This window comes from Pseudomonas sp. AAC, assembly GCF_000725445.1.
In the GTDB taxonomy this organism is placed as follows: domain Bacteria; phylum Pseudomonadota; class Gammaproteobacteria; order Pseudomonadales; family Pseudomonadaceae; genus Pseudomonas; species Pseudomonas citronellolis.
The window spans coordinates 404,834-461,809 of sequence record NZ_KL647096.1 but is presented as its reverse complement, the minus strand read 5'-3'; the positions used below and the strand labels follow the sequence as shown (position 1 = coordinate 461,809).

Sequence of the window (56,976 nt, the reverse complement as noted above, 5' to 3'; positions counted from 1 at the left end):
CCTGTCGATGTCCACCGACGCGCACCTGGACGACCGCCACCGCGTCATCGACCTGATCGGCGACAGCCTGCTGCTGTTCGGCGAAGCATTGCAGGCGGTGGGCGATCGTTTCGCGCTGTACGGCTTTTCCTCGCTGCGCCGGCACCACGTGCGCCTGACCCAGCTGAAGAGCTTCGAGGAACGCCACGGCGACGCCGTGCGCGGCCGTATCCGCGCCTTGCGCCCCGGCTACTACACACGCATGGGCGCGGCGATCCGCCGGGCCACGCAACTGCTGCTCGAACGCGGCGAGCGCCAGCGCCTGCTGCTGATCCTCACCGACGGCAAGCCCAACGACCTGGATTGCTACGAGGGCCGCTACGGCATCGAAGACACCCGCCAGGCGGTGCTGGAAGCCCGCCGCGCCGGGGTGCTGCCGTTCTGCCTGACCATCGACCGCGAGGCGGCGGACTACCTGCCGCACCTGTTCGGCCACCAGGGCTACCAGATGCTGCACGACCCGGCCCAGCTGCCGCTGCGCCTGCCGCAGCTGTACCGCCAGCTGACCCGCCGCCGCGAGTGAGGCCGTGCGCCATTGTAGGAGCAGCGGGCCCTGCCCGCGAATCGCGCGCAGGGCGCGCTCCTACAGGGGGACGATGTGGCGAGTGAGGCGGTGGACAGCCCTTTGTAGGAGCGAGTGGGACGCCCAGTTCTTGCTCGCGAACCAATCCCCGTAGCGAGACCCGTTCGCGACCGGACTTACCGGCCGCTCAGGACGGCCCCCTCTCCCGCTTGCGGGAGAGGGTTGGGGAGAGGGCGCTCTTGAACCCGACACTTACGCCACCGGCAAACTCCGTTCGCGAGCAAGCTCGCTCCTACGAAAAGCACCTCGGCGCAGTGCGAACCCGGAAACAGCGTAGGAGCAAGCGTCTTGCCGGCTGCGCCGGAGTGCTCTTCGTAGGATGGGTTGAGCTTGCGAAACCCATGCGGTCGTGGCGATGGGTATCGCTTCGCTCAACCCATCCTACGGGGCTTCGAACCTACCTGTAGGAGCAACTGTCTTGCGGGCCGCACCGAGACGCTCTTCGTAGGATGGGTTGAGCTTGCGAAACCCATGCGGTCGTGGCGATGGGTATCGCTTCGCTCAACACCATCCTACGAAAAGCCATGCTCGCTCATGCGGTAGGAGCGGATTCATCCGCGATCCAGCCGGCAGGCCGGTTTCGGGACGCCTAGCGCGGCAACCAGACCGCCATGGCCACGCAGAACACCGCAAGGACGACGCAGAACAGCTTGAACCGACGCAGCTGCCTCTGCCTGGCCAGCGCCTGTTCGGCCGGCAGCGGCATGCCGCAGTGCGGGCAGTCGGCCTGGTCGTCGGGACTGGCCTGCTGGCAATACAGGCACTGGCGCATGCCTATTCGAACTGCTCCAGGCGCAGCGGATCGAGGACCTGCACGGTGCGGCCCTGCAGGTCGATGATGCGTTCGTCGATCAGCCGGCGCAGCACGCGGGAGAAGGTTTCCGGCTGGATCGACAGGTGCCCGGCCACCAGTTGCTTGGCCATCGGCAGGTCGAAGCGCAGGTCGGCGTCGCCGTGGCGGTTGAGCAGCGTCAGCAGGTAGCGCACCACCCGGTGGGTGGAGTTCTTCAGCGACAGCGTCTCGATCTCGTTGATCCGCCGGTGCAGGCGGATGCACAGGGTGCCGAGCAGGGCGAAGGGCAGCTGCGGGTTGCTGTGCAGCAGCTCCAGGTAGGTGCGGTTGGCGAAGCGGTAGACCTGCGTCGGCTCCAGCGCCTGGGCCGAGGCGACGTAGTCCGGGGTGTCCATGAACATCATGGCCTCGGCGAAGGTCTGCCGGCCGACCACCACTTCCAGGACCTTCTCCTGGCCCTCCGGGGTCAGCCGGAAGATCTTCACCGCGCCGGATATCACGAAGAAGAACGCATGCGCCGGCTCGCCCTGGTGGAACAGCTTGTCGCCCTTGTCGAGGTTGAGCAGTTGGCAGGTGGCGAGCAGCTGTTCCAGCTGCGCCTCGTCGAGGGCATCGAACAGGTGATGCCCGCGCAGGATCTGCTGGTGGACGCGCTGGGACTGCATGGCGGAGCTTTCCTGGGCAGGGGACATCCGCCCAGTATGCTCGCCATGCGCGGGTTGGGGGGTGAGGCATGCTGTCACGCCGGCCTCCGGCCGATGAATGGTCATTGCGGCCGGTTGGCGCCGACGAACAGCAGGTTGTTCTCCAGGTGGATGTGCTGCATCAGGTCGCGGCGCAGCTCTTCCAGCCCGGCGTAGAGCGCGCGCCAGGTGGTGCAGGCGTTGGCCGGGGCGGTCAGGTCGTCGGTTAGCTCGGCCAGCGCGGCCAGGGACTGGGCGTGTTCGTCGTGCTCGTGGCGCATCACCCCGATCGGCCCCTGCACGTGCAGCAGCGGCACGCCCTGGTTCAGCCAGGGGAACAGGATGTGCTCTTCCTTGCACATGTGCGATTCGAGTTCTTCCTGCATCCGTTCCAGCAGCGCCACCAGGCCGTGGGGGCAGTGCGGGTGCGCGGCGTGGGTGCGCTCCACGCGCTGGGCCAGCGGCAGCAGCGCGGGGAACTGCTGGCGATGGCGCTGGTGGTAGCGCTCGAGGATGTGCTCGATCAGTTCGGCGTTGCTCGCCTGGCGCCAGTCGCGCTCTTCGCTGGCCGGGCGCAGGGCGCGCAGTTCGCTGGCGATGCGCTCGGCGTCCAGGCCCAGTTCGCTGGCGGCTTCGCGCAGGCTGCGCTGGCCGGCGCAGCAGAAGTCCAGCTTGTAGTCGCGCAACAGGCTGGTGCTGCCGGGCAGGCTGCAGGCCAGGTCGCTGAGGGTGCGTTCGGTCAGGTTGTCGTGCATGGCGGCGGGCCTCGGGAGTCGGTGCGGTAGGCAGGCGCCAGTCTAGGAAGGGCGGTGCTCCGGGCTCCTTGATTGCGGTCAAGCGTCGCAGTGCGCGATTTCCCGTTCGTCGTCGCCCTCGGCGATGTGCAGCAGCTGCTGCGGGTTGCGCACCAGCAGCTTCTGCCGGCCGCCGCGCACCAGGCCGCGGCTTTCCCAGGCGCAGAGGATGCGCGAGACGGTGTGCAGGGTGGTGCCGGTCATTTCGGCGATGTCCTGGCGGCTGACCGGGAAGTCTATGCGCACGCCTTCGGATTCCGCGCGGCCGCTGCTGCGCACCAGGCGCAGCACGGCGTGGGCGACGCGGCGCTCGACTTCCTCGGTGGCCAGTTCGCAGAAGCGCACGTGGGCTTCCTGCAGGCGCACGCCAATGGCCTGCACGGTGTTCAGGGCGAAGCCGGGGTGGCGCGCCAGTAGCGGTTCCCATAGCGCGGTGGGCCAGGCCAGCGCCAGGCTTTCCTGGGTGGCGGTCGCGCTGGCGGGGTAGTCTTCGCGGCCCAGGGCGCGGACGAAGCCGAACAGGTCGCCGGGGTTGACCAGGCGCACCAGCACGCGCTGGCCGTCGCAGGTCAGCTGGGTGGCCTTGAGGCGGCCGTGCACCAGCAGGTAGAAGTGCTCGGCCGGCTCGCCCTGCTCGAACACCGTGGCGCCGCAGTGCAGCGGCAGCACGCTGGCCGGGCGGAGGATGTCGTCCTGTTCCTCGCGGGTGCAGTTGGCAAAGGGTGGCAGGTTCGCCAGCCAGGCGCGGTTGATCGTCGGCTTGTCGCTCACGCTCGGGATTCCCTGGGGCCCGCCGCAGCATACCCGTTTCGCGGGGTGGCGAAACTTGAGTGGGATCAAGTCAAGGCAGCTCTCTGACCAGGCGGAAACCCAGGTTGTCCGGCGGTTGCCCGGCGCTGCAGCCGCCGCCGCGGGCGTCGCGGACGAATTCGTTGATGGCGGCGCGGTGGCGGCCTTCGGCGATGCGGATCGAGCAGGCCTCGACGCGGCTCTTTTCCGTGCCATTGGCGTCCAGGCTGACCCGCGTGTGGCAGCTCTGCGTCCATTCCCAGACGTTGCCCGCAAGGTCTGCCACGCCCAGTTCGTTGAGGCCATGGCTGCCGCGCGGCTGTGCCCGGGCCGGGCCTTCGCCGGCCGCCGCGGCCTCGAAGCGGTAGCGCGCCAGCCAGCGGCGCGCCGGGTTGCGGCCGTCGTCGTCGATGCGCAGGGCGTCGTCGGCCCAGCGCGAGCCGGCGAAGAACGCCCATTCCTCATCGCTGGGCAGGCGCCAGCGCTGGCCGGTGCGCTTGGACAGCCACTCGGCATAGAGCTGGGCGTCCAGCAGGCTGGCGCCGGTGAGCGGCAGGTCGGCGCCGGGCGTGGCGGCCTGGCCATCCAGCGCCAGGCAGGCGCCGGCGTCCACGCAGCGGGCGTATTCGGCCCGGCTGACCTGGTATTTCATCACCGCGAAGCGCGGCGCCAGGCGTTCGCTGCGCAGCGGCGCGTCCACCGGGCGGGCGTCGCGCCAGTAGTCGCCGGCGGGGCGGAAGCGGTATTCCCGCGGCGTCAGGCTGACGGTCTCCGGCGCCAGGCTCGGGTCGCTGCGCGGCAGCCAGGCGCCCAGGGCGATGGCCACCAGCAGCAGCGGAAGGGCGATGATCAGCGCCTTGCGCATCGGCGTTCCCTCGTGGCGGGGCCGGCCCTCGCGGGCCGGCCGGTGGCGTCACTTGATGGGCGAGGGCGGTTCGACCTGGCTCATCAGGTCGGAGTCCCATTGCCCCTCGACCTGGAAGTGCGCGGTGGCGCCCAGGGCCACGCCCTCGATCAGGTTGTGGTTGAGGTAGGCGTACAGGCCCGGCTGGCGGAAGGTGTACAGCGCCGCGCCGGCGGCGCCGCCGGGGATGAACCAGGTCTCCAGGCCTTCCTCCGGCGGGTTGCCGAACTTGCCGGTGGCCCAGACGTGGTCGCCGTGGCCGCCGATCAGGTGCGGGCGGGTATCGCGGTTGGCCTGGGAGTGGACGATCAGCACGGTCTCGCCGACCTTGGCGGTCAGCGCGTTCTTGCCGGTCAGGGCGCCGACCCGGCCGTTGAACACCACGTGGCTGGGGATCAGCCCCTTCATGGTCTGCATGGTGTCGTTGAAGCTCTCGGCGGGCGTGGCGTAGCGCTTGAACTTGCCGTCCTTGTCGCGCGGCACGTAGAAGTCCTGCTCGCCGATGTAGAACACCTTGTCGTACTTCAGCGGGCGGCCGTCGCGGTCCTTCAGGCCGTCGCGCGGCAGCACCATGATCGCGCCGTTCATGCCCGAGACCACGTGCCAGGGGATCATCATCCCGCCGGGCGCGCAGTGGTAGACGAACACGCCGGGGCGGGTGGCCTTGAAGCGCAGCTTGACCTGCTCGCCGGGGTTGACGATGGTCAGCGAGCCGCCGCCCAGGGCGCCGGTGGCGGCGTGGAAGTCGATGTTGTGGGCCATGCTGTTGCTGGCCGGGTTGACCAGGGTGAGCTCGACGTAGTCGTCCTGGTGCACCACCATCAGCGGCCCGGGCACCGAGCCGTCGAAGGTCATGGCGTGGACGTGGGTTTCGTCGTCGTCGATGATCAGGTCCTTCTCCTGGATGACCATGCGGAACTCCACCACCCGCGGCTTGGCGCTGGTGCGCTGTTCGTGGGCATGGACGAAGGGCGGGGCGAGCAGCTCGACCTTGCTCCTGGCCAGCTTCGACAGGTCCGGCGCCGGCCCGGTCTGCAGCGGCGCCGACTCCTTGGCGAAGGCCAGACCGCTGCCGAGGACCGAGCCGGCGACGCCGAGCGCGACGGCTCCGGCGAGCAGGCTACGGCGCGAGAAAGGCGTTTTTTCCAGGTCAGCCATGGGTACTTCTCCTAATGGACGAGATTGCGTTGTCCACAGGGAAACCCCTTGGGCGAAAACCTTCTTTGCGCCGCAGCAAATAGCGGTGCAGCTGGACAATCTGCCGCAGCGCGCCGTCTGGTTTTTCCTACGGCGTCTGTGTGAATGCGGCAAGTGCCTGTGCTCCGAGGTAAGATTCCAGCCCAAAGAGCGAATTCCCCGCGCCAAGGCGCGGGCCCCAACGGACAAGGACCTTGCATGCGCCCGCGTGGACTCCCCCTCCTGGCCCTCACCTTCGGCGTGCTTGCCGCGCAGCAGGCCTACGCCAGCAGCGACGATTCCTGCTACCCGAGCTGGAACCTCAAGCGCGACACCCTGGACGTGTGCAACAGCCTGCCGTTCCTCAGCCCCGGCAACGACAGCCGGGTCAACCTGCAGCTGCTGCTGGCCGATGCCGGCCGCGCCAGCCTGCCGGTCAAGGCGTTGTCCGATGACGAGCAGCAGCTGGGCTACGGCCTGGTGCCCTTCCCGCTGACGCGGCTGTTCGACGAACCCATGACCGTGGAGCCCGCAGCCGCCGCCACGGCCAAACCGGCGGCGCCCCTGGCGGAGCTGGCGGTGCGCATCGGCCTGCCGGCGGACGCGGTGCCGGCCGAGGGCGAGCGCTTCGCCAGCGGCGAGGGCAGCCGCTGCCGCAGCAACAACCCTGCCACCGCCCAGGACTTCCTCGCCCAGCTGCTGGCCGCCGACCTGCCGCCCGCCGAGCGGCAGGGCCTGGCGCGGGCGCGCCTGGCCCTGTTGCAGGGTTGCCAATGGGACGACGCGCAGCTCGCCGGTCTGCTGCCCAAGGACGTGGATTCCCCCGCCGGGCGCGACTTCGCCGGCTACCTGCAAGGCGTCGCCGCCTTCTACAGCGGCCACTTTCCGGCCGCGCGCAAGAGCTTCCAGGCCCTGCACGACAGCCGGCTGCCGTGGCTGCGCGAGACGGCGCGCTACATGCTCGGCCGCAGCCAGCTCAATCAGGCGCAGCAGAACGCCTTCGACGACATGGGCTACCCCGACCTGCGCAAGGTCGACCAGGCCGCGCTGAAGGTCGCCGAGAGCGACTTCAAGGCCTACCTGCAGGCTTATCCACAGGGCCGCTACGCCACCTCGGCCAAGGGCCTGATGCGCCGCGTGTACTGGCTGATGAACGACCCCGGGCGCCTGGCCGCGGAGTACGCCTGGCTGTTCGCCCAGCCGGAAGCGGCCCAGGGCAACGCCGACCAGGCCCAACTGATCGCCGAGGTGGACAACAAGCTGCTGGTCAGCGCGCACCCGGCCGAGGTCAAGGACCCGCGCCTGCTGGCGGTGCTCGACCTGATGCAGATGCGCCACCACGAGGCCGGCGAGGGCCGCGCCCTCGACCTGCCCGGGCTGCAGGCGCAGAAGCCGCTGTTCGCCGAGCTGCCGGGGCTGCACGACTACCTGCTGGCCGCCTGGCAGCTGTACGTCGAGGAACAGCCGGCCAAGGCGGCTGAACAATTGCCGAAGGCCCTGCCGCAGAAGCTCGACTACCTCGCCTTCAGCCAGCAGACCCTGCGCGGCTTCGCCCTGGAGGCCGGCAACGACTGGCTGGGCGCGGAGAAGCTCTGGCTGCAGCTGCTGCCGCTGGCCCGCCAGCCGCTGCAGCGCGAGCAGCTGGAACTGGCGCTGGCCTTCAACTACGAGCGCAGCGACCGCCTGGTGAAGGTCTATGCGGAGAACTCGCCGGTGCGCACCCCGGCCATCCGCGAGCTGCTGCTGCGCCACATCGCCGGCCCCGAGCTGCTGCGCCAGCAGGTGAAGTCCGAGACGGCGCCGGCCGAGGAGCGCGACACCGCGCTCTTCACCCTGCTGTACAAGGACCTGCTGCACGGCCGCTATGGCAACTTCGTCAACGACCTCGCGCTGCTGCCGGCCGAGCCCTCGACCAAGCCGCTGAGCGCCAGCCTCGGCTTCGTCTACGGCGGCGGGCAGCCGCTGAGCCTGTTTCAGTGGCCGGGCGGCAAGGGCAGCTCCGGCTACGACTGCCCGGCCATCCGCGACCTGGCCCTGGCCCTGCAGCAGGAGCCGCAGCCGCCGCAGGCGCTGAACTGCTTCGGCGAGTTCATCCTGCGCAACAACCTCGACAGCTTCCCGCTGGACAACCAGCCCGGCGTGCGCGAACTGGGCGGCAGCCCGTCGCTGTTCGAAGGCGAGCCCTACTCGCGCCTGGACGGCTACCTGAAGGTGATTGCCGACGACCAGGCCGGCAGCGACGACAAGGCCTACGCGCTGTACCGCGCCATCAACTGCTACGCGCCCAGCGGCTACAACGGCTGCGGCAAGCAGGACATCGCCCCGGCGCAGCGCAAGCGTTGGTTCCGCACCCTGAAGACGCAGTACGCCGATACGCCCTGGGCGAAATCGCTGAAGTACTACTGGTAGCGCGGCCATGGGCCTGGCCGCGAAGAGCCTGGCGCTGGGCCTGCTGCTGTGGAGCGCCACGGCCCGCGCCGGGGTGGTGGACGCCGCCGACTACGACGCCTTCTGGCTGTGGGGCGGCGTGCAGGCCCAGCCGGTGCTGCGCCAGGCGCGCACGCTGTACGTGCTGCAGGGCCAGGTCAGCGCCCCGCGCGGCGCCCCCGAACAACCGGCGCGCCTGCACGCCCAGGGCATCGCCATGCCGCGCCTGCGCACGGGCCAGGTGTGGCTGGTCTACCGCGCCCACAGCCTGCGCTGGAGCGAGGACAGCTACGCTACCCTGCTGGCCCAGCTGCGCCGCTGGCAGCGCGCCGGCAACCCGCTGCTGGGCGTGCAGATCGACTTCGACGCCCGCACCCGCTACCTCCACGAATACGTGGCCTTCCTGCGCGACTTCCGCCGGCGCCTGCCGATCGAATACCGCCTGAGCATCACCGGCCTGCTGGACTGGAGCAGCAACGCGGAGCCGGCGACCATCAATGAACTCAAGGACGTGGTGGACGAGGTGGTGGTGCAGACCTACCAGGGGCGCCGGACGATTCCCGACTACCAGCGCTACCTGCCAAGGGTGGCGCGCCTGCAGCTGCCGTTCCGCATCGGCCTGGCGCAGTACGGGCAGTGGCAGGCGCCGGAGTATCTGGAGCGCAGTCCGTGGTTCCGGGGGTATGTGGTGTTTTTGCAGAATCCGTGAGTTGGTGGGGGTTGGTTGTAGGAGCGAGCTTGCTCGCGAACGGAGTTTCCCTGTTGCAACGGAGCCTTGGGTTGACTCCGTCCCCTCTCCCCAGCCCTCGGCTGCGCGCCCCGCCCTGAAGGGAGAGGGGGCTAGTCCGTGCCGAGAGGAGGAATGGTTTCAGCCGGAAATTACGGTGCCAGCCGGCTAACGCCGAAATACCCAAGCACGCCGAACGGTCCCCTCTCCCTTCAGGGAGAGGGTTAGGGAGAGGGCGCTCTTCTGCTCAAGCACCGAGATTACCGGCGAAGTCCCGTTCGCGAGCAAGAACTAGGCGTCCCCCTCGTTCCTACGAAAAGCACTCAGCAGCCACAACCCCCGCACCCCGCCTTCGCCGGCCGCTCCAGCAGGTCCCGCATCAGCAACCCATAATCCAGCCCCACCCCCTCCGGCACCGGCAGATACACGACGTGCCCATCGCCCGGCGCGACCTCGATGGCTTCACCCCGAACATTCTCCAGACGTTCCAGGCGCAGCGTGCGGTTGCCGGCCGGCGTCATGAGTTCGAGGCTGTCACCCACCGCGAAGCGGTTCTTCACCCTTACCTCGGCGAGGTCGCCACGGCGGGCGCCAGTGAACTCCCCGACAAACTGCTGGCGCTCCGCCCGCGAGCTGCCGTACTGGTAATTCTGATACTCGTCATGCACATGGCGGCGCAGGAAACCCTCGGTGTAGCCACGGTGGGCCAGGGACTCCAGCTCGTCCATCAGGCCACGGTCGAAGGGCCGGCCGGCCACGGCGTCGTCGATGGCCTTGCGGTAGGCCTGGGCGGTGCGCGCCACGTAGTAGTGCGACTTGGTGCGGCCCTCGATCTTCAGCGAGTGCACGCCCATCTCGGCCAGGCGCTGCACGTGCTGGATGGCGCGCAGGTCCTTGGAATTCATGATGTAGGTGCCGTGCTCGTCCTCGTGGGCCTCCATCAATTCGCCGGGGCGGTTGCCTTCTTCCAGCAGGAACACCGCGTCGGTGGGCGCGCCTTCGCCGAGAGTGGCTTCGCGCACCAGTTGGCCCAGTTCGTCCTCCCGCGCCGGGTGCGCCTGGTACTGCCAGCGGCAGGCGTTGGTACAGGTGCCCTGGTTGGGGTCGCGGCGATTGATGTAGCCCGACAGCAGGCAGCGCCCGGAGTAGGCCATGCACAGGGCGCCGTGGACGAACACCTCCAGCTCCATGTCCGGGACCTTCTCGCGGATCTCGCCGATCTCCTCCAGCGACAGCTCGCGGGAGAGGATCACCCGGCTCAGCCCCTGGTCGCGCCAGAAGGCCACGCTGGCCCAGTTCACCGCGTTGGCCTGCACCGAGAGGTGGATGTTCGCCGTGGGGAAATGCTGGCGCACCAGCATGATCATCCCCGGGTCGGACATGATCAGCGCATCCGGCCCCAGGGCCAGCACCGGCTCCAGGTCGGCCAGGAAGGTTTTCAGCTTGGCGTTGTGCGGGGCGATGTTCACCACCAGGTAGAAACGCTTGCCCAGGGCATGGGCCTCGGCGATGCCGACGGCCAGGTTGGCCAGGTCGAATTCGTTGTTGCGCACCCGCAGGCTGTAGCGCGGTTGCCCGGCGTAGACGGCATCGGCGCCATAGGCGAAGGCGTGGCGCATGGCTTTCAGCGAGCCGGCGGGGGAGAGCAGTTCGGGGGCTTGGAGCATGGCGTGGGGACGGTTGTGGATAAAACGCCGCACTCTAGCGGGGGCGGGGGTTTGGTGCCCTGAGCGGGGTCAATGTTGGTGGGGCTTTTCGTAGGAGCGAGGGGGACGCCTAGTTCTTGCTCGCGAATGGAGTTTCCAGGCTGCAGCGGAGCTTTGGATTGACTCCGCTCCCTCTCCCCAGCCCTCGGCTGCGCGCCCCGCCCTGAAGGGAGAGGGGGCCGTATGGCGTGAAGCGTAATGTCGAAGCTCATTGCAACGCCGAGGCTGCCGGCGAGCGCCGGTATGACGCTTGGCACGGACAGTCCCCTCTCCCTTCAGGGAGAGGGTTAGGGAGAGGGCGCTCTTCAGGTCAAGCACCGAAATTGCCGGCGAACCCCCATTCGCAAGCAACCTCACTCCAACCACCGCCGCCCCTGCAGCTCCAGCAACATCTGCGCCTGCTCCGGGCCATTGCTTCCGGCGGGATAGGGCCTTGGGCGCTGGTAGTGCTCCTGCCAGCCGGCGATGATCGGGTCTATCCAGCGCCAGGCGGCCTCCACCTCGTCGCGGCGCATGAACAGCGTCGAGTCGCCCTGGATCACGTCCAGCAGCAGGCGCTCGTAGGCGTCCCAGCGGCGCTTGCCGGGGCTGGCGGTCTGCGCCAGGTTCAGGTCCAGCTCGGCCGGTTCCAGGCGCATGCCCTTGCCGGGGGTCTTGGTCATCAGCTGCAGGCTGATGCGCTCCTCCGGCTGCAACCTTATCCACAGGCGGTTGGCCGGGCCGCTGCCGTCGCCTATCAGCGCATGGGGCACCGGCTTGAACTGGATGACGATCTCCGAGCACTTCTTCGCCATGCGCTTGCCGGTGCGCAGGTAGAAGGGCACGCCGGCCCAGCGCCAGTTGTCGATCTCGGCGCGCAGGGCGACGAAGGTCTCGGTGTCGCTGTCGTTGTCCACGTTCTTCTCGAACCAGTAGGCCGGCACCTCCTGGCCGCCGATCCGCCCGGCGCCGTACTGGCCGCGCACGGTGCGGTCCTGCACGTCGAGGCCGCCGATCGGGCGCAGGGCCTGGAGGATCTTCAGCTTCTCGTCGCGCACCGACTCGGCGTCGAAGTGCACCGGCACCTCCATGGCCACCAGGCACAGCAGCTGCAGCAGGTGGTTCTGCACCATGTCGCGCATGGCCCCGGCGTGGTCGTAGTAGGCGCCGCGGTTCTCCACGCCGAGGGTCTCGTTGACGCTGATCTGCACGTGGTCGACGTAGGCGCTGCGCCACAGCGGCTCGAACAGGGTGTTGGCGAAGCGCAGGGCCAGCAGGTTCTGCACCGTCTCCTTGCCCAGGTAGTGGTCGATGCGGAACACCCGCGACTCGTCGAACACCTGGCCGATGGCCTGGTTGATCGCCCGCGCCGATTCCAGCGAATGGCCCAGCGGCTTCTCCAGCACGATGCGCGTGTTCGGCCCGGCCAGGCCTGCGACCTTGAGGTTCTGCGCGATGGGCGCGAAGAGGTCCGGGGCGGTGGCCAGGTAGTGCACCAGCACGCGCTCGTGGCCGAACTTCAGGCGCTGGCGCAGGCGGCTGAAGTCGGCGCTCTGCGCGGCGTCCATGGCCAGGTAGTCCAGGCGCGTGGCGAAGCTCTGCCAGTCGGCGACGCTGAAGTCGGCCCGCGCGACCTGTGCCCGGCAGTGCCGCTCGGCCAGCGCCAGGTAGGCCTCCTGCGAACGCTGGCTGCGGGCCAGGGCGAGGATGCGGGTGTCGGCCGGCAGGCGCTCCTCGCGGTGCAGGTGGTAGAGCGCCGGCAGCAGCTTGTGCAGCGCCAGGTCGCCGGTGCCACCGAACACCAGGATGTCGCAGGAAAGGGGAAATGCGGAAGTTTCGGACATCATCAGGTACTGCTCCACCACTTATTGCCTGGGCGTGACCACCTGACTTGTAGTATAACTACAAGCAGACTACATCCCTTCCGCCGATCATAGCCGAGTCCAGCCCAGTGAACCTGTTGCAGCACATTGCCCAGTCGCGTCATCTGCTTCGCAAGTCGGAACTCAAGGTCGCCGATCACGTGATGCAGGACCCCGCCTCGGTCATGCACAGCTCCATGGCCGACCTCGCCCACGGGGTGGGCGTCAGCGAGCCGACCATCGTGCGCTTCTGCCGCGCCATCGGCTGCACCGGCTTCCAGGACCTCAAGCTGAAGCTGGCGCAGAGCCTGGCCGCCGGCGCCAGCTTCGGCCAGTTCGCGATCAGCGAAAGCGACTCGGTCACCGACTTCAGCCTGAAGATCTTCGACACCACCCTGCACTCGCTGATGGAAGTGCGCGAGAAGCTCGACACCCACGCCCTGGAACGCGCCATCGCCGCCATCGCCCACGCCCAGCGCGTGGAGTTCTACGGCTTCGGCGCCTCCGGCGCGGTGGCCGCGGACGCCCAGCACAAGTTCTTCCGCCTGCTGCTCTCGGCCGCGGCCTATTCCGACCCGCACATGCAGGCGATGTCAGCGGTGACCCTGAAGCCCAGCGACGTGGCCATCTGCATCTCGCAGTCCGGCCGCTCCAAGGACCTGCTGGTGACCGCCAACCTGGTCCGCGAGGCCGGCGCCACCCTGATCACCCTGTGCCCCAGCCAGACCCCGCTGGCCGACCTGGCCACGGTGAACCTGGCGGTGGACGTCCACGAAGACACCGACATCTACACCCCGCTGACCTCGCGCATCGCCCACCTGGTGGTGATCGACGTGCTGGCCATGGGCGTGGCCATGGCCCGCGGCCCGGACCTGGTCAACCACCTCAAGAGCGTCAAGCGCAGCCTGCGCAGCCTGCGCCTGTCGCCCAAGGTGGTGAAGAGCCACGAGGAACCGCGCCCGGAAGAGGCGTCCTGAGGCGCCGCCGACCGCTCGTCGGCGTCACCGCGGCTTCACTGCCGCGCCCTCAAACTGTCATCCGTCGTCAGCATCCTGGCGTCTCCAGCCCTTCGGCCTTGGGAGATGCGAGATGCAACGCCATATCGACGACACCCAGCACCTGGACAGCAAGACCCGCCGCAAGCTCGAGGACCAGCGCCGCATGCAGTTCCGCCGGGCCATTGAGGAGCGCCTCGAAGCGCAACGCCTCGACCGCGAGATGTCCGATTATCCCGACCTGATCGCCGCCAACTACCTCAATTCTGCGCGGGCGTCGGTGAAAAGCGCTCGGCCAGCTGGCTGATCAGCGCGCGCTCCTCGCGGATGAAGGCGACGAACGCCTGGGCGACCGGGCTCAGGCGCTTGCCGCGGGCGTGCACCAGGCACCAGCTGCGGTAGAGCGGCAACTCCTCCACCGGCAGTTCGCGCAGCAGCCCGGCGCGCAGTTCGCGGCTCACCGCGTGGCGCGGCAGCAGGGCCAGGCCGAGGCCGGCCAATACCCCTTCCCGTGAGCCTTCCAGCGAGGCGAATTCCAGCGTCTGCGGGAAGTGCGCGCGCTTCTGCTGGAAGTGTTCCTCGCAGGCCTTGCGCGTGCCCGAGCCGGGCTCGCGGATCAGCAGCGGCCAGGATTCCAGGTCCTTCAGCGACAGCTTGGCGGCGCTGCACAGCGGGTGGTCGGGCGGCGCCACCGCGACGATCGGGTTGTTCAGGAAGGGCAGGAATTCCAGGGCCATGTCCTGCGGCACCAGGGACATGATCACCAGGTCGTCGCGGTTGTCCGACAGGCGCTTGATCACCTGGGCGCGGTTGACCACGGTGAGGTGCAGGCTGACGTCCGGGTGCTGCTTCTGGAAGGCGGCGAACAGGTGCGGGGTGATGTACTTGGCGCTGGACTCCACCGCCAGGCGCAACTGGCCCTGCAGCGAGCCCTTGAGGTCGGAGAGCTGCATGTCCAGCACTTCCAGGCGCTGGAAGATGTCGGTGCTGGCGCGCAGCAGGGCGTCGGCGGCGTCGGTCTGGTAGAGCTTCTTGCCGATGTACTCGAACAGCGGCTGGCCGACCAGTTCCTCCAACTGGCGGATCTGCAGGCTGACCGCCGGCTGGGTCAGCGCCATTTCCTCCGCGGCGCGGCTGTAGGAACGGCTCTCGCACACCGCACGGAACACCTGCAGTTGGCGAAGTGTCATTCGCATCAAGGACTTACGCATTCGCACCGGCTCCCGCACGGGTCAGTTCGCTCGACTATAAGTCAAAAATTATGGCTATCCCAATAAATATTGATTTTGGGTAATCCTCGATCCCGCGTAGGGTAAAAAAACGCCGGAACCCTGCTCCGGCATTGCGCCGAACCGCCGCGGATCGCTCCGCGGCGGATTGCCGATTGGTTCAAGTGCCGGGTCCACGAGCCCCGGTCGAGGGAAACCGCAAGTGATCAAGAAAATCCTGATCGCCAACCGTGGGGAGATCGCTGTCCGCATCGTGCGTGCCTGCGCCGAGATGGGCATCCGTTCGGTGGCCGTCTACTCCGACGCCGATCGCCACGCCCTGCACGTGAAGCGCGCCGACGAGGCGCACAGCATCGGCGCCGACCCGCTGGCCGGCTACCTCAACCCGCGCGCCCTGGTGAACCTGGCGGTGGAAACCGGCTGCGACGCCCTGCACCCGGGCTACGGCTTCCTCTCCGAGAACGCCGAGCTGGCGGAAATCTGCGCCGAGCGCGGCATCAAGTTCATCGGCCCGTCGGCGGAAGTGATCCGCCGCATGGGCGACAAGACCGAGGCGCGGCGCAGCATGATCGCCGCCGACGTGCCCTGCACCCCGGGCACCGAAGGCAACGTCGCCGACCTCGCCGAGGCGCTGTCCGAGGCCGAGCGCATCGGCTACCCGGTGATGCTCAAGGCCACTTCCGGCGGTGGCGGCCGCGGCATCCGCCGCTGCAACAGCCGCGAGGAGCTGGAGCAGAACTTCCCCCGCGTCATCTCCGAGGCCACCAAGGCCTTCGGCAGCGCGGAGGTCTTCCTCGAGAAGTGCATCGTCAACCCGAAGCACATCGAGGCGCAGATACTCGCCGATTCCTTCGGCAACACCGTGCACCTGTTCGAGCGCGACTGCTCGATCCAGCGCCGCAACCAGAAGCTCATCGAGATCGCCCCCAGCCCGCAGCTGACCCCCGAGCAGCGCGCCTACATCGGCGACCTGGCGGTGCGCGCGGCCAAGGCCGTGGGCTACGAGAACGCCGGCACCGTGGAGTTCCTGCTCGCCGATGGCGAGGTGTACTTCATGGAGATGAACACCCGGGTGCAGGTGGAGCACACCATCACCGAGGAAATCACCGGCATCGACATCGTCCGCGAGCAGATCCGCGTGGCCTCCGGCCTGCCGCTCTCGGTCAAGCAGGAAGACATCCAGCACCGCGGCTATGCCCTGCAGTTCCGCATCAACGCCGAGGACCCGAAGAACAACTTCCTGCCCTCGTTCGGCAAGATCACCCGCTACTACGCGCCCGGCGGCCCCGGCGTGCGCACCGATACGGCGATCTACACCGGCTATACCATCCCGCCGTACTACGACTCCATGTGCCTGAAGCTGATCGTCTGGGCACTGACCTGGGAAGAGGCCCTGGACCGCGGCCTGCGCGCCCTGGACGACATGCGCGTGCAAGGCGTGAAGACCACCGCGCCCTACTACCAGGAAATCCTCAAGAACCCGGAGTTCCGCAGCGCCCAGTTCAACACCAGCTTCGTCGAAAGCCACCCGGAGCTGACCCAGTACTCGATCAAGCGCAACCCGTCGCACCTGGCCATCGCCATCGCTACCGCCATTGCCGCCCACGCTGGCCTGTAGGGGAAGGATTCAGAACATGAGCAAGAAAATTTCCGTTACCGATACCATCCTGCGCGATGCGCACCAGTCGCTGCTGGCCACCCGCATGCGCACCGAGGACATGCTGCCGATCTGCGACAAGCTCGACAAGGTCGGCTACTGGTCGCTGGAAGTCTGGGGCGGCGCCACCTTCGACGCCTGCGTGCGCTTCCTCAAGGAAGATCCGTGGGAGCGCCTGCGCAAGCTCAAGGCCGCGCTGCCCAACACCCGCCTGCAGATGCTCCTGCGCGGGCAGAACCTGCTGGGCTACCGCCACTACAGCGACGACGTGGTGCGCGCCTTCGTGGCCAAGGCCGCGGTCAACGGCATCGACGTGTTCCGCATCTTCGACGCGATGAACGACGTGCGTAACCTGCGCGTCTCCATCGAGGCGGTGAAGGCCGCCGGCAAGCATGCCCAGGGCACCATCTGCTACACCACCAGCCCGGTGCACACCATCGACGCCTTCGTCGCCCAGGCCAAGGCCATGGCGGCCATGGGCGTGGATTCCATCGCCATCAAGGACATGGCCGGCCTGCTGACCCCCTATGCCACCGGCGACCTGGTCAAGGCCCTGAAGGACGCCCTGCCCCTGGAAGTGGTGGTGCACTCCCACGACACCGCCGGCGTGGCCAGCATGTGCCAGCTCAAGGCCGTGGAGAACGGCGCCGACCGCATCGACACCGCCATCTCCAGCATGGCCTGGGGCACCAGCCACCCGGGCACCGAGTCGATGGTCGCGGCGCTGCGCAACACCCCCTACGACACCGGCCTGGACCTGGAGCTGATCCAGGAAGTCGGCATGTACTTCCACGCCGTGCGCAAGAAGTACCACCAGTTCGAGAGCGAATTCACCGGCGTGGACACCCGCGTGCAGGTCAACCAGGTGCCCGGCGGCATGATCTCCAACCTGGCCAACCAGCTGAAGGAGCAGGGCGCCCTCAACCGCATGGCGGAAGTGCTCGAAGAGATCCCGCGGGTGCGCGAGGACCTGGGCTTCCCGCCCCTGGTCACCCCGACCTCGCAGATCGTCGGCACCCAGGCGTTCTTCAACGTGCTGGCCGGCGAGCGCTACAAGACCATCACCAACGAGGTGAAGCTGTACCTGCAGGGCCGCTACGGCAAGGCCCCGGGGCAGATCAACGAGCAACTGCGGCGCCAGGCCATCGGCAACGAGGAAGTCATCGACGTGCGCCCGGCCGACCTGATCAAGCCCGAGCTGGACAAGCTGCGCGGCGAGATCGGCGCGCTGGCCAAGTCCGAAGAGGACGTGCTGACCTACGCCATGTTCCCGGACATCGGCCGCAAGTTCCTCGAGGAACGCGAGGCCGGCGCGCTGAAGCCCGAGGAGCTGCTGCCGATCCCCACCGGCAACGGCGTGGCCGCGGCCGGCGGCGAAGGCGTGCCGACCGAGTTCGTGGTCGACGTGCACGGCGAGAGCTACCGCGTGGACATCACCGGCGTCGGCGTGAAGACCGACGGCAAGCGCCACTTCTACCTGTCCATCGACGGCATGCCCGAAGAGGTGGTGTTCGAGCCGCTCAACGAGTTCATCGGCGGCGGCGGCAACAAGCGCAAGCACGCCAGCGCGCCGGGCGACGTCAGCACCACCATGCCGGGCAACATCGTCGACGTGCTGGTGAAGGAAGGCGACAGCGTGAAGGCCGGCCAGGCCGTGCTGATCACCGAAGCCATGAAGATGGAAACCGAGGTGCAGGCGCCCATCGCCGGCACCGTCAAGGCGATCCACGTAGCCAAGGGTGACCGCGTCAACCCGGGCGAGGTGCTGATCGAGATTGAAGGCTGACCGACGGACAGACGGGTCTCAAGGTTCAGTCCCCGGGGGAGCACGATGCTCCCCCTTTTTTTGCCTTTGCGAAAGCCATCACCTTCCGGCGCGGCCGGCTCGCCGCTTCATTGACCTGCATCCAGGCCCTGCGCCGCGCGCACGCCTATAAACGGCAGGCCGCAGGCCGAGTTCCGGGGAGGAGGCGATGCGTTTCGCGATTGCTCTGCTGTTGACCGTCAGTTGTACCGCCCTGGGCGACGAGGCCGCCCAGGCGCGCTTCGACGCCATCATGGCCGACCCCGCCAGGCGCGAGCAGGCCTATGCCGCCGGCCACGAGCGCATCGTGCTGTGCCGCAACTGCCACGGCGACGACGGCAACAGCCGGCGCGACTACATCCCGAACCTGGCCGCGCAGGCCCCGGGCTACCTATTCACTGCCTTCGAGCGCTACGCCAGCGGGCAGCGCAGCGACTTCGTGATGAACCAGGCGGCCCGGATGCTGAGCCTCGACGAGCGGGTGAACATCGCCGTGTACTACAGCCAGCAGCAGGTGCTGCCGCGCCAGGGCGCGGTGGACGATGCGCTGCGCGCCAGGGGCGAGGCGCTGTTCGGGCAGGTCTGCGTGGCCTGCCATGGCCCGCAGGGGCTCGGCCAGCAGGGCGTGCCGCGCATCGCCGGGCAGCCGGCGACCTACCTGCAGCGGACGCTGGAGGCCTACCGCGACAAGGATCCGCGCCGCGCCGGCTCGACCATGCTGGCGGTGGCGTCGCAGCTGCAGGCCGGGGATGTCGAGGCGCTGGCGGCCTACCTGCAGCAATTGCACCCCTGAGGCGGGCAAATCCTTATATAATGCACGGTCTTTTCCCACTGTCAGTGATAGAGACCATGAGCCTGCCACCCTGCCCCAAATGCAATTCCGAATACACCTACGAGGACGGCGCGCTGCTGGTCTGCCCGGAATGCGCCCATGAATGGTCGGCCGATGCCGCCGTCGAAGGTGAGGGCGATGCCAAGGTGATCAAGGACGCCGTCGGCAACGTGCTGCAGGACGGCGACACCGTCAGCGTGATCAAGGACCTGAAGGTCAAGGGCTCGTCCCTGGTGGTCAAGGTCGGCACCAAGGTGAAGAACATCCGCCTGGTGGACGGCGACCACGACATCGACTGCAAGATCGATGGCATCGGCGCCATGAAGCTGAAGTCGGAGTTCGTGAAGAAGGTCTGAGCCGCTCGGGCTTCTCTTCTTCTTTTGTAGGAGCGGATTCATCCGCGATCGCCGCGCACGGGCCCGGCCGATCGCGGACGGAGTCCGCTCCTACGGTTCCAGGATGCACGGCTTTTCGTAGGATGGGTTGAGCTTGCGAAACCCATGCGGTCACGGTGATGGGTATCGCTTCGCTCAACGCCATCCTACGAAAAAGCGCCTCGGCGCAGTCGTGTAGGAGCGGGCCCTGCCCGCGAATCGCGCGCAGGCGCGCGCTATTCCGCCGGCTGCAGGTCCTGACGCAGCAGCTCCAGCGCCTCGCGCGGGCCGCCGGAGACGATCTGGGTGGGCACCGCCAGCATCAGGTTCAGCGGCAGGCCGAAGGCTTCCAGGACGTTGCCGTCGCGGTCGCGGCCGGGCTGCTGGCCGAGCCATTCCGGGTACTTGCGGCGCATGCGCTCGAGGTAGCTGCCGGCGTCCGGCAGGTAGCCGTACAACGGCTTGCCCAGGGCCGCGGCGTAGCCGACCTCGAAGCAGGTGCCGCTGTCCGGCTCGCTGCCGCGGAACGACGCCAGGTTGGCCAGCACGCAGTCGGCCTCGGCGATCAGGCGCAGGTTGGCGCGGTAGATCCAGATCGCCTGCTGGTGCGGCTCGGTGATTTCCGCCGGCACCTGGACGTCCAGCGGGAACAGCCCCTCGAACCCGTATTCCGCGCACAGCGCCTTGAGCTGCGCGCCGTGCCCGGCGGCGTCGGGGCGGAACACGTCGGGGCCGGCGAGGTAGATCTTCAGCATGGTCACAACCCCATGAACGACAGCATCAGGAAGGTGGCGAAGAGCACGAAGTGAGTCATGCCCTCGATGGCGTTGGTCTTGCCGTCGTGCAGGTTGAAGCCCGCCACTATCAGGGTGATGAACATCATGCCGGTCTGCAGCGGCGTCATGGCCATCTGGATCGGCTGGCCCTTGAACAGCGCCAGGGCCTCGATCACCGGCACGGTGAGGATCACCGTGGACAGCGAGGCGCCCAGGGCGATATTGACCACCGGCTGCATGCGGTTGGCCAGCGCGGCGCGCAGCGCAGTGAGGATTTCCGGGCTGGCGGAGATGGCCGCCACCAGTAGCGCCGGGACGATCGGCGGCACGCCGCTGCCTTCCAGGCTGACGTCCAGGGCCTTGGACATGACCTCGGCCAGCGCGCCGATCAGCACCACCCCGGCCACCAGCAGGGCCATGGACTGGCGCGTGCTGCCGTGGGCCTCGTGGCCGTGCTGCTGCTCGCCGTGCACCGCGTAGTTGTAGGCGAAGAAGTAGCTGTGCTGGCCGGTCTGCATGCGCAGGAACAGGCCGTAGAGCATGACCATGCAGCCGATGGTGAACAGCGAGTAGAGCTTCCACTGTGCCGCCGGGATCAGCTCCGGGACCACCATGGAGATGCCCACCGCGGTGAGGATCATGGTCACGTAGGTCTTGCCCGAGTCGTCGTTGTACGACTGCTCGCCGTGCTTCAGGCCGCCGAGCAGCGCGGCCAGGCCGAGGATGCCGTTCATGTCCAGCATCACCGCGGCGTAGATGGTGTCGCGGGCCAGGGTGGGCGAATGGTTGTGGCCCATCATGATGGCCAGGATGACCACCTCCACCAGCACCGCGGCGAGGGTCAGGATCATGGTGCCGTAGGGCTCGCCGACCTTCTCCGCAAGAATCTCGGCATGGTGCGCCACGCGCAGCGAGACGCTGATGATCGAGGCCAGCAGGACAGTGGCGGCCACCCCGGCCAGGGCCTTGCCGCCTTCGAGCAGGCTGTGTTCCAGGGGGTAGACCAGCACCGCCAGGAGCAGGGCGAGGAGGAGGAATTTCTCGTCTTTGAGCAGGCGCAGCATCGTCGGGGGACATCCGTTCCATGGGATAGAGGCGCCCATCTTAGGCCTTGCCCGGGGCCTTGCCCACCGTCGCCGGGGCGCAGACACCTATGAGGTTATCCGCCGTTTGGCGCGCGCTTCGGGTTCGGCCGATACGCCGGGCATGAGGCCGGTGTAGCGGCGGATAACCGCGAACGGTTATACGCCCTACGTCACGGGTGGGCCGGGTGTAGGGCGGATAACGTTCGACGTTATCCGCCGTTTGACTGTGATCTCATGCGCGCTTCGGGCTTGGCTTCGGAGCACCTGTTCCCGGGCGCCCGGGATTCGGCGGATACGCCCGGCCGACCTGCCGCGTTACCTCAGGCCGGCTCGACCAACAGCACCGCGCCATCCTGCCCGGTGACCTTCACCTGGGCGCCGGCCGGCAGGTCCGGGCCGCTGACCAGCCACAGGCTGTCGCCGACGCGGATCTTGCCGCGGCCGCCGATGATGGCGTCGTGCAGGGCGAACTGCCGTCCGACCAGCTCGCTGCCGCGGCGGTTCAGGCCGCTGGCGGCTTCGCCGGCGCCCGGGCGGTGCTGGTAGCGCCACCAGAACACCACGGTGAGCAGCGCCAGGATGCCGAAGGCGAGGAACTGCCAGGTCCAGGCCAGGGCCGGGGCGAAGAAGGCGAGCACCCCGGTGGCCGCGGCGGCGATGCCGATCCACAGCAGGTAGCCGCCGGCGCCGAACACCTCGAGGATCAGCAGCAGGGTGCCGAAGGCCAGCCAGTCCCAGAAGCTCAGGTGTTGCAGATAGCCCCACATGGCTCAGCCCCGGCCCTTGGCGCCCGGGGCGCCATCGCCGAAGGTGGCCTTGACGATCTCGCCGATGCCGCCCACCGCGCCTATCACCTGGCTGGCCTCCAGCGGCATCAGCACTATCTTGCTGTTGTTCGAGGCGGCCAGCTGGCCGAGGGCGTCGACGTATTTCTGCGCGACGAAGTAGTTCACCGCCTGCACGTTGCCGCTGGCGATGGCCTCGGAGACCACCTGGGTCGCCCGCGCCTCGGCCTCGGCCTGGCGCTCGCGGGCCTCGGCTTCGAGGAAGGCGGCCTGGCGCTGGCCTTCGGCCTTGAGGATCTGCGCCTGCTTCTCGCCCTCGGCGGTGAGGATTTCCGCGGCGCGCTTGCCCTCGGCATCGAGGATCTGCGCGCGCTTGAGGCGCTCGGCCTTCATCTGGCTGGCCATGGCCTCCACCAGGTCGGCCGGCGGGCTGATGTCCTTGATCTCGATGCGGGTGACCTTCAGGCCCCAGGGCGCGGTGGCCTCGTCGACGGTGCGCAGCAGGCGTTCGTTGATCGCGTCGCGCTGGCTGAGCATGTGGTCCAGCTCCATGGAGCCGAGCACGGTGCGGATGTTGGTCATCACCAGGTTGCGGATGGCGTTCTCCAGGCCGCTGACCTCGTAGGCCGCGCGCGCCGCGTCGACCACCTGGTAGAAGCACACCGCGTCGATCTGCACGATGGCGTTGTCGGCGCTGATGGCCTCCTGCGGGGGGATGTCCAGCACCCGCTCCATCATGTTGATCTTCTGCCCGACGCGGTCCATCACCGGGACGATGATGTTCAGCCCCGGCTTGAGGGTACCGGTGTAGCGGCCGAAGCGTTCCACCGTCCACTCGTTGCCCTGGGGCACCACCTTGAAGCCCATGAACACGATCGCCACCGCGAGGATGACGAAGAGGATCAGGACACTGCCGGTTTCCATTTGCTGCACTCCTTGGTCGATTGGGACTTCCGTGGCGCCCGGCTCGCAAAGGAGCGGGGCGGCGGGAAAAGCTAACCCTTTCCCGTGTCATCCCGCGAGTCCTGTCGGGCTCGGAGATTTCCTATTTCTGCTCGCTCTGCGGCGTCACCCGCAGCACTTCCTCGATGGTGGTCAGGCCCGCGGCGACCTTCTGCGCGCCGGACAGGCGCAGGCTGCGCATGCCTTCCTTGAAGGCCTGGCGGCGCAGCGGGATGAGGTCGGTGTCGGCGGTGATCTGTTCCTTCAGGCTGTCGGTCAGCAGCATGATCTCGTACACCCCGGCGCGGCCGCGGTAGCCGGTGTCGCGGCATTCCAGGCAGCCCACCGCCTGCTGCGCGCCGGTGGGCAGCGGGGCGTTCCACGGCCGCGTCAGCTCCTGCCAGTCGCTCTCCTCCAGCTCCAGCGGCGCCTTGCAGTGCGGGCACAGGGTGCGCACCAGGCGCTGGGCCATGACGCCGAGCACGGTGGCGCGGATCAGATAGTAGGGCACGCCCAGTTCGAGCAGGCGGGTGATGGCCGTGGGCGAGTCGTTGGTGTGCAGGGTGGAGAGCACCAGGTGCCCGGTCAGCGCCGCCTGGATGGCCATCTCGGCGGTCTCCAGGTCGCGGATCTCGCCGACCATGATGATGTCCGGGTCCTGCCGCAGCAGGGCGCGCACGCCACTGGCGAAGGTCAGGTCGATGTTGTGCTGCACCTGCATCTGGTTGAACGAGGGCTCGATCATCTCGATCGGATCCTCGATGGTGCAGACGTTCACCTCGTCCGTGGCCAGTTGCTTGAGCGTGGTGTACAGGGTGGTGGTCTTGCCCGAGCCGGTGGGCCCGGTGACCAGGATGATGCCGTTGGGCTGGTTGGTCATGCTCTGCCAGCGGCGCAGGTCCTCGGGGGAGAAGCCCAGCTGGTCGAAGCTCTTGAGCAGCACCTCGGGGTCGAAGATCCGCATCACCATCTTCTCGCCGAAGGCGGTGGGCAGGGTCGACAGGCGCAGCTCCACCTCGGCGCCGTCCGGGGTCTTGGTCTTCACCCGGCCGTCCTGCGGCTTGCGCTTCTCGGCCACGTTCATCCGTCCCAGCGACTTCAGGCGGCTGACCACCGCCATGGTGACCTGCGGCGGGAACTGGTAGACGTTGTGCAGCACGCCGTCGATGCGGAAGCGCACCGTGCCCTGCTCGCGGCGCGGCTCGATGTGGATGTCGCTGGCGCGCTGCTGGAAGGCGTACTGGAACAGCCAGTCGACGATGGTGACGATGTGCGCGTCGTTGGCGTCCGGCTCCTGGTCGCTGGCGCCCAGGTTGAGCAACTGCTCGAAGTTGCCCACGCCGCTGGTCTTCATGTCCTGGGCGGAGGCGCCGCTGACCGACTTGGCCAGGCGGTAGAACTCGGTGGTGAAGCGCTGGATGTCCTGCGGGTTGCACACCACGCGCTTGATCGGGCGCTTGAGCACGTGGGTCAGGTTGCCTTCCCAGCTGTGCACGAAGGGCTGGGCGCTGGCGATGGTGACGCTGTCCGGCGCCACCGCCACGGCGAGAATCCTGTGGCGCTGGGCGAAGGCGTAGGACATCAGCGGGGTGACCGCGGCGACGTCGATCTTCAGCGGGTCGATGCGCAGGTAGGGCTGGCCGGAATACTCGGCCAGCCAGTGCACCAGGGTGTCGAGGTCCAGGTGGCGGCCGGGGCGGTGCTGGTCCGGCACCTGCTGGGCGGCGAGGAATTCCAGGGGATGCTGCTGGTTCTTCACCGCGCTGCGGCGGATCGCCAGGCACTGCTCGGCGTCGCTCTGCGCGACGCGGCCCTGGGCGACCAGCTCGTGGAGGATATCGGCCAGGTCAAGCCAGCGATCCTGGGCGGGCGAAGCGAAGACGGACATTCGGACTCCCTGCGTTCGTGTGTGCCGCGGACGGCTGCGGGTGGAGCTGGTCTGAGTCCGGCCCGCGCCGTCGGGTTCCCCAGCTTATTTCAAAAGCGCCTTCCAAGGCTTGAGGGTCAGCACAGTATGGGCCTGGGCGGCGAGGGCATCCAGGTCCGCGCTGTCGCGCCGGTGCAGGGCCTGTTCCAGCTTGGCCAGCTCGCCGTAGAGGCGGTCGGCCTCGGGCAGGTCGAGCACGCCGCGGGCCAGGCGCAGCCACACCAGCAGGCGTTGCAGGCGCGGCAGTTGTTCGGCGAGCAGTTCCGGCTGCTGCTGGGCGCGGGCCAGGGGCAGGCCCTCGGCCTCCTCGGCGAGCAGGCGCGGCAGCCATTTGCCCAGGGCCGCGGCGCCCTGGCGGTCGCCGCGCTCGTTGCGGCCTTCCTGCCAGGCGCGGGCCAGCAGCCAGCGCGAGGCCTGCAGGGAGAACAGGCCCCAGCGCGTCTGGCCGAGTTCGGCGCGGAAGGCTTCCGGCGCCTGCTGGCGCGCGGCTTCGTCGGCTTCGCCCTGTTCGATGCGCGGCCGCCAGTCGCCGATCAGCGCGTCCAGTGCGGTGCGCAGCTCGCGGCTGCTGGCGCGCGGCGCGGCCTGGCCGAGGCTGCCGAGCAGGGCGCGCAGGTCCACCAGCTGCTGCAGCCACTCTTGCAGCAGGCGCCAGTGGCCGTTGAAGCGGTACTGCTCGGCCAGGCGCTGGCTGCTGCCCAGCAGCGACCAGGCGATGGCGGCGAAGGCGCCGTCCAGCGGGGTTTCCGCCAGCAGCTTCTGGGTGTCCGGGTGCACCGTGTAGCTGGCCGGGTCGAACAGCCGGTAGCCGCGCTCGGCCTTGCTGATGTCGCAGGGCATCAGCGGCAGGTCGGCGGCCAGCTCCGCGGCCAGTTCCAGCAGCGCCGCGGGTTCGCCCTGGCGCAGTTCCAGCTCCAGCTCGCAGATTTCCTCTTCCTGCCGGTCGGCGACGACCTTGCCCAGGTCGAGGGCGGCTTCGATCGCCACCTTGGTCTTGCCGCGGCCCCAGGCGATCTCGGCGCGCTGGCGGGTGAAGTCGGTGCTGAAGATCGGCTGCAGCTGCTGCTTGTCGAGGTCGGCCAGGGCTGCCGGCCAGCAGCTGTCGTCGAGCTTGCCCAGGTCCAGCTCGGGCTTGTCCAGGTACCAGTCCCACTCGTTGCGCTCGGACAGCCCGGCGACGCTGTGGCCGCGGCTCTTCAGCGTCTGGATGTACTGCTCGCCGTCGCGGCGCAGGCGCAGCGCGACCTTGGCCCGGGCCAGGTCGCGGCCGGGGGTGTCGTAGTACTGGTTGTACAGCTCGCTCTGCTGCCAGCCGGACTTGTTGCGCTTCTTCAGCAGCGGGTGGTCGCGCAGCGCCTCGAGGGTCTGGCGGCTGGCGCGCAGCTTGATTTCGGTTTCTTTCTGCATGGCGGAGTCCGGGAAGGAAAAGGGTAGACGGGCCCGCAGGGCTTGGCGCGGGAGCGTTCGTCGAAGCCCGCTAGTGTACAGGACCGCGTCGCCGCGCCGCTGTTCCACGCGACAACGGCGGTTCAATTGCACGTCATCCTGGGCCATGATGGGTGCAACGCTTCCGGAGACGCCCATGCCCCTGCCGAGCCTGAAAGACCGTTTCGCCCAGTTGCTCGCCCTGCCGTCGGTGAGCTGTACCCAGCCCGCCCTGGACCAGTCCAACCGCCCGGTGGTGGAGCTGCTGGCCACCTGGCTGGGCGACCTGGGCTTCGCCTGCGAATTGCAGGAGATCGCTCCGGGCAAGTTCAACCTGCTGGCGAGCATGGGCAGCGGCCCCGGCGGCCTGGTGCTGGCCGGGCACACCGACACCGTGCCCTACGACGAATCGCTGTGGAAAAGCGACCCGCTGCGCCTGGACGAGCGCGACGGCCGCTGGTACGGCCTGGGCAGCTGCGACATGAAGGGCTTCTTCGCCATCGCCATCGAGGCGCTGCTGCCGCTGCTGGACAAGCCCCTGCGCCAGCCGCTGCTGATCCTCGCCACCTGCGACGAGGAAAGCTCCATGGCCGGCGCCCGCGCCCTGGCCGAGGCCGGCCGGCCGCTGGGACGCGCCGCGGTGATCGGCGAGCCCACCGGGTTGCGGCCGATCCGCCTGCACAAGGGGGTGATGATGGAGCGCATCGACATCCTCGGGCAGAGCGGCCATTCCTCCGACCCGAGCCTCGGCCACAGCGCCCTGGAGGCCATGCACGCGGCCATCGGTGAGCTGCTGGCGCTGCGCGCGCAGTGGCAGAAGGAGTTCAACAACCCGCAGTTCGGCGTGCCGCAGCCGACGCTGAACCTGGGCTGCATCCACGGCGGCGACAACCCCAACCGCATTTGCGGCCAGTGCGCCCTGGAGTTCGACCTGCGGCCGCTGCCGGGGATGGATCCGCAGGCCCTGCGCCGGGCCATCAATGAGCGCCTGGCGCCCCTGGCCGAGCGCTTTGCGGTGCGCCTGGACTACCAGCCGCTGTTCCCCGCCGTGCCGCCCTTCGAGCAGGCCGCGGACAGCGAGCTGGTGCGCCTGGCCGAGCGCCTCAGCGGGCATTCGGCGGAAGCGGTAGCCTTTGGCACCGAAGCACCGTATCTTCAGCAGCTTGGTTGCCAGACCCTGGTCCTGGGCCCCGGCGACATCGCCTGCGCCCACCAGCCGGACGAACATCTGGAACTCGCTCGCATCCCGCCGACCGTGGAACTGCTGCGTGGCTTGATCCAGCATTACTGCCTGTAACCGCCCTGAAGAGGAGAAACCCGTCGATGTGCATGCGACGACGATAACCGCCGCTCCCGCCGCCCTTGCCGGCCATTCGCACTCGACGACCCTTCATCGCCCGCTCACAGGCCACCTGGACAATGCAAGACTACGTCACCTGGTTACGTCACGCTTCTCCCTACATCAACGCCCACCGGGACTGCACCTTCGTGGTCATGCTGCCCGGCGAGGGCGTGGAAGACCCGAACTTCGGCAACATCGTCCACGACCTGGTGCTGCTGCACAGCCTGGGCGTGCGCCTGGTGCTGGTCCACGGCTCGCGCCCGCAGATCGAGGCGCGCCTGGCCCAGCGCGGCCTGGCGCCGCGCTTCCACCGCGACCTGCGGGTGACCGACGCGCCCACCCTGGAATGCGTGATCGACGCCGTGGGCAGCCTGCGCATCGCCATCGAGGCGCGGCTGTCCATGGACATGGCCGCCTCGCCCATGCAGGGCGCGCGCCTGCGCGTGGCCGCGGGCAACCTGGTCACGGCGCGGCCGATCGGCGTGGTCGAGGGCATCGACTACCACCATACCGGCGAGGTGCGGCGCATCGACCGCAAGGGCATCGGCCGCCTGCTCGACGAGCGCTCCATCGTGCTGCTCTCTCCCCTGGGCTACTCGCCCACCGGGGAAATCTTCAACCTCGCCTGCGAGGACGTGGCCATGCGCGCGGCCATCGAGCTGGACGCCGACAAGCTGATCCTGTTCGGCGGCGAGCGCGGCCTGCTCGACGAGGACGGCAAGCTGGTCCGCGAACTGCGCCCGCAACAGGTGCCGGCGCACCTGCAGCGCCTGGGCAACAGCTACCAGGCCGAGCTGCTCGACGCCGCCGCCCAGGCCTGCCGCGCCGGGGTGCGGCGCAGCCACATCGTCAGCTACACCGAGGACGGCGCGCTGCTCAGCGAGCTGTTCACCCGCACCGGCAACGGCACCCTGGTGGCCCAGGAGCAGTTCGAGCAACTGCGCGAGGCGGGCATCGAGGACGTCGGCGGCCTGCTGGAGCTGATCCGCCCGCTGGAAGAGCAGGGCATCCTGGTGCGCCGTTCGCGCGAGGTGCTGGAGCGCGAGATCGAGCAGTTCAGCATCGTCGAGCGCGAGGGCCTGATCATCGCCTGCGCGGCGCTGTACCCGATCGCCGATTCCGACGCCGCCGAGCTGGCGTGCCTGGCGGTCAACCCGGAATACCGCCACGGCGGGCGCGGCGACCAGTTGCTGGAGCGCATCGAGAAGCGCGCCCGGGCGCTGGGCGTGAAGACCCTCTACGTGCTCACCACCCGCACCGCCCACTGGTTCCGCGAGCGCGGCTTCCAGCCCAGCAGCGTCGAACGCCTGCCGGCGGCGCGGGCGTCGCTGTACAACTACCAGCGCAATTCGCAGGTGTTCGAGAAGAGCCTGTAGTTCAACGCCCTCTGCCTTTCGTAGGAGCGGATCTTATCCGCGAATCGCGCCGGTGGTTCCGGCTATCGCGGACAAGGTCCGCTCCTACGGGGGAGGAATACCGTGCTTCCCGGCACAACCTGGAGCGGGCCCTGCCCGCGAATCGCGCGCAGGGCGCGCTCCTACAGGGGAATGGTGTGGGCGGGGCGGCGTAGCGGATCTTATCCGCGAATCGCGCCGGGATGTCCGGCTATCGCGGACAAGGTCCGCTCCTACGGGGGAGGAATACCGTGCTTCCCGGCAACCTGTAGGAGCGGGACCTGCCCGCGAAATCGCGCGCAGGGCGCGCTCCTACAATGGGAATGGCGTGGGTGGGGCAGCGTAGGAGCGGATCTTATCCGCGAATCGCGCCGGGGCATCCGGCTATCGCGGACAAGGTCCGCTCCTACGGGGGAGGAATACCGTGCTTCCCGGCACAACCTGTAGGAGCGGGCCCTGCCCGCGAATCGCGCGCAGGGCGCGCTCCTACAGGGAATGGTGTGGGTGGGGCGGCGTAGGAGCGGATCTTATCCGCGAATCGCGCCGGGGCGTCCGGCTATCGCGGGCAAGGTCCGCTCCTGCGGGGCTTAAACGCCGATCACCCCGAGGATGCTCGCCTGGTAGGCCGCCACGAAGGTGTCGAAATCCCCTTCCGGCTGGCGTTCCAGTTCCTCTTGTTCGGCCAGGGAGATCTTCGCCATGGCCTCGAAGGCTTCCTGCTCGATGGCCGGCAGCGGTTGGGCGAGGGTTTCCGCGTGTTCGCGGCTCTTGCGCAGGGCGAAGGCGGTGAAGCTTTCGCCGCGCTCGCGCATTTCCGCCAGGACCTGCGCGGACGGCGTGCGCTCCGGATCGGCCACCTTCTCGCGCTGCTGCGCCAGGCTCTGCGCATGGGCGTCGCCGCCGGTGGCGCGGTCGAGCAGTTCGGCGATGGGCGCGATGCGCTCCAGCAGTTCGCTGGCCCAGACCTGCAACGGCACGGTCTGCCCGCCACGCTGCAGGTGCAGCCCCGGGCGGCGGCCTTCCTTGACCACCTTGAGGAAGTTGCTGGTGGCCGCGCCGCACTCGCCGTCGGCCAGCAGCGGGCTGTCCTGCAGCGCGCAGTAGAGCAGGAAGGCGTCGAGGAAGCGGCCCTCGGCGGCGTCGATGCCCAGCGGCAGGAAGGGGTTGATGTCCAGGCAGCGCGCCTCGACGTACTGCACGCCGCGCGACTCCAGGGCCTGGATCGGCCGCTCGCCGCTGTAGGTCACGCGTTTCGGGCGGATGCTGGAGTAGTACTCGTTCTCGATCTGCAGCACGTTGGTGTTCAGCTGCACCCACTCGCCGTCCTGCTTGGTGCCGATCTTCTGGTAGGGCGGGTAGGGCGTGCCCACCGCGCTGCGCAGGCTCTCGACGTAGCTTTCGAGGTCGTTGTAGCAGGGCGTCAGGCCGGCCTGGGCGTTGTTCTGGTAGCCCAGGTCGCTCATCCGCAGGCTGGTGGCCCAGGGCAGGTACAGGGTGTGCTCGTCGAACTGCTGCAACTGGTGCGGGCGGCCGCGCAGGAAGCCGGCGTCCAGCGCCGGCGAGGCGCCGAACAGGTACATCAGCAGCCAGCTGTAGCGGCGGAAGTTGCGGATCAGGGCGATGTAGTGCGCCGACTGGAAGTCGCGCAGCGACATGCCGCCGTCCTCGTGGCGCTGCAGCAACTGCCACAGCCCCTCGGGCAGCGAGAAGTTGTAGTGGATGCCGGCGATGCACTGCATGGTCTTGCCGTAGCGCAGCGCCAGGCCCTTGCGGTAGACGTACTTGAGGCGGCCGATGTTGGAGCTGCCGTAGCGCGCGATCGGGATGCTCTCTTCGTCGGGCAGCTCGCAGGGCATCGACGGGCTCCATAGCAGCTCGCCGTCCAGGCGCTGGCTGGCGAAGCGGTGGATGCTCTCCAGGGACGCCAGGGTCTGCTCGACGCCGGTGCTGGTGGGGGTGATGAACTCCAGCAGCGCCTCGGAGTAGTCGGTGGTGATCTGCGGGTTGGTCAGGGCCGAGCCCAGGGCCTTGGGGTGCGGGCTCAGGGCCAGGCGGCCATTGCCGTCGACGCGCAGGCACTCGCGCTCGATGCCGTGCAGACACTGGCTGAGCAGGGGCAGGTTGGCAGCGTCGCCGAGCAGCGCCAGGCGGCGGGAGAGTAGGTCGCTCAATTTGATGTCCTTCACGCGGCAGTCGCCCCACTATGGGGGTGGACCGGGCGGTCTACAAGGGGGTGGGCGGCCGGCGTTGTCGCCTGGCGGGCTGCGACTCACCGGAGCCCGCGTGGCGCGCGGGCTGCCGATGGTCAGGATAGAGCAGGAAAGGGGCGACGGCTTACAGCTGGGCGAAGGTGCCTTGTCCCTTGGCGACCAGCTTGTCGCCCTGGAGCACGTCGGCCTCCACCACCAGCGTGCGGCGCCCGGCGTGCAGGACCTTCGCCACGCAGCGCACCTCGCCTTCGGCGACGGCGCGTATGTAGTTGATCTTGCATTCCAGGGTGACGCTCTGGCGGTCGAAGCCATGGGCGCTGGAGCAGGCCAGGCCCATGGTCACGTCCATCAGCGAGAAGATCGCCCCGCCGTGCATCACGTTGCCGCGGTTGCGCAGGTGCTCGGCCATCTTCAGGCTCACTTCGGCCTCGCCGTCGCCCAGGCGCACCGGCTCAAGGCCGATGGTCTCGCTGAAGGCGCTGATCATCCGGTCGCGGCCGGGCATCTCGCTCATGGTGCTTCCCTACTTCTTCTTCAGTTGCTTGGCGTTGGCGAACAGCGCGGCCATGGCGTTGTTCGCCGGGGCCTTCTCCTGCTGCCGCGGGGCGCTGCGCTCGCCACGCTGGCCACCGTTGCCGCGGCCGCCGCCGCGCGGGCCCTCGACCTTCTCGCCGGGGGTGTCGCCCATGCGCATGGACAGGCCGACGCGGTTGCGCGGGATGTCCACTTCCATGACCTTGACCTTGACGATGTCGCCGGCCTTGACCACTTCGTACGGGTCCTTGACGAACTTCTCCGACAGCGCCGAGATGTGCACCAGGCCGTCCTGGTGCACGCCGATGTCGACGAAGGCGCCGAAGTTGGTGACGTTGGTCACCACGCCTTCGAGCACCATGCCCGGCTTGAGGTCCTTGAGGCTTTCGACGCCGTCCTGGAACTCGGCGGTCTTGAACTCCGGGCGCGGGTCGCGGCCGGGCTTGTCGAGTTCCTTGAGGATGTCGGTGACGGTGGGCAGGCCGAACTGCTCGTCGGTGAACTTCTTCGGGTCCAGGCGCTTGAGGAAGGCCGAGTCGCCGATCAGCGAGCGGATGTCGCGGCCGGTGTCGGCGGCGATGCGCTGCACCAGCGGGTAGGTCTCCGGGTGCACCGCGGAGGCGTCCAGCGGGTTGTCGCCGTTCATCACGCGGAGGAAGCCGGCGGCCTGCTCGAAGGTCTTCTCGCCCAGGCGGCTGACCTTCTTCAGGTCGTCGCGGGACTTGAACGCGCCGTTGGCGTCGCGGTGCGCCACGATGTTCTGCGCCAGGGTGCTGTTGAGGCCGGAGATGCGCGCCAACAGGGCGGCGGAGGCGGTGTTGACGTCCACGCCCACGGCGTTCACGCAGTCTTCCACCACCGCGTCCAGGCTGCGCGCCAGTTGCAGCTGGGACACGTCATGCTGGTACTGGCCGACGCCGATGGACTTGGGCTCGATCTTCACCAGCTCGGCCAGCGGGTCCTGCAGGCGGCGGGCGATGGAGACGGCGCCGCGCAGCGACACGTCGAGGTCGGGGAATTCCCGGGCGGCCAGCTCGGAGGCCGAGTACACCGAGGCGCCGGCCTCGCTGACCATGATCTTGGTGCACTTGAGCGCCGGGTATTTCCTGATCAGCTCGGCGGCCAGCTTGTCGGTCTCGCGGCTGGCGGTGCCGTTGCCGATGGCGATCAGTTCCACCTGGTGCTTGGCGCACAGCGCGGCGAGCACGGCGATGGTCTGGTCCCACTGGTTCTTCGGCGCGTGGGGGTAGACGGTGGCGGTGTCCAGCAGTTTGCCGGTGGCGTCGACCACGGCCACCTTCACGCCGGTGCGCAGGCCCGGGTCCAGGCCCAGGGTGGCGCGCGGGCCGGCCGGGGCGGCCAGCAGCAGGTCGTGCAGGTTGCGGGCGAAGACGTTGATCGCCTCGGCGTCGGCGCCTTCGCGCAGCTCGCCCAGCAGGTCGGTCTCCAGGTGGGTGTAGAGCTTGACCTTCCAGGTCCAGCGCACCACCTCGCCCAGCCACTTGTCGGCGGCGCGGCCCTGGTTGGAGATGCCGAAGCGCTCGGCGATCATCGCTTCGCATGGGTGGCTGGTGCCCGGCAGCTCCTCGCCGACCTTCAGCGCCACGCTCAGCACGCCTTCGTTGCGCCCGCGGAAGATCGCCAGGGCGCGGTGCGAGGGCGCGCCCTTGAAGGGCTCGTCGTGCTCGAAGTAGTCGCTGAACTTGGCGCCTTCGGTTTCCTTGCCCGGCACCAGGCGGGCGGTCAGGGTGGCGTTGTCCTTGAGGAACACGCGCAGGCGGTCGAGCAGGGTGGCGTCCTCGGCGAAGCGCTCCATGAGGATGTACTTGGCGCCTTCGAGCACGGCCTTGATGTCGGCGAAGCCCTTCTCGGCATCGACGAAGCGCGCGGCTTCGGTTTCCGGGGTCAGCGTCGGGTCGGCGAACAGCGCGTCGGCCAGCTCGCCCAGGCCGGCTTCCAGGGCGAGCTGGCCCTTGGTGCGGCGCTTCTGCTTGTACGGCAGGTAGAGGTCTTCCAGGCGCGTCTTGGTGTCGGCCAGCTTGATCTCGCGGGCCAGCTCGGGGGTCAGCTTGCCCTGCTCCTCGATGCTGGCGAGGATGCTGGCGCGGCGCTCGTCCAGCTCGCGCAGGTAGCGCAGGCGCTCTTCCAGCAGGCGCAGCTGGGTGTCGTCGAGGCTGCCGGTCACTTCTTTGCGGTAACGGGCGATGAAGGGGACAGTGCTGCCTTCATCGAGCAGGGCCACGGCGGCGGCCACCTGCTGCGGTTGAACACGGCCGGAGGGCAGTGCGGAGAGCTCTTCGGCGATACGGGTGTTGATGCTGTCCATGAATCCACCTGGTGAAACCAACGAGAATACGGGGTGTGGCGCTAGCGCCGGCCGGCTCGCTCGGGCGTCCGGCAGGCGTCTATGACAACGCCCCGCCGCAAAAGCGCCGCATTATACCCAGGCAAAATCGCGCGAGAGGGCGGTCGGTCGGGGAAAAATCTGCTAACAATGGACAATCCGTGGCCAACCGAGGCTGGGCGATAATTGCCGGCCTGACCCGAACCTGGAGTTTCTATGTCGAACCCGTCCACCCTGCCCGAAGGTGAAAAGATCCTCATCGTCGACGACGACGCCCGCCTGCGCCGCCTGCTGGAGCGCTTCCTCGACGAGCAGGGCTACCGCGTGCGCGCCGTGGAGAACACCGAGCAGATGGACCGCCTGCTGGCCCGCGAGCTGTTCCAACTGGTGGTGCTCGACCTGATGATGCCCGGCGAAGACGGCCTCTCGGCGTGCAAGCGCCTGCGCGAGGCGAACAACCAGATCCCGATCATCATGCTCACCGCCAAGGGCGACGAGTCCAGCCGCATCCAGGGCCTGGAGCTGGGCGCCGACGACTACCTGGCCAAGCCGTTCAACCCGCGCGAGCTGCTGGCGCGGATCAAGGCCGTGCTGCGCCGCCAGGCGCCGCTGGTGCCGGGCGCCCCGGCCGGCGAGGACGAGGTGGTCACCTTCGGCGACTACGAGCTGTACCTGGCCACCCGCGAGCTGAAGAAGAGCGGCGGCGAGGTGCACATGCTCACCACCGGCGAGTTCGCCGTGCTCAAGGCGCTGGTGCAGCACGCCCGCGAGCCGCTGACCCGCGACAAGCTGATGAACCTGGCCCGCGGCCGCGAGTGGGACGCCCTGGAGCGCTCCATCGACGTGCAGATCTCGCGCCTGCGCCGGCTGATCGAGCCCGACCCGTCCAAGCCGCGCTACATCCAGACGGTGTGGGGCGTGGGCTACGTGTTCGTGCCGGACGGTAATGCCCGCAAATGATCCTCCTGTAGGCGCGAGCCCGCTCGCGAACCGACTCCGCAATGGGGCGGGTTCGCGAGCAAGCTCGCTCCTACGTTCCGTGCTCTGTGGTAGTTCATCTTGAAAACCCCGCCCTGGTTCCCGCAAAGCTTTTTCGCCCGCACCCTCTGGCTGGTGCTCATCGTCGTGCTCTTCTCCAAGGCGCTGACGCTGGTCTACCTGCTGATGAACGAGGACATGCTGGTCGACCGCCAGTACAGCCACGGCGCGGCGCTGACCGTGCGCGCCTACTGGGCCGCCGACGAGCGCTCGCGCGAGGCCATCGCCAAATCCGCCGGGCTGGCCTGGGTGCCCCACGAGAACGGCCAGCCGGAAGAACAGCACTGGCCCTACAGCGGTATCTTCCAGCGGCAGATGCGCACCGAGCTGGGCCCGGACACCGAGACGCGCCTGCGCATCCACCACCCGTCCATGCTCTGGGTCCACGCGCCCAACCTGGGCGACGGCTGGCTGGGCGTGCCGCTCTACCCGCACCCGCTGCGCGGCCAGCAGATCTGGAGCGTGCTCGGTTGGTTCCTCGGCATCGGCCTGCTGTCCACCGCCGCGGCCTGGATCTTCGTGCGCCTGCTCGGCCAGCCGCTCAAGCGCCTGGTGGTGGCCTCGCGGGAGTTCGGCAAGGGCCGCAGCGTGCGTCTGCCGCTGGGGCAGGACACCCCCAGCGAGATGGCCGAGGTGTACCGCGCCTTCAACCAGATGGCCGACGACGTCGAACAGGCCGCGCGGGAGCGCGAGCTGATGCTGGCCGGGGTGTCCCATGACCTGCGCACGCCGCTGACGCGCCTGCGCCTGTCCCTGGAGCTGATGCCCGAGACCGAGCGCGAGATGGTCGAGGACATGGTCCGCGACATCGAGGACATGGACCAGATCCTCGACCAGTTCCTCGCCTTCATCCGCGACGGCCGCGACGAGCCGGTGGAGGCGGGCGACCTCAACGAACTGACCCGCGAGGTGGTGGCGCCCTACAACCAGGGCGAGGAGCACGTGCGCCTGAGCCTGCAGCCGCTGCCGCCGTTCCCGCTGCGCCGGGTATCGATGAAGCGCCTGCTCGGCAACCTGATCGGCAACGCCCTCAACCACGGCGGCGGCAACGTCGAGGTGGCCAGCCACCTGGCCGGCGGCGACGGCGCGCCCTACGTGGTGCTGAGCGTGCTGGACCGCGGCGCCGGCATCGACCCGCAGGAGCTGGACAGCATCTTCAACCCCTTCATCCGCGGCGACAAAGCCCGCGGCGGCAAGGGCACCGGCCTGGGCCTGGCCATCGTCAAGCGCATCGCCGCGCAGCACGGCGGCAGCGTGGAACTGCGCAACCGCGAGGGCGGCGGGGTGGAGGCCAGGGTGTGCCTGCCGCTGGGGTTGATGTTGCCGCGGGGGGCTTCCTGAGCGGCGCAACTGTCTGGCCAACTGCGCCGAAATGCTTTTCGTAGGATGGGTTGAGCCTGCGAAACCCATGCGGTCGTGGTGATGGGTATCGCTTCGCTCAACACCATCCTACGGGACGGCCGCTACGCCGGTATAACACGTCAGCGTTATCCGTCGTTGGGGCTAGCCTGGGACGGCGGTGCACTGAATGGGCTCCGCACCCTCTCCCTAACCCTCTCCCTGAAGGGAGAGGGGACCGTTCGGAGCGCGTGGGTATTCCTGAGTTAGCCGGCAACACCGAAGATTTCCGGTTGAAACCATTCCTCTTCTCGGCACGGACAAGCCCCCTCTCCCTTCAGGGAGAGGGCTGGGGAGAGGGTGGGGCTGTCCAGCAGCGAGAATCTTCCAGGAACACTCCCGCTCTACCACTCCAACCCCTTCACCCCCAACCGCCCCACCTTCCCATAAGGCCAAGCCCTATTCTGCGCCCCATGCCCACTCGGCAGCCCGTGGTACAGCGGCACCCCCAGCGGCTTCAGGTACTCCACGAAAATCTCTTCCAGGCTATGCGCCACGTTCTTGCGCGGGCAATCGGTGAAGGTGCCCAGCACCACCGCGCCCAGGCTCTGCGCATCGATGCTGTTGAGCAACTGCCAAAGGCTGCGCTCCAGGCGGTAGTAAGGCTCGCCCACATCCTCCAGCACCAGAATGGCTCCGGCCGGCGCGTGCAGCGCGGCTACCGTGCCGGCGGTGCTGGCCAGGGCAGTGAGGTTGCCGCCGATCAACTCGCCTTCCACAACCTTTTTCGGGCCGCTCAGGTGAGTACAGGGCAGGTGACGGTCCTCGCCGGCCAGCAGGCGGCTGACCGAAGCCAGCGAGGCCAGGCGTTCGCGCTGTTCGCTGGGCGCGCTCAGCGGCTGCAGGCCGAGGGCGCTGGCCACCGGGCCGTGGATCGCCGGCAGGCCGTGGCGGTGGAAGGCGCTGAGCAGGATGGAAATGTCCGAGAAGCCGACCAGCGGCCGCGGCGAGGCCGCCCGCAGCCGCGCCCAGTCCAGCCCGGGCACCAGCTGGGCGCAGCCGTAGCCGCCGCGCAGGCACCAGACGGCGCTCACGTCCGGCAGCTCGAAGGCCCGGTGGAAGTCCTCCAGACGCTGTTCGGCGCTGCCGGCCAGGTAGCGGTAGCGGGCTTCGGCGTGCTCGCCCAGGTGGTAGTCGATGCCCAGCACCTCCAGCTGGCGCAGGGTGGCCTCGAAGACCTCCTCGGCGATGGAGGAGGCCGGGGCGACCAGGGCGATGCGGCCTTCGAAGGGCGACCAGGTCAGGTCGGAGGGGCGGGGGGATTTGGGCATGGGCTTATTCGTGAGCGGGCGGGAGTTCGATGTGCTTCATGGTGATCCTGCGTAGACATCCCTGTCGGGGCATCGTGCCCGTCGGCACCCCCAGCCCGGCCATCCATGGCCGGTCGTTCGTCGGCGCGACGCATGCGTCGCGTACGTGCCTCCTCACCCTTTACCTTTAGTCCGCACCATATGCGGCCCGGCATTCTTCTCCAGGTACTCGATGATCACCCCGGCAATGTCCTTGTTGGTGGTGGTCTCGATGCCTTCCAGGCCCGGCGAGGAGTTCACTTCCATCACCAGCGCGCCATGGTGCGAGCGCAGGATGTCCACGCCGGCCACCTTCAGGCCCATGATCCGCGCCGCGCGGATCGCCGTCATGCGCTCCTCGGGGGTGATCTTGATCAGGCTGGCGCTGCCGCCGCGGTGCAGGTTGGAGCGGAACTCGCCGGGCGCGGCCTGGCGCCGCATCGAGGCGATCACCTTGTCGCCGACCACGAAGCAGCGGATGTCGGCGCCGCCGGCTTCCTTTATGTACTCCTGCACCATGATGTTGTGCTTCAGGCCCATGAAGGCCTCCAGCACCGATTCGGCGGCCTTCTGCGTCTCGGCCAGGACCACGCCGACGCCCTGGGTGCCTTCCAGCAGCTTGATCACCAGGGGCGCGCCGCCGACCATCTGGATCAGGTCCGGCACGTCGTCCGGAGAGTGGGCGAAGCCGGTGATCGGCAGGCCGATGCCCTTGCGCGAGAGCAGCTGCAGCGAGCGCAGCTTGTCGCGGGAGCGGGCGATGGCCACCGACTCGTTGAGCGGGAACACGCCCATCATCTCGAACTGGCGCAGCACCGCGCAGCCGTAGAAGGTGACCGAGGCGCCGATGCGCGGGATCACCGCGTCGAAGCCTTCCAGCGGCTGGCCGCGGTAGTGGATCTGCGGCTTGTGGCTGGCGATGTTCATGTAGGCACGCAGGGTGTCTATCACCACCATTTCATGCCCGCGTTGTTGCCCGGCCTCCACCAGCCGACGGGTGGAATACAGGCGCGGGTTGCGCGACAGCACGGCGATTTTCATTGGGCACCTGAAAGGGCGGGGGTAACCATGATGAGGGGTTTGTCCTGGACGTAGGTCAGCGCCGGGTTGACCACCAACTGGCCCTGGACCAGCGCCTTGGAACCCAGCAGCACGCGGTAGCGCATGGTCTTGCGGCAGGCCAGGGTGAATTCCACCGCCCAGGCGCGGTCGCCCAGGGCCAGGGTGGTGCGGATCACGTAGCGCGTCTGGGCCTGGCCGTTGGAGCTGCGGATGGTCTTCATCGTCACCAGCGGCGCCTCGCAGCGGTGGCGGCGCTGCACCTGGGTGCCCAGGTGGGCGGTGAAGCGCACCCAGTCGCGGCCGTCACGCTGGAAGGTGGCGATGTCGCTGGCGTGCAGGCTGGAGGTGCTGGCGCCGGTGTCGATCTTCGCGCGCAGGCCGACGATGCCCAGGTCGGGAAGGGCGATCCATTCGCGCAGGCCGATCACTGACAGGTGGTCGAATGTCTTCAAAAGGAGCCATCCCAGGGTTTTGCGGCATTCTAGCAGGGCCATCGGCGCCCGCCAGGGGCCTGCCGGGAACGCCGGGCCGAGGGTAGACTGGCCAGGTTGCAGAAGTGTGGATGAGGCCGTGAGCGAGAAAGACGACGACAGGGTACGCCTGGACAAGTGGCTGTGGGCTGCGCGTTTCTACAAGACCCGAGGCCTGGCCAAGGCGGCCATCGAGGGTGGCAAGGTGCATTGCCGGGGCGAGCGCTGCAAGCCGAGCAAGGAGCCGAAGGTCGGCGAGGAGTACGTGCTGCGCACCGGGTTCGACGAGCGCACCGTGGTGGTCAAGGCGCTGTCGGGCGTGCGCCGCGGCGCGCCGGAGGCGCAGCTGCTCTACGAGGAAACCGCCGAGAGCGTGAAGCGCCGCGAGGACGCGGCGGCCATGCGCAAGGCCGGCGCTCTGGGCGTGCAGACCGACGGCCGGCCGAGCAAGAAGCAGCGCCGCCAGTTGCTGCACTTCCTCGACGACCAGGAATAGCGAAACCCCCGCCGTGGCGTAATGCTGTTCACTTAAGAAAGGATGCTGTTTCTTTGCCTGGGGGAAATGGGATTTTCATATGGCTGGGACTATGGCTTGGCTTGCGAACGCGGAAACCCAGTTGCCTCGGCTTGGGTGTTTCTGCGCCGCACCGAGTCTGCCCGACCGTCTTGTTTCGCCCCCTCGGGCGAGTCCCTTTTGTCAAACGCCACAAAAGGAACCAAAAAGGCTTGCCCCGACATACGGGCCCGATGGAGCCGGGCTACCCTCGCGAATTCCCCCGCCACGGAGGCCCGCCCCGAGGGTTCGTCCCTGTAGCCCATCGGGGCTCTCGCGACATCCATGTCGCATGACCTCCTGAGCGCCGGTTTCGCTCGGCCTTCTGAAGGGGCGTTTCGGAGTGCGCGGAGGTTTCTCTGGAAGTCCCAAAAGCCAGAGCAGAGCTGCTTTGCTCTTCGTAGGAGCGAGCTTGCTCGCGAACCCAGGGTTCGCGTTCTCGGGAATGACGAGAGGAGGTAGGCGTTCCGGGATGACTCCGAACTCCCCGCACGCTCCGAACAGCCCCCTCTCCCTTTGGGAGAGGGCTGGGGTGAGGGAGCGAGGCCAGGCTGGTGCACCTTCGCTGAACCACCACATATCGCTTAAGTGAACAGCATTATTACCGCCGTGGCGGGGGTTCCGGAGGGCGCCTCAGGCGGCGATCACGCTCAGGCGGTTGAGCAGCGGCACCTTCGCCAGCAGGGCGAACAGCGGCTCGGTCAGGCGCACCAGGCCGGCGCTGGCCCAGGCGGCGAACGGGGTGAAGCAGCTCCAGGCCAGGGCCAGCAGGGCCATCTGCACGCCGCCTATATAGTCGTCCTGGCCCCAGTGGGCGCCGGCCACCAGGCGCGGCAGCATGAACAGCAGGGCCAGGGCCCAGACCACCAGCCACTGCACGGCGTTGCGGGCGAACAGGCTGAGGAACAGCGCCCACACCAGCAGCACCGAGGCGTGGTCGCCGGGGAAGCTGCGCGCCGACTCGTCCTTCACTTCGAAGAGGGTGTCCTGCCAGCTGCGGAAGAAGTCTTCCAGGCGCACGGCGTCCGGGGCGATGGCGGAGATGCTGGCGTGCTGCCAGCCCAGGTGGTGGGCGATCTTGGCATAGAGGGTGCGGACGATCATCAGCACCACCATGGTCACCAGCATGCCGAAGGTCGCGGCGCGCACCTGGCCGGCCTTGAAGATCCAGTCGCCGCGGATCAGCAGCAGGAGCAGGATGACCCCGACCAGAATGTCGAACGGCCGGGTGCTGGCCACCGCCCAGACGTTGCGCCAGGCCTCGTTGGTCGCCAGCGGCGCGTTGAGGGCGTGGAACAGGCTGAAGTCGAAGAAGTCGATGGCGGCGCGGGTCGGCGTCCACAGCCAGAGCTGCAGCAGGACCAGGGCCAGCGCATGGCAGGCGATGAACGGGCGCCACGACCAGGTGGCTTGGAACGGCGAAGCTTTCTCCATAGAATCGATTCCCCCTTACTGAACCGGGCGGCTGTCGCAAAGCGCGCTTTATAGGCCTTTGCCATCAGCTTGTCATGTATTTGTGCCTTAGCCAGCGTTGTGCCCAGCATGTCCCAGATCGATCAAAGTCAGCGTTTCCTCTTCGACAACACCGACGTTCGCGGTGAAATGGTGGCGCTCGAACGCAGTTTCGCCGAAGTGCTGGCCAAGCACCCCTACCCGCAGCCGGTGGCCCAGTTGCTCGGCGAGATGCTCGCCGCCGCGGCGCTGCTGTGCGGCACCCTGAAGTTCGACGGCCTGCTGGTGCTGCAGGCGCGCTCCAGCGGCGCCGTGCCGCTGCTCATGGTGGAATGCTCCAGCGACCGCGAAGTGCGCGGCCTGGCCCGCTACGACGCCGAGGCCATCCGCGACAGCGCCGGCCTGCTCGACCTGATGCCCGACGGCGTGCTGACCATGACCGTGGACCCGAAGAACGGCCAGCGCTACCAGGGCATAGTGCCGCTGGAGGGCGCCTGCCTGGCGGACTGCCTGTCGTCCTACTTCGCCACCTCCGAGCAGTTGCCCACGCGCTTCTGGCTGGGCGCCGACGGCCGCCACGCCCGCGGCCTGCTACTGCAGCAACTGCCGGCCGACCGCCTGAAGGACGCCGAGGACCGCGAGGCCAGCTGGCAGCACCTGACCACCCTGGCCGACACCCTCAACGTCGAGGAACTGCTGGGCCTGGACAACGAGACCCTGCTGCACCGCCTGTACCACGAGGAAGCGGTGCGCCTGTTCGAGCCGCAGCCGCTGGTGTTCCGCTGCAGCTGCTCGCGGGAGCGCTCGGCCAACGCCCTGGTCAGCCTCGGCAAGGAAGACGCCGAGCGCCTGCTGGGCGAGCTGGGCGGCGAGATCACCGTCGACTGCCAGTTCTGCAACCAGCGCTACGCCTTCGACGGCAGCGACATCGCCCAGCTGTTCGCCGGCGGCGGCAGCGCGGCACCGTCACAAACCCGCCATTGATCGGCGCTATCGGGGCGATAGCCGAACCATTGACGCCCTCGCCGGATCAGAGGCTGCACGAGAACCGTTCTTTTCTGGCATAATCCCGCGACTTTTTTCCGCTGTAGTGGAAATTAGAAGTCACTACGCAATGTTTGGAGGACTCGGCTCCGGCCGATGGGGACCCACATGACGCAAGCCAACAAAGCCGTGTACACCGATATCAGCGTTGCCCAACTGGTCGAGGAAGCCATTCGCCGCGGCGAAGGTCGCCTGGCCGACAACGGCTCGCTGGTGGTGGAAACCGGCCACCGCACCGGCCGCTCGCCTGCCGACCGCTTCATCGTCGAAGAGCCCGGCAGCAAGGACTCCATCGCCTGGGGCGCGATCAACCGCCCGTTCCCGGCCGACAAGTTCGACGCCCTCTGGGAGCGCGTCCAGGCCTTCAACGACGCCCAGGACCACTTCGTTTCCCACGTGCATGTAGGTTCGGCCGCCGATCACTACCTGCCGGTCAAGATGACCACCGCCACCGCCTGGCAGAACCTGTTCGGCCGTCAGCTGTTCATCAACCCGGAAACCTACAACCCGGCCGGCCGCGACGAGTGGCAGGTGCTGAACGTGGCCAACTTCGAGTGCGTGCCCGAGCGCGACGGCACCAATTCCGACGGCTGCGTCATCCTCAACTTCGCCCAGAAGAAAGTGCTGATCGCCGGTATGCGCTACGCCGGTGAAATGAAGAAGGCCATGTTCTCGGTACAGAACTACCTGCTGCCGGAGAAGGACGTGCTGCCGATGCACTGCGCCGCCAACATCGGCGAAGCGGGCGACGTGACCCTGTTCTTCGGCCTGTCCGGCACCGGCAAGACCACCCTGTCGGCCGACGAAAGCCGTTACCTGATCGGTGACGACGAGCACGGCTGGGGCGAAGGCGTCGTCTTCAACATCGAGGGCGGCTGCTACGCCAAGTGCATCGACCTGTCCGAGAAGAACGAGCCGGTCATCTGGAAGGCCATCAAGTTCGGCGCCGTGCTGGAGAACGTGGTTCTCGACGACGCGCGCGTCCCGGACTACGCCGACGACCGCCTGACCCAGAACTCCCGCGCGGCCTACCCGCTGGAGCACGTCGAGAAGCGTTCGGAAGCCAACCTGGGCGGCGAGCCCAACGCGGTGATCTTCCTGACCTGCGACCTGACCGGCGTACTGCCGCCGGTGTCGATCCTGAACAACGAGCAGGCGGCCTACCACTTCCTCTCCGGCTACACCGCGCTGGTCGGTTCCACCGAAATGGGTTCGGGCGGCGGCATCAAGTCGACCTTCTCCACCTGCTTCGGCGCGCCCTTCTTCCCGCGCCCGGCCGGCGTCTACGCCGAGCTGCTGATCAAGCGCATCAAGGCCTTCGGCTCCAAGGTGTACCTGGTCAACACCGGCTGGACCGGCGGTGGCTACGGCGTCGGCAAGCGCTTCAACATCCCGACCACCCGTGGCGTGATCGCCGCCATCCAGAGCGGCGCGCTGGTCGGCGCCGAGACCGAGCACCTGGACATCATCAACCTGGACGTGCCCAAGGCCGTCCCGGGCGTCGAGACCAACCTGCTCAACCCGCGCAACACCTGGGCTGACAAGGCCGCCTACGACGAAGCCGCCAAGGGCCTGGCCGGCAAGTTCATCGAGAACTTCAAGAAGTTCGAAGTGAGCGAAGCCATCAAGAACGCCGGCCCGCAGCTGTAAGCGCGCCCGTTCGCCGAAAGAGCCGCCTCCGGGCGGCTTTTTCATTGGCTGACCCCTGTAGGAGCTTGTCCGCGATAGCCGGGCGTATTGGCGGGCTTCGCGGATAAGATCCGCTCCTACGCCGCTCCACCCACGCCATTCCCCTGTAGGAGCGCGCCCTGCGCGCGAATCGCGGGCAGGGCCCGCTCCTACAGGTTGCCGGGGAGCACGGCGTTCCTCCCTCGTAGGATGGGTTGAGCGAAGCGATACCCATCGCCACGACCGCATGGGTTTCGCAAGCTCAACCCATCCTACGAAAAGCGCCTCGGCGCAGCCGGTAAGACAGTACTCCTGCGGGGGCTACCTTAGGAGCGTACTTTCCGCTGAACCGGAATCGGCTCGTTCGCGAGCAAGCCCGCTCCTACAATGGCTACCCCTAGCATGGCGTTTCCACCCATGACCGGTAAGGGAGATACCCGCATGCACGACACCCTCGAACGCGTCTTCGGTTTCCGCCAGTTCCGCCCCGGCCAGGAGGCGGCGGTCAGCGCCGTGCTGGCCGGGCGCTCGGCGGCGGCGATCTTCCCCACCGGCTCGGGCAAGTCGCTGTGCTACCAGTTGCCGGCGCTGCTGCTGCCGCACCTGACCCTGGTGGTATCGCCGCTGCTGGCGCTGATGCAGGACCAACTGGCCTTCCTCGCCCGCCACGGCATCGCCGCCGCCAGCATCGACTCGGCGCAGAGCCGCGAGCAGGTGGCGCAGACCATGGCCCGCGTCCGCAGCGGCGAGCTGAAGGTACTGATGATTTCCGTGGAGCGCCTGAAGAACGAACGCTTCCGCAACTTCATCGGCGAAGTGCCGATCTCCCTGCTGGTGGTCGACGAGGCCCACTGCATCTCCGAGTGGGGCCACAACTTCCGCCCCGACTACCTGAAGCTGCCGGCCTACCAGAAACAGTTCCGCATCCCCCAGGTGCTGCTGCTGACCGCCACCGCGACGCCGGCGGTGATCGCCGACATGCGCGCCAAGTTCGCCATCGCCGAGGCCGACGTGGTCACCACCGGCTTCTACCGCGCCAACCTGAACCTGCAGGTGGAGCCGGTGGCCAGCGCCGCCAAGCGCGCCCGCCTGGTGGAGTGGCTGGGCGCGCGGCCCGGGCAGCCGAGCATCGTCTACGTGACCCAGCAGAAGACCGCCGAGGACATCGCCGCGCACCTTTCCGAGCGCGGCATCCCGGCCCGCGCCTACCACGCCGGCATGGACCACGCCGAGCGCGAGGCCATCCAGCAGCGCTTCATGGCCGGCGCGCTGAACTGCATTGTCGCGACCATCGCCTTCGGCATGGGCATCGACAAGAGCGACATCCGCAACGTGGTGCACTTCGACCTGCCCAAGTCGGTGGAGAACTACAGCCAGGAGATCGGCCGCGCCGGGCGCGACGGCCAGCCCTCGGACTGCCTGGTGCTGGCCAACCGCGACAGCCTCAGCGTGCTGGAGAACTTCGTCTACGGCGACACCCCCGAGCGCGAGGGCATCCGCAGCGTGCTGGCGGAAATCGCCGCGGCGCCCAACGGCCAGTGGGAGCTGATGCTGACCGCGCTGTCGGACCAGTCGAACATCCGCCAGCTGCCGCTCAAGACGCTGCTGGTGCAGTTGGAGCTGCGCGGCATCATCGCCCCGCGCTTCGCCTACTTCGCCGAATACCGCTTCAAGAACCTCATCGAGCACGCGACGCTGCTGGGCCACTTCGAGGGCGAGCGGCGGCAGTTCGTCGAGGCCATCCTCGACACCTCGGCGCGGGCGCGCACCTGGTCGACCCTCGACTTCGACACCCTCTACCAGCGCCACGGCGCCGAGCGCGCGCGGGTGGTCAAGGCCCTGGACTACTTCCAGGAGCGCGGCTGGATCGAGCTGGAAAGCAAGCAGATGACCGAGGTCTACGCGGTGCGCGAGGCGGGCTTCGACATGGATGCGCTCAGCGACGAGCTGTACGCCTACTTCAAACGCCACGAGGCCAGCGAGATCGCGCGCATCGGCGCCATGCTGGAGCTGTTCGCCAGCGACCAGTGCCTGAGCCGTCGCCTGGCCCGCTACTTCGGCGACGAGCGGGCGCCGGAGCACTGCGGGCACTGCTCGGTCTGCGCCGGCCGCGTCGCCCACCTGCCGGAGCCGCCGGCCCTGCCGCCGCTGGACGGGCAGACGCTGCAAAGCCGCTGCGCCGCCTTCCTCGACAAGTACCAGGGCGCCCGCGGCATGCCGCCCAGCGCCGACTGCGTGACGCGTTTCCTCTGCGGCATCAGCGTGCCGGCCTTCACCCGCCTGCGGGCGCGCACGCTGCCGGGCTACGCGGCGCTGGAGGACTACCCCTACGCCCAGGTGCGCGCCTGGGTGATGGCGCAGCTGGCGCAAGGGTAACGCCGCGGCGGCTCCACCCATCCTAGGGTGGGGCGCCGGCCGGCGGCGGCCCTTGTAGGGTACGGGGAGGAAATTCCTCCTAGACTCAGCAAGGCGTTGCCCGCCACCGGCCGAGGAGCCCCCATGTCTGTCGAGCACCTGGATGTCCTGATCGTCGGCGCCGGCCTGTCCGGTATCGGCGCCGCCTACCACCTGATGAAGCACTGCCCGGGCAAGACCTTCGCCCTGCTCGAGGGCCGCGAGGCCATGGGCGGCACCTGGGACCTGTTCCGCTACCCGGGCATCCGCTCCGACTCGGACATGTACACCCTGGGCTACAACTTCAAGCCCTGGACCGACGCCAAGGCCATCGCCGACGGCCCCTCGATCCGCCACTACATCGAGGAGACCGCGCAGGAAAACGGCATCGACCGCAAGATCCGCTACCACCACCGCGTGCTCAAGGCCGACTGGAACAGCGACAGCGCGCGCTGGCTGCTGACCGTGCAGCGCGGCGACGAGCCGGAACCTGTGCGCATGAGCGCGCAGTTCCTGCTGATGTGCACCGGCTACTACCGCTACGAGGCCGGCTACACCCCGGAATTCAAGGGCCGCGACAGTTTCCGCGGGCAGATCATCCACCCGCAGCTGTGGCCGGAAGGCTTCGACTACGCCGACAAGCGCGTGGTGGTCATCGGCAGCGGCGCCACCGCCGTGACCCTGGTGCCCTCGCTGACCGACAAGGCGCGCCACGTCACCATGCTGCAGCGCTCGCCGTCCTACGTGATCAGCCTGCCGCAGAAGGACCCGATCTCCAACTTCCTGCGCCGCTTCCTCCCCGAGACCTGGGTGTACCGCCAGGCGCGGGCGCGCAACGTGACCATGCAGATGGTCTTCTTCCTGTTCGCCAAGACCTTCCCCAACCTGGCGCGCAAGGCCCTGCTGGGGCTGGCCAGGCACCAGCTGGGCAAGGACTTCGACATGCGCCACTTCAGCCCGCGCTACAAGCCGTGGGACGAGCGCGTGTGCTGCGTGCCCGACGGTGACCTGTTCAAGGCGCTGCGCAAGGGCAAGGCCTCGGTGGTCACCGAACACATCGACAGCTTCTGCGAGAAGGGCATCCGCCTGAAGTCCGGGCAGGTGCTGGAGGCCGACGTCATCGTCACCGCCACCGGCCTGGACCTGGTGATGTTCGGCGGCGCGGAGCTGGCGGTGGACGGCAAGCCGTTCCAGGTCAACCAGAGCATGGGCTACCGCGGCATCATGCTGCGCGATTTGCCCAACCTGGCCGCGGTGGTCGGCTACACCAACGCCAGCTGGACGCTCAAGGCGGACCTCTCCAGCGAGTACTTCTGCCGCCTGATCAACCACATGGATGCCATCGGCATGCGCCAGTGCACGCCGCGCGCCGGCGCCGGGCAGGTGAAGGAGGAGCCCTTCCTCAACCTCAACTCCGGCTACATCCAGCGCGCCGCCGACAGGATGCCCAAGCAGGGCGACCGCACGCCCTGGAAGCTCTACCAGAACTACGCCCTGGACCTGGCGCTGCTGCGCCACGGCAAGGTGGAGGATGGCTACCTGACCTTCACCTCGCCGCGCGCCCAGCAGGATGACGAGGCCTCGTTGCAGGCGGTGTAGCGATTCGATGATTCCTATCGGGAAAACCGCGGCAAGCCTGCGCCCGGGCGGTTTACCATGGCGGGCATTTTTCGCCGTCAACGAAAGGAGTCCCCATGCATATCGACGAAGCCATCCGCAGCCGCCGCGCGGTCAAGGGCTACGATCCGGCCTTCAGCCTCAGCCGCGAAGAGAAGGACGAGCTGCTGCAGCTGGCCATGCTCGCGCCCTCGGCTTTCAACCTGCAGCACGTGCGCCTGGTCGAGGTCAGCGACGCGCAACTGCGCGCACACATCCGCGAAGTGGCCTGGGGCCAGCCGCAGGTGACCGACGCCTCGATGCTGGTGGTGGTCTGCGCCCAGCTCGACAGCTGGGAAAAGAACGCCCGCCGCGTCTGGGAGGGCGCGCCCCAGGAGGTGCAGGAGTACATGGCCGGCGCCATCGACGCCTACTACCGCGGCAAGCCCCAGGTGCAGCGCGACGAGACCATGCGCAGCTGCGGCCTGATGGCCCAGACGCTGATGCTCGCCGCCCGCGGCAAGGGCCTGGACTCCTGCCCCATGGACGGCTTCGACTTCGACGCCGTGGCCAAATTGATCAACCTGCCGGAGAACCACGTGATCGGCCTGATGGTCGCCGTCGGCAAGCAGACCGTGGCGCCCAAGCCGCGGGTGGGCAAGCTGGCGCTGGACGAGGTGGTGATCCGCGATCGGTTCTGAGGTTTGCCGATGGCCAATGAACGCGCCCTCGGGCGCGTTCTGCTTTTCGTGGGGGCGAGGGGGACGCCTCGCGGACGGTACGGTTCCAGGAGGCACCCGTAGAATGGGTTGAGCGAAGCGATACCCATCACCGTGACCGCATGGGTTTCGCAAGCTCAACCCATCCTACGAAAAGCATCTCGGCGCAGGCCCTACGGCCTCGGCGCCGCCTCCAGCATCCGCCCCAGCAGCCACTGCAACGCCACGTCGCGCTCGCGCTGGGCCAGGTACACCAGCTCCAGGTGGAACTGGCCGACGTCGAAGGGCAGCTCCAGCACCTGCAGCGGCAGCAGTTTGGCGAAGTATTCGGCCAGGCGCGTCGGCAGCACCGTCAGCAGGTCGGTGCCGGCCACCAGTTGCGCGGCCTGCAGGTAGTTGGGGGTGACGTAGGCGATCTGCCGCTTCAGGCCCTGGCTGGCCAGCCACTGGTCGACCATGCCCTTGGTCTGCCCGCCGGACACCCACAGGTGGCGCTCGTTCAGGAAGCCGTCGAGGTCCAGCGGGCCGTTCACCCGCGGATGCCCGCGGCGCGCCAGCAGGCGCAGCGTCTCGCTGGCCCAGGGGCGGCGGGCGAAGCGCGCCGGGATGTCCTCGAAGCGGCCCAGCACCAGGTCCAGGTGGCCCTTGTCCAGCGCTTCAACCGGCAGGCTCGGGGCCAGGTGGCGCACGTCCAGGGCCACGCCCGGCGCCTCCGTGCCCAGGCGCTGCAGCAGCGCCGGCATGCACAGCAGCTCGGCGTAGTCGGTCAGCGCCAGGGTGAAGCGCTGGCGGCTGCGCGCCGGTTCGAAGCGCTCGGTGCCGCTGAGGCTGTGGAGGATGCGCTGCAGCGACTCGCGGATCGGCGCCTCCAGCTCCAGGGCCCGCGGCGTGGGCTGCATGCTGCGGCCGATGCGCACCAGCAAGGGGTCGTCGAGCAACTCGCGCAGGCGGCCCAGGGCGTTGCTCACCGCCGGCTGGCTCAGGGCCAGGCGCTCGGCGGCGCGGGAAACGCTGCGCTCGCGCAACAAGGCGTCGAAGACACGCAGCAGGTTCAGGTCGAAGGTATTTATATTCATTAGCTAAATACTGCGCATCACAAGACTAAATTTCAAAAATAATCCGATCTTCCCTAAGGTGACTGTCACTTTTTTGCTCGAACGCCCGTTTGATAACAAGAGGAAGACCATGAGCCAGATCCCCCCGATTCGCAGCGCCGCAGTGATAGGCGCCGGCACCATGGGCCGCGGCATCGTCATGTGCCTGGCCAACGCCGGCGTGCAGGTGCAGTGGCTGGACAACAATCCGCAGATGCTGCTGCAGGCCCAGGGCGCGGTGGCCGACACCTACGCCCACAACGTGCGCCAGGGGCGGATCGACGAGGCTGAAGCGGCGGCCCGGCGGGCGCGCATTTCGCCTGTGGACAACTACACAGCGATCCGCGAAGCGGACCTGGTGATCGAGGCGGTCTACGAGAACCTGGAGCTCAAGCAGGCGATCTTCCGCGAGCTGGACGCGGCGCTGAAGCCCGCGGCCATCCTCGCCAGCAACACCTCCTACCTCGACGTCGACGCCATCGCCGCCGTGACCAATCGCCCGTCGCAGGTGCTCGGCCTGCACTTCTTCAGCCCGGCGCACATCATGAAGCTGCTGGAGATCGTGCGCGGCGCGAAAACCGCGCCCGCCGTGCTGGACGCCGCCCTGGAGCTGGGCCGGCGCATGGGCAAGGTCAGCGTGGTGGCCGGCAACTGCCACGGCTTCATCGGCAACCGCATGCTGGAGAAGTACGTGCAGGAGTCGCGCCGGCTGATCCTCGAAGGCTCGCTGCCCTACCAGGTGGACGCCGCGCTGCAGGGCTTCGGCTTCGCCATGGGCCCGTTCCGCATGTTCGACGTGGTCGGCATCGACCTCGAATGGCGCGCCCGCGAGCTGGCCGGCAAGGGCCAGGACGCGCCCACCGTGCAGGTGGACAACCGCCTCTGCGAGATGGGCCGCTTCGGCCAGAAGAGCGGCAACGGCTTCTACCACTACGAACCCGGCAGCCGCCAGGCCGAGCACGACCCCGAGGTCGACGCCCTGGTGCTGCGCGAGTCCGAGCGCCTGGGCTACGCGCGCCGCGATATCGGCCCGGAGGAAATCCTCGAACGCTGCCTGCTGGCGCTGGTCAACGAAGGTGCGAAAATCCTCGACGAAGGCATCGCCAGCCGCAGCGCCGACATCGACACCGTCTACCTCAACGGCTACGGCTTCCCCGCCGACAAGGGCGGCCCCATGGCCTGGGCCGACGCCCAGGGCCTGCCGAGTATCCTCGCGCGCCTGCGCGACCTCGCCGGGCAGCACGGCGCGCACTGGCAGCCGGCCGCGCTGATCGAGCGCCTGGCCGCCAGCGGTGGGCGTTTCGCCGATATCCACAAGGAGCACCACGCATGAGCTACCAGGCCCCTCTGCGCGACATGCGCTTCGTCCTCCACGAACTCTTCGACGCGACCGCTCACTGCGCGCTGCTGGGCAATGGCCTGGACCGCGAACTGATCGACGGCGTGCTGGAAGAGGGCGCGCGCTACACCGGCGAGGTGGTGGCGCCGCTGAACCGCAACAGCGACGAGCAGGGCGCGACCCTCCACGACGGCGCGGTGACCACCCCCGACGGCTTCCGCGAAGCCTACAAACAGTACTGCGACAATGGCTGGGCGAGCATGACCGGCCCGCTCGAGTTCGGCGGCCAGGGCTTCCCGCAGCTGGTGGCGGCGAACTTCCACGAGATGCTGATGGCCGCCTCGCTGTCCTTCCGCGTCTATTCCGGGCTCACCGAGGGCGCCGTGCTGGCGCTGTACAAGCACGGCAGCGCCGAGCTGCAGCGCGACTACCTGGCGAAGATGGTCAGCGGCGTGTGGACCGGCACCATGTGCCTCACCGAGCCCCAGGCCGGCACCGACCTGGCGCTGCTGCGCACCCGCGCCGAGCCGCGCGCCGATGGCAGCTACGCGGTCAGCGGCAGCAAGATTTTCATCAGCGGCGGCGAGCAGGACCTGTCGGAGAACATCGTCCACCTGGTGCTGGCGCGCCTGCCGGACGCCCCGGCCGGGGTGAAGGGCATCAGCCTGTTCCTCGTGCCCAAGTTCATCGCCAACCCCGACGGCACGCCCGGTGCGCGCAACGAGCTGAGCTGCGGCGCCATCGAGCACAAGATGGGCATCAAGGGCGCCTCCACCTGCGTGATGAACTTCGATGGCGCCAGCGGCTGGCTGCTGGGCGAGGCCAACCAGGGCCTGGCCTGCATGTTCACCATGATGAACGACGCGCGCTTCCAGGTCGGCCTGCAGGGCCTGGGCATCGCCGAGCGCAGCTTCCAGGGCGCCTTGAGCTATGCCCGCGAGCGCCTGCAATCGCGCGCCCTGACCGGCCCCGCGCAGCCGCAGAAGGCCGCCGACCCCATCATCGTTCACCCCGACGTGCGGCGCATGCTGCTGACGCAGAAGACCCTCACCGAGGGCAGCCGCATGCTCGCCGCGCTCTGCGCCCGCGAGCTGGACCTGGAGCACGGCCACCCCGAGGCCGAGGGCCGCAAGGCCGCGGCGAAGCGCGCGGCGCTGCTGATCCCGCTGGTGAAGTCCTTCCTCACCGACATGGGCCAGGAAGTGGCCAGCCTTGGCGTGCAGGTCTACGGCGGCCACGGCTACATCCGCGAATGGGGCATGGAGCAGCTGATGCGCGACAGCCGCATCACGCAGATATACGAAGGCACCAACGGCATCCAGGCGCTGGACCTGATCCGCCGCAAGCTGCTGGGCGACGGCGGCGCCGAGATGGCCGCGCTGCAGGCCGACCTGGCGGAAACCTGCACCGCGCTGGCCGCCCACGCCGAGCTGGAACCCATGGCCGCGGTGGTGCGCGAGCGCATCCAGGAATGGCGTGGGCTGACCGCCGACGTGCTGGCCGCCACCCGCCGCGATGCGCAGGAGATCGGCGCCATGTCGGTGGACTACCTGCAGTACAGCGCCTACGTGCTGCTCGCCGGGCTCTGGCTGCGCGCTGCCGGTACCGCCCAGGCGGCGCTGGACGCCGGCAGCGGCGAGGGCGACTTCTACCGCGCCAAGCTGGCCAGCGCCGACTTCTACCTGCGGCGCATCCTGCCACGCGCCAGCATGCACCGCGAGGCGCTGCTGGGCGGCGCCGGCTGCCTGATGGCGCTGGACGAGGCGCACTTCGCCTTCTGATGGCCGGGCGGCCGCCCCGGCTCGCCCGGGGTGGCCGCCATGGCGGGCCGGGTTAAACTTGCATCGATTCAGCCCGATGACGAGAAACCACCCATGTACGAATGGCTCAACGCCCTGCCCAAGGCCGAACTGCACCTGCACCTGGAAGGGACTCTGGAGCCCGAACTGCTGTTCGCCCTGGCCGAACGCAACCGGGTGAAGCTGCCCTGGGCCGACGTCGAGACCCTGCGCAAGGCCTACGCCTTCAACAACCTGCAGGAATTCCTCGACCTCTACTACGCCGGCGCCGACGTGCTGCGCAGCGAGCAGGACTTCTACGACCTCACCTGGGCCTACCTGCTCAAGTGCAAGGCGCAGAACGTCATCCACGTCGAACCCTTCTTCGATCCGCAGACCCACACCGACCGCGGCATCCCCTTCGAGGTGGTGCTGCGCGGCATCCAGGGCGCGCTGAAGGACGGCGAGCAGCAGCTGGGCATCAGCCACGGCCTGATCCTCAGCTTCCTCCGTCACCTGTCCGAGGAAGAAGCCTTCAAGACCCTGGAGCAGGCCATGCCCTTCCGCGACGCCTTCGTCGCCGTGGGCCTGGACAGCTCCGAAGTGGGCCACCCGCCGAGCAAGTTCCAGCGCGTGTTCGACCGCGCCCGCGCCGAGGGCCTGCTGACCGTGGCCCACGCCGGCGAGGAAGGCCCGCCGCAATACATCTGGGAAGCCCTGGACCTGCTCAAGGTCGAACGCATCGACCACGGCGTGCGCGCCATCGAGGACGAGCGGCTGATGCAGCGCATTATCGACGAGCAGATCCCGCTGACCGTCTGCCCGCTGTCCAACACCAAGCTGTGCGTGTTCGAGCACATGGGCCAGCACAACATCCTGGCGATGCTGGAGCGCGGGGTGAAGGTGACGGTGAACTCGGATGATCCGGCTTACTTCGGGGGGTATGTGACTGAGAATTTCCAGGCGCTGTATGAGCACCTGGGGATGACGAAGGAGCAGGCGCAGCGGTTGGCGCAGAACAGCCTGGATGCGCGGTTGGTGAAATGAGTGAGCGGCGGATAATCCGCGATTGGCGCGGCAGGTCGGCCATCGCGGACGGAGTCTACGTTTCCAGGAAGTACGGCTTTTCGTAGGATGGCGTTGAGCGAAGCGATACCCATCACCACGGCAGCATGGGTATCGCAAGCTCAACCCATCCTACGAAGAGCACCTCGGCGCAAGACTCCTGCGTCCGTGCTTCCCTGGACCCTTCGCGGTTATCCGCCGTCGACCTCCACCACCCCCGCACAGCGCAGAAAAGCCCCCAGGCACGGGTTGTCGTTATGCGGGCTCCAAGCCACCCCATAATCCACCAACGGCGATGCCTCCAGCGCCACGAACGCAGCACCGGGCAACTGCATCTTGCGCATCGAGTCCGGCACCAGGGCCACGCCCAGGCCCTCGGCCACCAGGTTGACGATGGTCTGCTGCAGGTGCGGCTCCAGCTGGATGCGCGGTTCGAAGCCGCTGTCCCGGCAGCATTGCATCACCGCTTCGTGCAGCGCCGGCGCGGTGCTGTGGGGGAAGCTGATGAACGATTCCCCCGCCAGGGCCCCGGCCGCCACCTGGGCGCTCGTGGCTAGCGGGTGCGCACTGGGCAGCACCGCGCACAGCGGCTCGCGCAATAGCGTGCGGTATTGCAGCTGGCCGCTCCCGTGGGCCGGGAAGGTCAGGGCCACGTCGGCCTCGCCGGCTTCCAGCGCCGGGCCGAGGTCGCGCGGCAATACTTCGTTGAGCACCACCTTCACCTGTGGATAAGCGTCGCTGTAGCGCTTGAGCAGGGTCGGCAGCAGCGTCCAGGCGGCGACCATGGTGAAGCTCAGGCGCAGTTCCCCGCGCTCGCCGCGGGCGCTGGCCTGGGCCGAGCGCACCGCCAGGTCGAGGCCGGCGAGCAGGCTCCTGCAGTGCTGCTGGAACTCGCGGCCGGCGGCGGTCAGCTCCACCGAGCGCGAGTGGCGGGCGAACAGCGGGGTGCCCAGCTCGGCCTCCAGCGCGGCTATCTGCCGGCTCAGCGGCGGCTGGGTCAGGTGCAGGGCCTCGGCGGCGCGGCCGAAGTGCAGGTGTTCGGCGAGGGCGAGGAAGTAGCGCAGCTGGCGCAATTCGATCATCGATGCGTTTCCGGAATCGATTGGGCTCTCAACAAGCATTGGACGGTATCGATGCGGCAATCCTATGCTCGCCAGCCCTCCTATAACAACGCCTTGCCGAGCCCGCCATGCACACCGTGATCGCCGTCGTCCTGCCCATCTTCGCGCTGATCCTGGCCGGCTGGCTGGCGCGCAGGACCAACCGCCTGGGCGAGGGCGCGGCGTCGGAGATCAACAAGCTGGTGGTCTGGCTGTGCCTGCCGGCGCTGCTGTTCAAGGTCACCGCCACCTCCACCTGGGCGGAAATCTGGCAGCCGGGCTTCCTCGCCGCCTTCACCGCCGGCTGCCTGCTGGTGTTCGTCGCCACCCTGGCCTGGCGTATGTGGCAGGGCCGCGAGCTGCCGGCGGCGAGCATCGACGGGCTCAGCGCCTCCTACGCCAACACCGGCTACATGGGTATCCCGCTGTGCCTGCTGGTGTTCGGCCAGGACGGCCTGGAGCCGGCGCTGATCGCCTCGCTGCTGGTGGTCTGCGTGCTGTTCGCCGTCGCCGTGGTGTGCATCGAGGTCGGCCTGCAGAGCGAGAAGCACGTCGGCCGCGCAGTGCTGGTGGTGAGCCGCGCGCTGCTGAAGAACCCGCTGGTGGTCTCGCCGATCATCGGTGGCCTGTGGGCCGCCAGCGGCCTGGGGCTGGCCGAGCCGGTGGTGCATTTCCTCGACCTGCTGGCGGCGGCCACCACGCCTTGCGCGCTGATCTCGCTCGGCCTGTTCCTGGCGCAGAAGCAGGAGGGCCCGCAGGTCGGCGCCTGGCCGCTGGTGCTGGTCAAGCTGGTGGGGCAGCCGCTGTTGACCGGCGTGCTGGCCTACAAGGTGTTCGCCCTGCCGCCGTTGTGGGCGGATTCGGCGTTGTTGCTCAGTGCGCTGCCGACCGGCACCGGGCCGTACATGCTGGCGGAGTACTACAAGCGCGAGGCGCCGGTGGTGTCGCGCAGCATTCTGTTGTCGACGCTGGGGTCGTTGCTGACCTTGTCGCTGTGCCTGTTGTGGATTGCGCGTTGAGCCAAGGTTGCGGCCACGCCGTGGTCAGGCCTGGCGTAGTGCGGAAAAAAACCGGGCCTGCCAAGCGCGGGGCTGGCAGGCCCGTTCGCAAACCGCTTGGCGCCGGCGCGGGGAGGGGACCCCACGCGGCGCCGGACGCGCCCCTCAGGCGTATGGCCCGAATTGCGTCAGGGTTGCGATCAAGCCGGTTCGGTAAGCGCGCCAGTCGCGCGCACGGATCGTTGGCGGCCGGAAATCCGGTGGGCGTCGCCGGCCGGCGCGGTGCCCTTGTCGTAGGGCCTGGCCAGCAGCATGTAGAGCACGCCCGCGCCCAGCACCACGGCGGTGGTGAGGATCATCGAGTAGTTGATGTACCAGGGCGCGTCGGGGCTGCGCGGCCAGACCATGTTGGCAATGGCGCCGGCGCCGTAGACCAGCGCGGCGACGTTCACCAGCGTGCCCCAGGGGCCCAGGCTGAACTGCCCGCCGGGCACCCAGCCTTTGGCGCGGGCGATCAGTGCGGCGACCACGATCAGCTGGAAGGCGACGTAGATGCCGATGGCGGCGAAGCCGACGATGGTCGCCGTGGCGTCGGCCATGAACAGGCCCAGGCAGACGATCGCCGCCGGCACCACGCCGCTGACGATCAGCGCGGCGGACGGCACCTGGTTGGCCGACAGGCGCTGCAGCGCGCGGCTGCCGACGATCATCTCGTCACGGGCGTAGGCGAACAGCAGGCGGCTGGCGGCGGCCTGCAGGCTGAGCACGCAGGACACGAAGGACACCAGCACCACCGCCATCA

The 56,976-nt window shown here is 68.3% G+C and carries 48 protein-coding genes (2 of these 48 only partly in view); 23 read left to right on the top strand and 25 right to left on the bottom strand.

The window, feature by feature from the left end:
* On the top strand, positions 1-562 hold the end of the coding sequence (locus FG99_RS11915) for a nitric oxide reductase activation protein NorD (RefSeq protein ID WP_043269799.1). Its footprint begins 1,286 nt before the window's first position; the window shows 562 of its 1,848 coding nt (coding positions 1,287-1,848); its start codon lies off the left edge, out of view; its stop codon occupies positions 560-562.
* Between the two features lie 649 nt (positions 563-1,211).
* Here the strand turns inward: FG99_RS11915 and FG99_RS11910 are convergent.
* The 6 genes from FG99_RS11910 to nirK all read right to left on the bottom strand — a co-directional run bounded on the left by FG99_RS11910 (position 1,212) and on the right by nirK (position 5,743).
* Entirely contained in the window at positions 1,212-1,394 is a 183-nt protein-coding gene (locus FG99_RS11910; RefSeq protein ID WP_043269797.1) for a hypothetical protein, read from the bottom strand.
* 2 nt (positions 1,395-1,396) lie between these two features.
* On the bottom strand, positions 1,397-2,080 hold the full coding sequence (locus FG99_RS11905) for a Crp/Fnr family transcriptional regulator (protein ID WP_009614901.1): 684 nt from the start codon (positions 2,078-2,080) through the stop codon (positions 1,397-1,399).
* 101 nt (positions 2,081-2,181) lie between these two features.
* The gene (gene ytfE, locus FG99_RS11900) at positions 2,182-2,853 is read right to left on the bottom strand and encodes an iron-sulfur cluster repair protein YtfE (RefSeq protein WP_009614903.1); all 672 of its coding nucleotides are present in this window, start codon (positions 2,851-2,853) and stop codon (positions 2,182-2,184) included.
* 78 nt (positions 2,854-2,931) lie between these two features.
* On the bottom strand, positions 2,932-3,663 hold the full coding sequence (locus FG99_RS11895) for a Crp/Fnr family transcriptional regulator (protein ID WP_043269795.1): 732 nt from the start codon (positions 3,661-3,663) through the stop codon (positions 2,932-2,934).
* 70 nt (positions 3,664-3,733) lie between these two features.
* On the bottom strand, positions 3,734-4,546 hold the full coding sequence (locus tag FG99_RS11890) for an SUMF1/EgtB/PvdO family nonheme iron enzyme (RefSeq protein ID WP_043269793.1): 813 nt from the start codon (positions 4,544-4,546) through the stop codon (positions 3,734-3,736).
* Positions 4,547-4,594: 48 nt separating this feature from the next.
* Positions 4,595-5,743 carry a copper-containing nitrite reductase gene (gene nirK / locus FG99_RS11885; protein ID WP_009614910.1) on the bottom strand — a complete coding sequence of 383 codons (1,149 nt, stop codon included), beginning with the start codon at positions 5,741-5,743 and terminating at the stop codon, positions 4,595-4,597.
* 237 nt (positions 5,744-5,980) lie between these two features.
* Between nirK and FG99_RS11880 the strand changes: the two genes are divergently transcribed.
* A complete protein-coding gene (locus FG99_RS11880; protein WP_043269791.1) occupies positions 5,981-8,170 on the top strand; it encodes a PA5441 family protein in 2,190 nt (729 codons plus the stop codon).
* 7 nt (positions 8,171-8,177) lie between these two features.
* On the top strand, positions 8,178-8,897 hold the full coding sequence (locus tag FG99_RS11875; protein ID WP_009614913.1) for a DUF3142 domain-containing protein: 720 nt from the start codon (positions 8,178-8,180) through the stop codon (positions 8,895-8,897).
* 341 nt (positions 8,898-9,238) lie between these two features.
* Here FG99_RS11875 and yegQ read toward each other — a convergent pair whose 3' ends face one another.
* Positions 9,239-10,582, bottom strand: coding sequence for a prephenate-dependent tRNA uridine(34) hydroxylase TrhP (yegQ, locus tag FG99_RS11870; protein WP_043269789.1), 1,344 nt, complete (start codon positions 10,580-10,582; stop codon positions 9,239-9,241).
* A 392-nt stretch (positions 10,583-10,974) separates the two neighbouring features.
* The gene (zwf, locus tag FG99_RS11865) at positions 10,975-12,444 is read right to left on the bottom strand and encodes a glucose-6-phosphate dehydrogenase (protein WP_225617219.1); all 1,470 of its coding nucleotides are present in this window, start codon (positions 12,442-12,444) and stop codon (positions 10,975-10,977) included.
* A 107-nt stretch (positions 12,445-12,551) separates the two neighbouring features.
* Between zwf and hexR the strand changes: the two genes are divergently transcribed.
* On the top strand, positions 12,552-13,439 hold the full coding sequence (gene hexR / locus FG99_RS11860; RefSeq protein ID WP_043269786.1) for a transcriptional regulator HexR: 888 nt from the start codon (positions 12,552-12,554) through the stop codon (positions 13,437-13,439).
* Between the two features lie 112 nt (positions 13,440-13,551).
* Complete coding sequence (locus tag FG99_RS11855; protein WP_043269785.1) at positions 13,552-13,764, top strand: PA3496 family putative envelope integrity protein; 213 nt, start codon at positions 13,552-13,554, stop codon at positions 13,762-13,764.
* Here the strand turns inward: FG99_RS11855 and FG99_RS11850 are convergent.
* Positions 13,718-14,653, bottom strand: coding sequence for a LysR family transcriptional regulator (locus FG99_RS11850; RefSeq protein WP_116424636.1), 936 nt, complete (start codon positions 14,651-14,653; stop codon positions 13,718-13,720). The two genes, FG99_RS11855 and FG99_RS11850, sit on opposite strands and share 47 nt — an antisense overlap.
* A 235-nt stretch (positions 14,654-14,888) precedes the next feature.
* Here FG99_RS11850 and FG99_RS11845 point away from each other — a divergent pair, with 235 nt between their 5' ends.
* The 4 genes from FG99_RS11845 to FG99_RS11830 all read left to right on the top strand — a co-directional run bounded on the left by FG99_RS11845 (position 14,889) and on the right by FG99_RS11830 (position 19,335).
* Positions 14,889-16,304: an acetyl-CoA carboxylase biotin carboxylase subunit gene (locus FG99_RS11845; RefSeq protein ID WP_009614928.1), complete on the top strand. Its 1,416-nt coding sequence runs from the start codon at positions 14,889-14,891 to the stop codon at positions 16,302-16,304.
* A gap of 16 nt (positions 16,305-16,320) precedes the next feature.
* Positions 16,321-18,129, top strand: a complete 1,809-nt coding sequence (gene oadA / locus FG99_RS11840) for a sodium-extruding oxaloacetate decarboxylase subunit alpha (protein WP_009614930.1) — start codon at positions 16,321-16,323, stop codon at positions 18,127-18,129.
* A gap of 187 nt (positions 18,130-18,316) precedes the next feature.
* Positions 18,317-18,940: a c-type cytochrome gene (locus FG99_RS11835; RefSeq protein ID WP_070878453.1), complete on the top strand. Its 624-nt coding sequence runs from the start codon at positions 18,317-18,319 to the stop codon at positions 18,938-18,940.
* 56 nt (positions 18,941-18,996) lie between these two features.
* Complete coding sequence (locus FG99_RS11830; RefSeq protein ID WP_009614934.1) at positions 18,997-19,335, top strand: zinc ribbon domain-containing protein YjdM; 339 nt, start codon at positions 18,997-18,999, stop codon at positions 19,333-19,335.
* 254 nt (positions 19,336-19,589) lie between these two features.
* Here FG99_RS11830 and FG99_RS11825 read toward each other — a convergent pair whose 3' ends face one another.
* The 6 genes from FG99_RS11825 to FG99_RS11800 form a co-directional block, all read right to left on the bottom strand.
* Entirely contained in the window at positions 19,590-20,108 is a 519-nt protein-coding gene (locus FG99_RS11825) for a nucleoside 2-deoxyribosyltransferase (RefSeq protein WP_043269781.1), read from the bottom strand.
* Positions 20,109-20,110: 2 nt separating this feature from the next.
* Entirely contained in the window at positions 20,111-21,193 is a 1,083-nt protein-coding gene (locus tag FG99_RS11820) for a calcium:cation antiporter (RefSeq protein ID WP_009614938.1), read from the bottom strand.
* Between the two features lie 341 nt (positions 21,194-21,534).
* Positions 21,535-21,981 (bottom strand): NfeD family protein, encoded by a 447-nt coding sequence (locus FG99_RS11815; protein ID WP_043269779.1) that lies wholly within the window; start codon positions 21,979-21,981, stop codon positions 21,535-21,537.
* 3 nt (positions 21,982-21,984) lie between these two features.
* The gene (locus tag FG99_RS11810; protein ID WP_043269777.1) at positions 21,985-22,923 is read right to left on the bottom strand and encodes an SPFH domain-containing protein; all 939 of its coding nucleotides are present in this window, start codon (positions 22,921-22,923) and stop codon (positions 21,985-21,987) included.
* 121 nt (positions 22,924-23,044) lie between these two features.
* Positions 23,045-24,829 (bottom strand): type IV pilus assembly ATPase TfpB, encoded by a 1,785-nt coding sequence (locus FG99_RS11805; RefSeq protein WP_043269775.1) that lies wholly within the window; start codon positions 24,827-24,829, stop codon positions 23,045-23,047.
* Between the two features lie 84 nt (positions 24,830-24,913).
* Positions 24,914-26,275, bottom strand: coding sequence for a CYTH domain-containing protein (locus tag FG99_RS11800; RefSeq protein ID WP_043269773.1), 1,362 nt, complete (start codon positions 26,273-26,275; stop codon positions 24,914-24,916).
* 175 nt (positions 26,276-26,450) lie between these two features.
* On the opposite strand from FG99_RS11800, the gene argE reads away from it, so the two are divergent.
* Complete coding sequence (gene argE / locus FG99_RS11795; RefSeq protein WP_043269771.1) at positions 26,451-27,590, top strand: acetylornithine deacetylase; 1,140 nt, start codon at positions 26,451-26,453, stop codon at positions 27,588-27,590.
* Positions 27,591-27,712: 122 nt separating this feature from the next.
* Positions 27,713-29,011, top strand: coding sequence for an amino-acid N-acetyltransferase (argA, locus tag FG99_RS11790; protein ID WP_009614950.1), 1,299 nt, complete (start codon positions 27,713-27,715; stop codon positions 29,009-29,011).
* Between the two features lie 605 nt (positions 29,012-29,616).
* Here argA and gshA read toward each other — a convergent pair.
* The 3 genes from gshA to FG99_RS11775 all read right to left on the bottom strand — a co-directional run bounded on the left by gshA (position 29,617) and on the right by FG99_RS11775 (position 34,099).
* A complete protein-coding gene (gene gshA, locus FG99_RS11785; RefSeq protein ID WP_043269769.1) occupies positions 29,617-31,200 on the bottom strand; it encodes a glutamate--cysteine ligase in 1,584 nt (527 codons plus the stop codon).
* Positions 31,201-31,363: 163 nt separating this feature from the next.
* Positions 31,364-31,753, bottom strand: a complete 390-nt coding sequence (locus FG99_RS11780; RefSeq protein ID WP_051878785.1) for a PaaI family thioesterase — start codon at positions 31,751-31,753, stop codon at positions 31,364-31,366.
* Between the two features lie 9 nt (positions 31,754-31,762).
* A complete protein-coding gene (locus tag FG99_RS11775) occupies positions 31,763-34,099 on the bottom strand; it encodes a Tex family protein (protein WP_043269767.1) in 2,337 nt (778 codons plus the stop codon).
* Positions 34,100-34,333: 234 nt separating this feature from the next.
* Here FG99_RS11775 and ompR point away from each other — a divergent pair, with 234 nt between their 5' ends.
* On the top strand, positions 34,334-35,077 hold the full coding sequence (gene ompR, locus FG99_RS11770) for an osmolarity response regulator transcription factor OmpR (protein ID WP_009614957.1): 744 nt from the start codon (positions 34,334-34,336) through the stop codon (positions 35,075-35,077).
* Between the two features lie 99 nt (positions 35,078-35,176).
* Positions 35,177-36,496, top strand: coding sequence for an ATP-binding protein (locus FG99_RS11765; protein ID WP_009614958.1), 1,320 nt, complete (start codon positions 35,177-35,179; stop codon positions 36,494-36,496).
* 401 nt (positions 36,497-36,897) lie between these two features.
* Here FG99_RS11765 and FG99_RS11760 read toward each other — a convergent pair whose 3' ends face one another.
* The 3 genes from FG99_RS11760 to FG99_RS11750 form a co-directional block, all read right to left on the bottom strand.
* Positions 36,898-37,824: a S66 peptidase family protein gene (locus FG99_RS11760; protein WP_043269765.1), complete on the bottom strand. Its 927-nt coding sequence runs from the start codon at positions 37,822-37,824 to the stop codon at positions 36,898-36,900.
* Between the two features lie 153 nt (positions 37,825-37,977).
* On the bottom strand, positions 37,978-38,883 hold the full coding sequence (gene rimK, locus FG99_RS11755) for a 30S ribosomal protein S6--L-glutamate ligase (RefSeq protein ID WP_009614960.1): 906 nt from the start codon (positions 38,881-38,883) through the stop codon (positions 37,978-37,980).
* Positions 38,880-39,356: a retropepsin-like aspartic endopeptidase RimB gene (locus FG99_RS11750; RefSeq protein ID WP_024128818.1), complete on the bottom strand. Its 477-nt coding sequence runs from the start codon at positions 39,354-39,356 to the stop codon at positions 38,880-38,882. Before FG99_RS11750 ends, rimK begins: the two co-directional genes overlap by 4 nt.
* A gap of 118 nt (positions 39,357-39,474) precedes the next feature.
* On the opposite strand from FG99_RS11750, the gene hslR reads away from it, so the two are divergent.
* Complete coding sequence (hslR, locus tag FG99_RS11745) at positions 39,475-39,870, top strand: ribosome-associated heat shock protein Hsp15 (protein ID WP_009614968.1); 396 nt, start codon at positions 39,475-39,477, stop codon at positions 39,868-39,870.
* A 690-nt stretch (positions 39,871-40,560) separates the two neighbouring features.
* On the opposite strand, the gene FG99_RS11740 is transcribed toward hslR, so the two are convergent.
* The gene (locus tag FG99_RS11740) at positions 40,561-41,361 is read right to left on the bottom strand and encodes a phosphatase PAP2 family protein (RefSeq protein WP_043269763.1); all 801 of its coding nucleotides are present in this window, start codon (positions 41,359-41,361) and stop codon (positions 40,561-40,563) included.
* Between the two features lie 108 nt (positions 41,362-41,469).
* Here FG99_RS11740 and hslO point away from each other — a divergent pair, with 108 nt between their 5' ends.
* The 5 genes from hslO (at position 41,470) to FG99_RS11715 (ending at position 48,782) form a co-directional block, all read left to right on the top strand.
* Positions 41,470-42,363, top strand: a complete 894-nt coding sequence (gene hslO / locus FG99_RS11735; RefSeq protein ID WP_009614970.1) for an Hsp33 family molecular chaperone HslO — start codon at positions 41,470-41,472, stop codon at positions 42,361-42,363.
* Positions 42,364-42,531: 168 nt separating this feature from the next.
* Complete coding sequence (locus tag FG99_RS11730; protein ID WP_043269761.1) at positions 42,532-44,073, top strand: phosphoenolpyruvate carboxykinase; 1,542 nt, start codon at positions 42,532-42,534, stop codon at positions 44,071-44,073.
* A gap of 459 nt (positions 44,074-44,532) precedes the next feature.
* Entirely contained in the window at positions 44,533-46,467 is a 1,935-nt protein-coding gene (locus tag FG99_RS11725) for a RecQ family ATP-dependent DNA helicase (RefSeq protein ID WP_043269759.1), read from the top strand.
* 123 nt (positions 46,468-46,590) lie between these two features.
* A complete protein-coding gene (locus tag FG99_RS11720) occupies positions 46,591-48,084 on the top strand; it encodes a flavin-containing monooxygenase (RefSeq protein WP_043269757.1) in 1,494 nt (497 codons plus the stop codon).
* A gap of 95 nt (positions 48,085-48,179) precedes the next feature.
* Positions 48,180-48,782, top strand: a complete 603-nt coding sequence (locus tag FG99_RS11715; protein ID WP_043269755.1) for a nitroreductase family protein — start codon at positions 48,180-48,182, stop codon at positions 48,780-48,782.
* A 191-nt stretch (positions 48,783-48,973) separates the two neighbouring features.
* On the opposite strand, the gene FG99_RS11710 is transcribed toward FG99_RS11715, so the two are convergent.
* Entirely contained in the window at positions 48,974-49,876 is a 903-nt protein-coding gene (locus FG99_RS11710; RefSeq protein ID WP_043269753.1) for a LysR family transcriptional regulator, read from the bottom strand.
* 109 nt (positions 49,877-49,985) lie between these two features.
* On the opposite strand from FG99_RS11710, the gene FG99_RS11705 reads away from it, so the two are divergent.
* The 3 genes from FG99_RS11705 (at position 49,986) to FG99_RS11695 (ending at position 54,058) form a co-directional block, all read left to right on the top strand.
* Positions 49,986-51,227, top strand: coding sequence for a 3-hydroxyacyl-CoA dehydrogenase (locus FG99_RS11705; RefSeq protein WP_043269752.1), 1,242 nt, complete (start codon positions 49,986-49,988; stop codon positions 51,225-51,227).
* A complete protein-coding gene (locus FG99_RS11700; RefSeq protein WP_043269750.1) occupies positions 51,224-53,014 on the top strand; it encodes an acyl-CoA dehydrogenase C-terminal domain-containing protein in 1,791 nt (596 codons plus the stop codon). Before FG99_RS11705 ends, FG99_RS11700 begins: the two co-directional genes overlap by 4 nt.
* 93 nt (positions 53,015-53,107) lie before the next feature.
* A complete protein-coding gene (locus FG99_RS11695; protein WP_043269748.1) occupies positions 53,108-54,058 on the top strand; it encodes an adenosine deaminase in 951 nt (316 codons plus the stop codon).
* Positions 54,059-54,267: 209 nt separating this feature from the next.
* Here FG99_RS11695 and FG99_RS11690 read toward each other — a convergent pair whose 3' ends face one another.
* Positions 54,268-55,158, bottom strand: a complete 891-nt coding sequence (locus FG99_RS11690; RefSeq protein ID WP_043269746.1) for a LysR substrate-binding domain-containing protein — start codon at positions 55,156-55,158, stop codon at positions 54,268-54,270.
* 107 nt (positions 55,159-55,265) lie between these two features.
* Between FG99_RS11690 and FG99_RS11685 the strand changes: the two genes are divergently transcribed.
* The gene (locus FG99_RS11685) at positions 55,266-56,195 is read left to right on the top strand and encodes an AEC family transporter (RefSeq protein WP_043269744.1); all 930 of its coding nucleotides are present in this window, start codon (positions 55,266-55,268) and stop codon (positions 56,193-56,195) included.
* A 179-nt stretch (positions 56,196-56,374) separates the two neighbouring features.
* Here FG99_RS11685 and FG99_RS11680 read toward each other — a convergent pair whose 3' ends face one another.
* Positions 56,375-56,976, bottom strand: the end of a protein-coding gene (locus FG99_RS11680; RefSeq protein ID WP_043269742.1) for an APC family permease. 931 nt of this gene lie beyond the right edge of the window; the window shows 602 of its 1,533 coding nt (coding positions 932-1,533); the start codon falls outside the window, past its right edge — the gene reads right to left on this strand; it ends in the stop codon at positions 56,375-56,377.

Bases quoted from the DNA above. Each gene is read 5' to 3' on its own strand.
- FG99_RS11910 (WP_043269797.1), bottom strand. From the start codon at position 1,394: ATGCGCCAGTGCCTGTATTGCCAGCAGGCCAGTCCCGACGACCAGGCC.
- FG99_RS11905 (WP_009614901.1), bottom strand. From the start codon at position 2,080: ATGCAGTCCCAGCGCGTCCACCAGCAGATCCTGCGCGGGCATCACCTG.
- ytfE (WP_009614903.1), bottom strand. From the start codon at position 2,853: ATGCACGACAACCTGACCGAACGCACCCTCAGCGACCTGGCCTGCAGC.
- FG99_RS11890 (WP_043269793.1), bottom strand. From the start codon at position 4,546: ATGCGCAAGGCGCTGATCATCGCCCTTCCGCTGCTGCTGGTGGCCATC.
- nirK (WP_009614910.1), bottom strand. From the start codon at position 5,743: ATGGCTGACCTGGAAAAAACGCCTTTCTCGCGCCGTAGCCTGCTCGCC.
- FG99_RS11880 (WP_043269791.1), top strand. From the start codon at position 5,981: ATGCGCCCGCGTGGACTCCCCCTCCTGGCCCTCACCTTCGGCGTGCTT.
- FG99_RS11875 (WP_009614913.1), top strand. From the start codon at position 8,178: ATGGGCCTGGCCGCGAAGAGCCTGGCGCTGGGCCTGCTGCTGTGGAGC.
- yegQ (WP_043269789.1), bottom strand. From the start codon at position 10,582: ATGCTCCAAGCCCCCGAACTGCTCTCCCCCGCCGGCTCGCTGAAAGCC.
- zwf (WP_225617219.1), bottom strand. From the start codon at position 12,444: ATGTCCGAAACTTCCGCATTTCCCCTTTCCTGCGACATCCTGGTGTTC.
- FG99_RS11855 (WP_043269785.1), top strand. From the start codon at position 13,552: ATGCAACGCCATATCGACGACACCCAGCACCTGGACAGCAAGACCCGC.
- FG99_RS11850 (WP_116424636.1), bottom strand. From the start codon at position 14,653: ATGCGAATGACACTTCGCCAACTGCAGGTGTTCCGTGCGGTGTGCGAG.
- oadA (WP_009614930.1), top strand. From the start codon at position 16,321: ATGAGCAAGAAAATTTCCGTTACCGATACCATCCTGCGCGATGCGCAC.
- FG99_RS11835 (WP_070878453.1), top strand. From the start codon at position 18,317: ATGCGTTTCGCGATTGCTCTGCTGTTGACCGTCAGTTGTACCGCCCTG.
- FG99_RS11830 (WP_009614934.1), top strand. From the start codon at position 18,997: ATGAGCCTGCCACCCTGCCCCAAATGCAATTCCGAATACACCTACGAG.
- FG99_RS11825 (WP_043269781.1), bottom strand. From the start codon at position 20,108: ATGCTGAAGATCTACCTCGCCGGCCCCGACGTGTTCCGCCCCGACGCC.
- FG99_RS11820 (WP_009614938.1), bottom strand. From the start codon at position 21,193: ATGCTGCGCCTGCTCAAAGACGAGAAATTCCTCCTCCTCGCCCTGCTC.
- FG99_RS11815 (WP_043269779.1), bottom strand. From the start codon at position 21,981: ATGTGGGGCTATCTGCAACACCTGAGCTTCTGGGACTGGCTGGCCTTC.
- FG99_RS11810 (WP_043269777.1), bottom strand. From the start codon at position 22,923: ATGGAAACCGGCAGTGTCCTGATCCTCTTCGTCATCCTCGCGGTGGCG.
- FG99_RS11805 (WP_043269775.1), bottom strand. From the start codon at position 24,829: ATGTCCGTCTTCGCTTCGCCCGCCCAGGATCGCTGGCTTGACCTGGCC.
- FG99_RS11800 (WP_043269773.1), bottom strand. From the start codon at position 26,275: ATGCAGAAAGAAACCGAAATCAAGCTGCGCGCCAGCCGCCAGACCCTC.
- argE (WP_043269771.1), top strand. From the start codon at position 26,451: ATGCCCCTGCCGAGCCTGAAAGACCGTTTCGCCCAGTTGCTCGCCCTG.
- argA (WP_009614950.1), top strand. From the start codon at position 27,713: ATGCAAGACTACGTCACCTGGTTACGTCACGCTTCTCCCTACATCAAC.
- FG99_RS11780 (WP_051878785.1), bottom strand. From the start codon at position 31,753: ATGAGCGAGATGCCCGGCCGCGACCGGATGATCAGCGCCTTCAGCGAG.
- FG99_RS11775 (WP_043269767.1), bottom strand. From the start codon at position 34,099: ATGGACAGCATCAACACCCGTATCGCCGAAGAGCTCTCCGCACTGCCC.
- ompR (WP_009614957.1), top strand. From the start codon at position 34,334: ATGTCGAACCCGTCCACCCTGCCCGAAGGTGAAAAGATCCTCATCGTC.
- FG99_RS11760 (WP_043269765.1), bottom strand. From the start codon at position 37,824: ATGCCCAAATCCCCCCGCCCCTCCGACCTGACCTGGTCGCCCTTCGAA.
- rimK (WP_009614960.1), bottom strand. From the start codon at position 38,883: ATGAAAATCGCCGTGCTGTCGCGCAACCCGCGCCTGTATTCCACCCGT.
- FG99_RS11740 (WP_043269763.1), bottom strand. From the start codon at position 41,361: ATGGAGAAAGCTTCGCCGTTCCAAGCCACCTGGTCGTGGCGCCCGTTC.
- hslO (WP_009614970.1), top strand. From the start codon at position 41,470: ATGTCCCAGATCGATCAAAGTCAGCGTTTCCTCTTCGACAACACCGAC.
- FG99_RS11730 (WP_043269761.1), top strand. From the start codon at position 42,532: ATGACGCAAGCCAACAAAGCCGTGTACACCGATATCAGCGTTGCCCAA.
- FG99_RS11725 (WP_043269759.1), top strand. From the start codon at position 44,533: ATGCACGACACCCTCGAACGCGTCTTCGGTTTCCGCCAGTTCCGCCCC.
- FG99_RS11720 (WP_043269757.1), top strand. From the start codon at position 46,591: ATGTCTGTCGAGCACCTGGATGTCCTGATCGTCGGCGCCGGCCTGTCC.
- FG99_RS11715 (WP_043269755.1), top strand. From the start codon at position 48,180: ATGCATATCGACGAAGCCATCCGCAGCCGCCGCGCGGTCAAGGGCTAC.
- FG99_RS11710 (WP_043269753.1), bottom strand. From the start codon at position 49,876: ATGAATATAAATACCTTCGACCTGAACCTGCTGCGTGTCTTCGACGCC.
- FG99_RS11705 (WP_043269752.1), top strand. From the start codon at position 49,986: ATGAGCCAGATCCCCCCGATTCGCAGCGCCGCAGTGATAGGCGCCGGC.
- FG99_RS11700 (WP_043269750.1), top strand. From the start codon at position 51,224: ATGAGCTACCAGGCCCCTCTGCGCGACATGCGCTTCGTCCTCCACGAA.
- FG99_RS11695 (WP_043269748.1), top strand. From the start codon at position 53,108: ATGTACGAATGGCTCAACGCCCTGCCCAAGGCCGAACTGCACCTGCAC.
- FG99_RS11690 (WP_043269746.1), bottom strand. From the start codon at position 55,158: ATGATCGAATTGCGCCAGCTGCGCTACTTCCTCGCCCTCGCCGAACAC.
- FG99_RS11685 (WP_043269744.1), top strand. From the start codon at position 55,266: ATGCACACCGTGATCGCCGTCGTCCTGCCCATCTTCGCGCTGATCCTG.